The 57,671-nt window shown below is 39.8% G+C and carries 54 protein-coding genes, 2 tRNA genes and 2 pseudogenes (1 of these 58 running past the window's edge); 32 read left to right on the top strand and 26 right to left on the bottom strand.

The genetic code is table 11. From position 1 onward, the window contains the following. The 11 genes in view from LEP1GSC199_RS09325 to LEP1GSC199_RS09275 are tightly spaced (at most 26 nt apart) and all read left to right on the top strand, a layout consistent with a single transcriptional unit that may run on beyond the window. Window positions 1-362 carry the 3' portion of a LolA family protein gene (locus LEP1GSC199_RS09325; protein ID WP_002981564.1) on the top strand. 340 nt of this gene lie to the left of the window's left edge, so the window shows 362 of its 702 coding nt (coding positions 341-702); its start codon lies beyond the left edge, outside the window; it ends in the stop codon at window positions 360-362. A 17-nt stretch (window positions 363-379) separates the two neighbouring features. Further along, window positions 380-1,480: a helix-turn-helix domain-containing protein gene (locus LEP1GSC199_RS09320; RefSeq protein ID WP_002981421.1), complete on the top strand. Its 1,101-nt coding sequence runs from the start codon at window positions 380-382 to the stop codon at window positions 1,478-1,480. Next, the gene (locus LEP1GSC199_RS09315; protein ID WP_002981576.1) at window positions 1,480-2,826 is read left to right on the top strand and encodes a MiaB/RimO family radical SAM methylthiotransferase; all 1,347 of its coding nucleotides are present in this window, start codon (window positions 1,480-1,482) and stop codon (window positions 2,824-2,826) included. The genes LEP1GSC199_RS09320 and LEP1GSC199_RS09315 overlap by 1 nt, the downstream gene beginning before the upstream one ends. 1 nt (window position 2,827) lies before the next feature. Continuing rightward, window positions 2,828-3,574: a CDP-diacylglycerol--glycerol-3-phosphate 3-phosphatidyltransferase gene (gene pgsA, locus LEP1GSC199_RS09310; RefSeq protein ID WP_002981554.1), complete on the top strand. Its 747-nt coding sequence runs from the start codon at window positions 2,828-2,830 to the stop codon at window positions 3,572-3,574. Next, a complete protein-coding gene (gene trpD, locus LEP1GSC199_RS09305) occupies window positions 3,555-4,583 on the top strand; it encodes an anthranilate phosphoribosyltransferase (protein ID WP_002981597.1) in 1,029 nt (342 codons plus the stop codon). Before pgsA ends, trpD begins: the two co-directional genes overlap by 20 nt. Before the next feature lie 26 nt (window positions 4,584-4,609). After that, window positions 4,610-4,933, top strand: coding sequence for a preprotein translocase subunit YajC (gene yajC, locus LEP1GSC199_RS09300; protein WP_002981347.1), 324 nt, complete (start codon window positions 4,610-4,612; stop codon window positions 4,931-4,933). 1 nt (window position 4,934) lies between these two features. After that, window positions 4,935-5,570, top strand: a complete 636-nt coding sequence (locus tag LEP1GSC199_RS09295) for an SRP-less Sec system protein (protein ID WP_002981433.1) — start codon at window positions 4,935-4,937, stop codon at window positions 5,568-5,570. A gap of 21 nt (window positions 5,571-5,591) precedes the next feature. Then, the gene (secD, locus tag LEP1GSC199_RS09290; protein WP_002981584.1) at window positions 5,592-7,526 is read left to right on the top strand and encodes a protein translocase subunit SecD; all 1,935 of its coding nucleotides are present in this window, start codon (window positions 5,592-5,594) and stop codon (window positions 7,524-7,526) included. After that, window positions 7,519-8,457 (top strand): protein translocase subunit SecF, encoded by a 939-nt coding sequence (gene secF, locus LEP1GSC199_RS09285; RefSeq protein ID WP_002981362.1) that lies wholly within the window; start codon window positions 7,519-7,521, stop codon window positions 8,455-8,457. The genes secD and secF overlap by 8 nt, the downstream gene beginning before the upstream one ends. 10 nt (window positions 8,458-8,467) lie before the next feature. Further along, on the top strand, window positions 8,468-9,709 hold the full coding sequence (locus tag LEP1GSC199_RS09280) for a dihydrofolate reductase family protein (RefSeq protein ID WP_002981570.1): 1,242 nt from the start codon (window positions 8,468-8,470) through the stop codon (window positions 9,707-9,709). Between the two features lie 4 nt (window positions 9,710-9,713). After that, window positions 9,714-10,322 (top strand): riboflavin synthase, encoded by a 609-nt coding sequence (locus tag LEP1GSC199_RS09275; protein WP_002981466.1) that lies wholly within the window; start codon window positions 9,714-9,716, stop codon window positions 10,320-10,322. On the opposite strand, the gene LEP1GSC199_RS09270 is transcribed toward LEP1GSC199_RS09275, so the two are convergent. Next, the gene (locus LEP1GSC199_RS09270; protein WP_002981246.1) at window positions 10,319-10,696 is read right to left on the bottom strand and encodes an STAS domain-containing protein; all 378 of its coding nucleotides are present in this window, start codon (window positions 10,694-10,696) and stop codon (window positions 10,319-10,321) included. The two genes, LEP1GSC199_RS09275 and LEP1GSC199_RS09270, sit on opposite strands and share 4 nt — an antisense overlap. Before the next feature lie 118 nt (window positions 10,697-10,814). On the opposite strand from LEP1GSC199_RS09270, the gene LEP1GSC199_RS09265 reads away from it, so the two are divergent. Then, window positions 10,815-12,023, top strand: a complete 1,209-nt coding sequence (locus LEP1GSC199_RS09265) for a bifunctional 3,4-dihydroxy-2-butanone-4-phosphate synthase/GTP cyclohydrolase II (RefSeq protein ID WP_002981538.1) — start codon at window positions 10,815-10,817, stop codon at window positions 12,021-12,023. Window positions 12,024-12,125: 102 nt separating this feature from the next. On the opposite strand, the gene pdxH is transcribed toward LEP1GSC199_RS09265, so the two are convergent. Genes pdxH through LEP1GSC199_RS09250 form a run of 3 tightly spaced genes read right to left on the bottom strand, consistent with a single transcriptional unit; the run spans window position 12,126 to window position 14,744 of the window. Beyond that, entirely contained in the window at window positions 12,126-12,773 is a 648-nt protein-coding gene (pdxH, locus tag LEP1GSC199_RS09260; RefSeq protein WP_002981532.1) for a pyridoxamine 5'-phosphate oxidase, read from the bottom strand. Beyond that, window positions 12,757-13,605: a prepilin peptidase gene (locus tag LEP1GSC199_RS09255; protein ID WP_002981308.1), complete on the bottom strand. Its 849-nt coding sequence runs from the start codon at window positions 13,603-13,605 to the stop codon at window positions 12,757-12,759. Before LEP1GSC199_RS09255 ends, pdxH begins: the two co-directional genes overlap by 17 nt. A gap of 38 nt (window positions 13,606-13,643) precedes the next feature. Next, a complete protein-coding gene (locus LEP1GSC199_RS09250; RefSeq protein WP_198288775.1) occupies window positions 13,644-14,744 on the bottom strand; it encodes a pyridoxal phosphate-dependent aminotransferase in 1,101 nt (366 codons plus the stop codon). 81 nt (window positions 14,745-14,825) lie between these two features. Here LEP1GSC199_RS09250 and LEP1GSC199_RS09245 point away from each other — a divergent pair. The 5 genes and pseudogenes from LEP1GSC199_RS09245 (at window position 14,826) to LEP1GSC199_RS09225 (ending at window position 20,922) form a co-directional block, all read left to right on the top strand. After that, window positions 14,826-17,842 (top strand): annotated as a pseudogene (locus tag LEP1GSC199_RS09245) (AAA family ATPase). A 5-nt stretch (window positions 17,843-17,847) separates the two neighbouring features. After that, on the top strand, window positions 17,848-18,336 hold the full coding sequence (smpB, locus tag LEP1GSC199_RS09240) for an SsrA-binding protein SmpB (RefSeq protein WP_002981625.1): 489 nt from the start codon (window positions 17,848-17,850) through the stop codon (window positions 18,334-18,336). Then, window positions 18,333-19,685 carry a ribosome biogenesis GTPase Der gene (der, locus tag LEP1GSC199_RS09235; protein ID WP_002981196.1) on the top strand — a complete coding sequence of 451 codons (1,353 nt, stop codon included), beginning with the start codon at window positions 18,333-18,335 and terminating at the stop codon, window positions 19,683-19,685. Before smpB ends, der begins: the two co-directional genes overlap by 4 nt. Beyond that, a complete protein-coding gene (plsY, locus tag LEP1GSC199_RS09230; RefSeq protein ID WP_002981552.1) occupies window positions 19,682-20,290 on the top strand; it encodes a glycerol-3-phosphate 1-O-acyltransferase PlsY in 609 nt (202 codons plus the stop codon). The genes der and plsY overlap by 4 nt, the downstream gene beginning before the upstream one ends. A gap of 2 nt (window positions 20,291-20,292) precedes the next feature. Continuing rightward, on the top strand, window positions 20,293-20,922 hold the full coding sequence (locus tag LEP1GSC199_RS09225; RefSeq protein ID WP_002981306.1) for a hypothetical protein: 630 nt from the start codon (window positions 20,293-20,295) through the stop codon (window positions 20,920-20,922). Here the strand turns inward: LEP1GSC199_RS09225 and LEP1GSC199_RS09220 are convergent. Next, window positions 20,886-22,814 carry a motility associated factor glycosyltransferase family protein gene (locus tag LEP1GSC199_RS09220; RefSeq protein WP_002981588.1) on the bottom strand — a complete coding sequence of 643 codons (1,929 nt, stop codon included), beginning with the start codon at window positions 22,812-22,814 and terminating at the stop codon, window positions 20,886-20,888. The two genes, LEP1GSC199_RS09225 and LEP1GSC199_RS09220, sit on opposite strands and share 37 nt — an antisense overlap. 78 nt (window positions 22,815-22,892) lie before the next feature. On the opposite strand from LEP1GSC199_RS09220, the gene LEP1GSC199_RS09215 reads away from it, so the two are divergent. After that, window positions 22,893-25,676, top strand: coding sequence for a chromosome segregation SMC family protein (locus LEP1GSC199_RS09215; RefSeq protein ID WP_002981325.1), 2,784 nt, complete (start codon window positions 22,893-22,895; stop codon window positions 25,674-25,676). Between the two features lie 100 nt (window positions 25,677-25,776). Here LEP1GSC199_RS09215 and LEP1GSC199_RS09210 read toward each other — a convergent pair whose 3' ends face one another. From LEP1GSC199_RS09210 to glnA, 3 genes are all read right to left on the bottom strand, one after another. Next, window positions 25,777-26,067, bottom strand: a complete 291-nt coding sequence (locus tag LEP1GSC199_RS09210; protein ID WP_002981260.1) for a Cys-rich protein — start codon at window positions 26,065-26,067, stop codon at window positions 25,777-25,779. Window positions 26,068-26,086: 19 nt separating this feature from the next. Continuing rightward, a tRNA-Met gene (locus LEP1GSC199_RS09205) sits at window positions 26,087-26,163 on the bottom strand. A 113-nt stretch (window positions 26,164-26,276) separates the two neighbouring features. Continuing rightward, window positions 26,277-27,737: a type I glutamate--ammonia ligase gene (gene glnA, locus LEP1GSC199_RS09200; RefSeq protein WP_002981546.1), complete on the bottom strand. Its 1,461-nt coding sequence runs from the start codon at window positions 27,735-27,737 to the stop codon at window positions 26,277-26,279. Between the two features lie 361 nt (window positions 27,738-28,098). On the opposite strand from glnA, the gene LEP1GSC199_RS09195 reads away from it, so the two are divergent. Further along, a complete protein-coding gene (locus tag LEP1GSC199_RS09195) occupies window positions 28,099-29,838 on the top strand; it encodes a PP2C family protein-serine/threonine phosphatase (RefSeq protein ID WP_002981356.1) in 1,740 nt (579 codons plus the stop codon). Here LEP1GSC199_RS09195 and LEP1GSC199_RS09190 read toward each other — a convergent pair. From LEP1GSC199_RS09190 to LEP1GSC199_RS09180, 3 genes are read right to left on the bottom strand one after another with little or no spacing between them, the layout of a single operon-like run. Then, a complete protein-coding gene (locus LEP1GSC199_RS09190) occupies window positions 29,835-30,566 on the bottom strand; it encodes a hypothetical protein (RefSeq protein WP_002981481.1) in 732 nt (243 codons plus the stop codon). The genes LEP1GSC199_RS09195 and LEP1GSC199_RS09190 overlap by 4 nt on opposite strands. A 47-nt stretch (window positions 30,567-30,613) precedes the next feature. Continuing rightward, window positions 30,614-31,297, bottom strand: coding sequence for a response regulator transcription factor (locus LEP1GSC199_RS09185; protein WP_002981349.1), 684 nt, complete (start codon window positions 31,295-31,297; stop codon window positions 30,614-30,616). Then, the gene (locus tag LEP1GSC199_RS09180; RefSeq protein WP_002981489.1) at window positions 31,294-32,157 is read right to left on the bottom strand and encodes a sensor histidine kinase; all 864 of its coding nucleotides are present in this window, start codon (window positions 32,155-32,157) and stop codon (window positions 31,294-31,296) included. The genes LEP1GSC199_RS09185 and LEP1GSC199_RS09180 overlap by 4 nt, the downstream gene beginning before the upstream one ends. Before the next feature lie 128 nt (window positions 32,158-32,285). On the opposite strand from LEP1GSC199_RS09180, the gene LEP1GSC199_RS09175 reads away from it, so the two are divergent. The 3 genes from LEP1GSC199_RS09175 to LEP1GSC199_RS09165 all read left to right on the top strand — a co-directional run bounded on the left by LEP1GSC199_RS09175 (window position 32,286) and on the right by LEP1GSC199_RS09165 (window position 35,701). Beyond that, window positions 32,286-33,350 (top strand): class I fructose-bisphosphate aldolase, encoded by a 1,065-nt coding sequence (locus LEP1GSC199_RS09175; RefSeq protein ID WP_002981248.1) that lies wholly within the window; start codon window positions 32,286-32,288, stop codon window positions 33,348-33,350. Window positions 33,351-33,355: 5 nt separating this feature from the next. Then, a complete protein-coding gene (locus LEP1GSC199_RS09170; protein ID WP_002981590.1) occupies window positions 33,356-35,080 on the top strand; it encodes a 4-alpha-glucanotransferase in 1,725 nt (574 codons plus the stop codon). Window positions 35,081-35,161: 81 nt separating this feature from the next. Continuing rightward, window positions 35,162-35,701: an Mpo1 family 2-hydroxy fatty acid dioxygenase gene (locus LEP1GSC199_RS09165; RefSeq protein ID WP_002981337.1), complete on the top strand. Its 540-nt coding sequence runs from the start codon at window positions 35,162-35,164 to the stop codon at window positions 35,699-35,701. A gap of 138 nt (window positions 35,702-35,839) precedes the next feature. Here LEP1GSC199_RS09165 and LEP1GSC199_RS09160 read toward each other — a convergent pair whose 3' ends face one another. From LEP1GSC199_RS09160 to LEP1GSC199_RS09135, 6 genes are all read right to left on the bottom strand, one after another. Then, window positions 35,840-36,613: a helix-turn-helix transcriptional regulator gene (locus LEP1GSC199_RS09160; RefSeq protein ID WP_002981609.1), complete on the bottom strand. Its 774-nt coding sequence runs from the start codon at window positions 36,611-36,613 to the stop codon at window positions 35,840-35,842. 167 nt (window positions 36,614-36,780) lie between these two features. Next, entirely contained in the window at window positions 36,781-37,884 is a 1,104-nt protein-coding gene (locus LEP1GSC199_RS09155; RefSeq protein ID WP_002981498.1) for an alpha/beta hydrolase, read from the bottom strand. A 23-nt stretch (window positions 37,885-37,907) separates the two neighbouring features. Further along, complete coding sequence (locus LEP1GSC199_RS09150; RefSeq protein WP_039926471.1) at window positions 37,908-39,032, bottom strand: M23 family metallopeptidase; 1,125 nt, start codon at window positions 39,030-39,032, stop codon at window positions 37,908-37,910. Between the two features lie 17 nt (window positions 39,033-39,049). Beyond that, window positions 39,050-39,454: a bactofilin family protein gene (locus tag LEP1GSC199_RS09145; RefSeq protein ID WP_002981198.1), complete on the bottom strand. Its 405-nt coding sequence runs from the start codon at window positions 39,452-39,454 to the stop codon at window positions 39,050-39,052. 59 nt (window positions 39,455-39,513) lie between these two features. Beyond that, window positions 39,514-42,063: a penicillin-binding protein 1A gene (locus tag LEP1GSC199_RS09140; protein ID WP_002981501.1), complete on the bottom strand. Its 2,550-nt coding sequence runs from the start codon at window positions 42,061-42,063 to the stop codon at window positions 39,514-39,516. 26 nt (window positions 42,064-42,089) lie between these two features. Next, window positions 42,090-43,160, bottom strand: a complete 1,071-nt coding sequence (locus LEP1GSC199_RS09135; protein ID WP_002981662.1) for a zinc dependent phospholipase C family protein — start codon at window positions 43,158-43,160, stop codon at window positions 42,090-42,092. Window positions 43,161-43,217: 57 nt separating this feature from the next. On the opposite strand from LEP1GSC199_RS09135, the gene LEP1GSC199_RS09130 reads away from it, so the two are divergent. Next, the gene (locus LEP1GSC199_RS09130; protein WP_002981600.1) at window positions 43,218-44,486 is read left to right on the top strand and encodes a diaminopimelate decarboxylase; all 1,269 of its coding nucleotides are present in this window, start codon (window positions 43,218-43,220) and stop codon (window positions 44,484-44,486) included. 4 nt (window positions 44,487-44,490) lie between these two features. Beyond that, complete coding sequence (locus tag LEP1GSC199_RS09125) at window positions 44,491-45,195, top strand: IspD/TarI family cytidylyltransferase (RefSeq protein ID WP_002981508.1); 705 nt, start codon at window positions 44,491-44,493, stop codon at window positions 45,193-45,195. On the opposite strand, the gene LEP1GSC199_RS09120 is transcribed toward LEP1GSC199_RS09125, so the two are convergent. The 3 genes from LEP1GSC199_RS09120 to LEP1GSC199_RS09110 form a co-directional block, all read right to left on the bottom strand. Then, window positions 45,178-46,272 carry a PilZ domain-containing protein gene (locus tag LEP1GSC199_RS09120; protein ID WP_039926519.1) on the bottom strand — a complete coding sequence of 365 codons (1,095 nt, stop codon included), beginning with the start codon at window positions 46,270-46,272 and terminating at the stop codon, window positions 45,178-45,180. The genes LEP1GSC199_RS09125 and LEP1GSC199_RS09120 overlap by 18 nt on opposite strands. Window positions 46,273-46,350: 78 nt before the next feature. Beyond that, window positions 46,351-46,866 carry a Crp/Fnr family transcriptional regulator gene (locus LEP1GSC199_RS09115; RefSeq protein WP_002981437.1) on the bottom strand — a complete coding sequence of 172 codons (516 nt, stop codon included), beginning with the start codon at window positions 46,864-46,866 and terminating at the stop codon, window positions 46,351-46,353. Then, complete coding sequence (locus tag LEP1GSC199_RS09110) at window positions 46,863-47,285, bottom strand: cyclic nucleotide-binding domain-containing protein (RefSeq protein ID WP_002981310.1); 423 nt, start codon at window positions 47,283-47,285, stop codon at window positions 46,863-46,865. The genes LEP1GSC199_RS09115 and LEP1GSC199_RS09110 overlap by 4 nt, the downstream gene beginning before the upstream one ends. Window positions 47,286-47,403: 118 nt before the next feature. Here LEP1GSC199_RS09110 and LEP1GSC199_RS09105 point away from each other — a divergent pair. After that, window positions 47,404-47,485: transfer RNA gene (locus LEP1GSC199_RS09105), tRNA-Leu, on the top strand. On the opposite strand, the gene LEP1GSC199_RS20870 is transcribed toward LEP1GSC199_RS09105, so the two are convergent. Both LEP1GSC199_RS20870 and LEP1GSC199_RS09100 read right to left on the bottom strand, forming a co-directional pair. Continuing rightward, window positions 47,467-47,958, bottom strand: coding sequence for a transposase (locus LEP1GSC199_RS20870; RefSeq protein ID WP_083901939.1), 492 nt, complete (start codon window positions 47,956-47,958; stop codon window positions 47,467-47,469). The two genes, LEP1GSC199_RS09105 and LEP1GSC199_RS20870, sit on opposite strands and share 19 nt — an antisense overlap. A gap of 43 nt (window positions 47,959-48,001) precedes the next feature. Then, the gene (locus LEP1GSC199_RS09100) at window positions 48,002-48,586 is read right to left on the bottom strand and encodes a hypothetical protein (RefSeq protein WP_198288772.1); all 585 of its coding nucleotides are present in this window, start codon (window positions 48,584-48,586) and stop codon (window positions 48,002-48,004) included. Window positions 48,587-48,914: 328 nt separating this feature from the next. Between LEP1GSC199_RS09100 and LEP1GSC199_RS21300 the strand changes: the two genes are divergently transcribed. Then, a complete protein-coding gene (locus LEP1GSC199_RS21300) occupies window positions 48,915-49,118 on the top strand; it encodes a hypothetical protein (RefSeq protein ID WP_157356616.1) in 204 nt (67 codons plus the stop codon). Between the two features lie 372 nt (window positions 49,119-49,490). Beyond that, the gene (locus LEP1GSC199_RS09090; protein WP_002981235.1) at window positions 49,491-50,363 is read left to right on the top strand and encodes a hypothetical protein; all 873 of its coding nucleotides are present in this window, start codon (window positions 49,491-49,493) and stop codon (window positions 50,361-50,363) included. Between the two features lie 224 nt (window positions 50,364-50,587). On the opposite strand, the gene LEP1GSC199_RS21800 is transcribed toward LEP1GSC199_RS09090, so the two are convergent. The 4 genes from LEP1GSC199_RS21800 to LEP1GSC199_RS21790 all read right to left on the bottom strand — a co-directional run bounded on the left by LEP1GSC199_RS21800 (window position 50,588) and on the right by LEP1GSC199_RS21790 (window position 51,948). Beyond that, window positions 50,588-50,797, bottom strand: coding sequence for a hypothetical protein (locus LEP1GSC199_RS21800; protein ID WP_039926467.1), 210 nt, complete (start codon window positions 50,795-50,797; stop codon window positions 50,588-50,590). Between the two features lie 65 nt (window positions 50,798-50,862). Beyond that, entirely contained in the window at window positions 50,863-51,156 is a 294-nt protein-coding gene (locus LEP1GSC199_RS21795) for a hypothetical protein (protein ID WP_002981595.1), read from the bottom strand. A 2-nt stretch (window positions 51,157-51,158) separates the two neighbouring features. Then, window positions 51,159-51,677: a hypothetical protein gene (locus LEP1GSC199_RS09075; protein ID WP_002981578.1), complete on the bottom strand. Its 519-nt coding sequence runs from the start codon at window positions 51,675-51,677 to the stop codon at window positions 51,159-51,161. A gap of 10 nt (window positions 51,678-51,687) precedes the next feature. Further along, window positions 51,688-51,948 (bottom strand): hypothetical protein, encoded by a 261-nt coding sequence (locus LEP1GSC199_RS21790; RefSeq protein WP_002981561.1) that lies wholly within the window; start codon window positions 51,946-51,948, stop codon window positions 51,688-51,690. Between the two features lie 701 nt (window positions 51,949-52,649). On the opposite strand from LEP1GSC199_RS21790, the gene LEP1GSC199_RS09070 reads away from it, so the two are divergent. From LEP1GSC199_RS09070 to LEP1GSC199_RS09055, 5 genes and pseudogenes are all read left to right on the top strand, one after another. Then, window positions 52,650-55,352 carry an amino acid adenylation domain-containing protein gene (locus LEP1GSC199_RS09070; RefSeq protein ID WP_002981383.1) on the top strand — a complete coding sequence of 901 codons (2,703 nt, stop codon included), beginning with the start codon at window positions 52,650-52,652 and terminating at the stop codon, window positions 55,350-55,352. A 57-nt stretch (window positions 55,353-55,409) separates the two neighbouring features. Beyond that, window positions 55,410-55,688 (top strand): transposase, encoded by a 279-nt coding sequence (locus tag LEP1GSC199_RS09065; protein WP_083901898.1) that lies wholly within the window; start codon window positions 55,410-55,412, stop codon window positions 55,686-55,688. A gap of 17 nt (window positions 55,689-55,705) precedes the next feature. Continuing rightward, window positions 55,706-56,569, top strand: coding sequence for an IS3 family transposase (locus LEP1GSC199_RS09060; RefSeq protein WP_002981403.1), 864 nt, complete (start codon window positions 55,706-55,708; stop codon window positions 56,567-56,569). Between the two features lie 495 nt (window positions 56,570-57,064). Then, a pseudogene (locus LEP1GSC199_RS20860) lies at window positions 57,065-57,345 on the top strand (type II toxin-antitoxin system RelE/ParE family toxin). Between the two features lie 16 nt (window positions 57,346-57,361). Further along, entirely contained in the window at window positions 57,362-57,664 is a 303-nt protein-coding gene (locus LEP1GSC199_RS09055) for a HigA family addiction module antitoxin (protein ID WP_002976056.1), read from the top strand. Window positions 57,665-57,671: the final 7 nt, after the last annotated feature.

Here is a 57,671-nt window from a genome sequence, read left to right as displayed (position 1 = left end):
AAAACACTTCGGGTCCCATTTTTACCACAAACAGTCCCGATGGCCTGAACCGTCTTTTTCGTAAATACCATTATAAATTTGATACCATCGAACAACCTCGTTCTATGGGGGACGCGGCCAAATACTTTGTTTTGGATCTCGACCAAAGAGAAAAGATTGGTGGATTTGAAAAGATGAAACTCTTTGTAGATTCCGAATCTTACTTAATCAAAAAAGCAGTGGCTACCGATGGTCGTGGGAAAGTAACCACCATTTCATTTTCCAATATTAATTTTTCTGAAGAAATCCAAGATGGAGTTTTCAATTTCCACATGAGTGGGAACGCCAAAATTGTAAACAACCCACTTGTATCCGAGAACTAAGCAAAGAGGATATCATTTTGAATACAAAACGAGTCGGTCAAATCATAAGAGAAGCCAGGGAAGATAAAAAACTTTCCGTCAAAGATGTAGCCAAAGAAACAAATATCGCAGCTAAGTACATCATTGCTTTAGAAACAGAAGACTATTCTCAGTTCCCTGCAGAAACCTTTGCCCTTGGTTTTCTAAAAAATTATGCAAGTTACTTAAAACTAGACACAGCAATGCTTCTCAATCTTTACCGTGGGGAACAAATTGAGGAATCACAAGCTCCCCTCGAAGAGCTCACTCGTCCGACCACCACTGCTTTTAGTTTAGATCGCAATAAAATCATAAGTCTTGTTTCCATTTTTCTTTTTGTAATCTCAGCTTACATCATCTACATTAGTTTTGAAGACTCAGGATCTGGATCTATCGATGAGGAAACTACAGAAGTGGGATCTACTGTAGAAACCGTTGCCAGTTCCGACATTCCTTCTGGGATTAACTTTGTATCGCAAAGTGTTCCAGAAAACGCTAGTGTTCCTTTTATCTTAACCGAAGACCGCGGTGTGAGTTTTAGTGTAAACAACCAACAGTGTAAGATGTTCATCAAAGGTGTTTCTAATGGAAAGGCAAACCTTGGATTCAATATCTTCCCTGAGAAAAATGTATATTTTTTCCAAACAGCAGAAGGCGAAGAAACCATCCTTTCATATCGCATTGAGGAACTAACCTCTCTTCGTCGAGACATCCGAGTGGTGACGCAAGCCGTTACTGAAAAATCAGCCAAAGTCCTTGTGACATTAAAAGAAGAAAGAGAAGGGGCAGCCGTAAAATCTCCTGTAGGCGATGTTCCTATCCAAGTGACACTTTTTTTCTCCAAACCAAGTTATGTTGAATTTGTGTTAGATGGTCAGATGGGAGAACGAGGACCGGTATCTGCCGGCGAAGTCAAACACTTAGAAGCTCGGGATAGACTGGAGATCAAAGTGGGTGACGGTGGGGCCGTGGAGATGGTTCAAAACGGGAAAGAACGTTCGGTTCTTGGAAAACCAGGAAAACTTGTCAAAAAAATCTTTATCCGCAAACCAAATCCTTATGATTCTACTCAGTCCATCATTGGAGAGTTAGGCGAATAATGCCCAAGGTTAAGGAAAAAACCGAAGAGACACCGAAGTCGTTTTTTATCACGACTCTCGGTTGTCCTAAAAATACCGTTGATTCGATGGCCATGCATCAGTCGTTACTGAAGGAAGGCCTTCTTCCTGCGGCCGGTCCTGAAGCCAGCGATTTCCACTTAGTCAATACTTGTACTTTTATCCAAGATGCCACCAAAGAAACCATCCAAACCATTTTGGATTCCATCGATATCAAAAAACAGAACAAACAAAAGTTAGTGGTTGTGGGCTGTTTTGCGGAACGTGCCGGAAAGGAAATTTCCGACGACCTTCCGGAAGTGGACCTTCACTTTGGAACCGGTAAATATGATAAAGCTGGGGAGATTTTACGTAAAAACTTTCCTCTAGAATTCAAAGACCTAACTGAATTTAATGCCGATCTTTTGGAAAGGCTTGTCACAAGTAAGGGAATTGAGAACTATTCCAAACCATATTCTTATGTAAAAATTTCTGATGGTTGTAACAGAGGTTGTCACTTCTGTATCATTCCTAATTTACGAGGAAAGTATCGAGATACAGAAAGTTCTGATGTTTTAGAACAAACAAAACGTGCCGTGAGAGCTGGTTCCAAAGAAATTTGTCTTGTTTCGCAAGACACTGTGTTTTATGGAAAAGACACGGACAAACTTTTGGATTTGGTGCGTTCTGTTGCGGATGTAGAAGGATTAGAACTCTTGAGACTTCTCTATCTTTACCCAGACAAAAAAACAGAAAAGTTACTCGATCTTTATAAAGAAATTCCTAAAATTGCCCCGTATTTGGAAAGCCCTTTACAACATGTTTCCAAGTCTGTTTTAAAATCAATGAATCGTACTGGCGAATACGCTTACTTCAAATCGTTATTCCAAAAAGCAAGGGACCTTCGGCCTGAATTGGAAATTCGCACATCCTTCATCCTTGGTTTCCCTGGGGAAACAATGGAAGATGTGGAAGAGATCATTCGTTTTGTCGAAGATGTGAAACCGGAAAAGGTAAATCTTTTTCCTTATTCTCCTCAAGAGGGAACAAAAGGTGCGACCATGGACGGCCAAATCAAAGACAAAGAAATTGCACGCCGTGTAAACTTGGTTCGTGAGGCTTATCTCGAAACTTTGAAATCCATCCACCAAAATCGAATTGGAAAAATTTATCCTGCGGTTGTGGATGAGGTTTTAGAAAAAGGAGCGATCGTTCGTCGTTTCCAAGATGCTCCTGAGATTGATGAAATTGTCTATGTGGAAGATATGGGTTTGAAACTCGGCCAGTTCGGTCAGGTTCGTGTGGACTCTTTCTTTGAATTAGATATGGCAGGGACTTGGGTGGCTTAAGTTGGAAGATTGGAAAACCATTGCCAATATTCCGAACTTACTAACCGTACTTCGGGTTCTCGCACTTCCTTTATTTATCTTTGCCCTTTTCCAAAAGGAATGGGAATACCAAATTTTTGCCTTTGTTCTTTTTGCCCTTGCTTCCCTCACTGATCTTGTGGATGGATATTTGGCACGGAAGTGGAACCAACAAACAGAATTTGGGAAGTTCCTCGATCCTCTCGCTGATAAATTTTTAGTCATCGGATGTTTTGTTACCTTTTTATTCATCCACGAACCTATCGAAGTGTGGATGGTAGTTCTTATCATCGGACGTGATATGCTCATCACCTTCCTTCGTTATATAGCCGTTCGTTCTGGAAAAAGCCTTCGCACCACCATGATGGGAAAGGTCAAAACTGCCTTCCAGATGGGGGCCATCCTTATGATCCTTGTTGTGTTCATGTTGATCTCGGGCAAAAGGCGAGCCATGATCAATGAAACTTATGCTATGGGAAAACTCGCGGGTTACTCTACTTTTGAAGTGGCCTCCCAACATACGAATGAGTTTTATACGCTTGTCAAAACTACCGAAGTTTTAAGTTTTAAAGACTTTTTTGATTCTATCGCTTCCTTCGTTCCTTATTTCGGGATGTTATTCACAACTTTCATCACTGTGATTTCAGGACTTCGTTATATTGTGACCAATTATCAGTTGTTAACTTTTTCTAACCTAAAAAGGATTTTTTATGACCGTTCCCACAATTAAGGAAATCCTCGGACAAGTGGTTTCCGGCCACCATCTTGTTGATACTCACGCAGAACATTTTCTAAGTGAGGTGATGGATGGGAAGGTGACGGAACCTGTCCTTGCTTCTTTTCTCACAGCCATGAAAATGAAAGGGGAGACCACGGACGAATTGTACGGATTTGTTCGAGCGATGCGTAGTCATGCAATCAAACCCTCTAAAAAATTTGATTTTGATTTTTTAGACACTTGTGGGACAGGAGGGGACGGCAAAGGCACTTTGAATGTATCCACACTTTCGGCCCTCACTTTGGCAAGTCTCGGCTTTAAAGTTGCCAAACATGGAAACCGTTCTGTATCTTCACTTTCGGGAAGTTCCGATATTCTTTCTGGCCTTGGTTACAAACTCGATCAGGCCACAGCAGATTCGGAAGCGGAATTCCTGCGCACTGGCTTTGTGTTTTTATTTGCTCCCGCTTGGCATCCTGCAATGAAGTATGCTGGACCCGTTCGTACTGCCCTCGGATTTCGCACTTTTTTCAATTTGATTGGACCTCTTTCCAATCCCTTTTCCCCTTCCCACCAAATTGTGGGTGTCTATGATAAGTCTCTCTGTTTACCGATGGCGGAAATTCTCGGAAGGCTTGGTTCCAAACGTGCTATTGTCTGCCATTCACAGGACGGGCTCGATGAGTTTTCTATCTTTGAAGGAACCGATTATGCTTATTTTAATGGAAAGGAACCAGTTGAATTGTCCTTTGATCCTAAGGAATTGGGCCTAAATTCCCAGGAATTGGACAGAAATACCGTGTTCTCCTCTTCAAAAGAAGGGGCAGAATCCCTCTTTCGGGCGGTTCTCGACCCGAGGGAATCGACTGGCGGAACGGCAATGGTCGCCCTGAACGCGGGGGTGGCGATGTTTTTACTCGGAGCCGTGAGTGATATACGAACTGGGTACGAAACTGCCAAAGGGGCTCTCCTCGAGAAAAAAGTTCTCCGATTCGTTCGTGAAACATTGAATTTAACATAAGGCCTATAAACATTGGATAAATAGCTATGCTCAATTTTAATTTTTTAACACCAGATATCCTAATCCTTGCCCAAGAAGAGGGTTCCAAGTCGTCTCTACAGTCACTCATCATCATTCCGATCATGTTAGTTGCTATGTACTTTCTTGTGATCCTTCCGAACAAAAAAGAAGAGAAAAAACGTAAAGAGATGATCACCAATCTCCAAAAAGGGGACAACGTTGTGACAAACAGTGGTCTTCATGGAAAGATTGTAGAGTTCAAGGACAATAACGAAACTGTCGTTTTGAGTGTTGCTGCGAACACAAACATAACCTTTGAAACTAGCGCTATTCTGAAGAAGAAAGCCTAAGATGAAACGGCTCTTCTTAGTTTCCCTAGTATTCTGTTTTTCGGTATCCCTCTTTGCACAAGAGGGATTGGATTTTTTAGATAAGGTCAATGATAAACCAAAATCGACAACCACCAAACCGAAAGAAGAAACGAACGTAACCACAACTAAAAAACAAACCAGTGTTGTGACTACGACTGCGCCGACTACGGGAAAAAAGAAGAGATCCAAAAAGAAATCCAAACAAAGCCAACTGGCAACTACGGAGACCAATCCGCAAAACACCAATTTGGTTGTGAATCCGAACACAAATACAACGGTTATGGATAAATCCTTTCCTAGTTTAGAAAAACCGCCTGCGGTTTTAGAAGAAGAGGAAGTGGTAAACAATGGATTGTGGATGGATTCTAATGTTTCTGTAGAACCATCGGGACTTCCGGGATTTTCTGCTGATTTGAAAATTGGAAAGACAGAAGGTTCAAACTCGACACCTAATGTTTCCTCAAACAAAGAAACAGGAAAATCATTCTTTAATTTTTCTGATTTTTTTGCTAAATACAAAAAAGCGATGATGATCCTTGGGATTATCATACTCTTTGCTTTTTACAGACTTAGATCTGCTCGCCCGGGATCTAGCAGTCGTTCTTATAGAAGATAATAATTTTAGGAGCAAACTAACTTGCAATCGTATCGACTATTGATTCTTCCTTTTTTGATTCTGGCGGTTTCCTTTACAATCCTGTATCCGAACTTCGCCGATCGCACTTTAAAGATCGTTGTTAGAGAGGATGTGTATTCACTTCCTGAAGCCGATCAAAAAACAAGAGTAAACGCACTCTTTGAACGTTGGGCAAAAGATTATGGAAAAACTTCCGGTTGGACCATTGAACCGCAAGGAACTCTTCCTCCGAAAGAAAACCCATTTTATACTGTGAAAGGAAGGTTTATCACTTCCGCAAAAATCAATCAGATTTCGCAAGAAAACCAATCTCTAGTAAGTGAATCAAAAAACAAACTAGAACCGACTTGGATTGAAGAAACAATTCGGGGTGGAAAATCTTTATCCATTAAGTTGGGTCTTGACTTACAAGGTGGTATGCGAGTGGTTCTCAAAGGAGACTTTGATGATTACACATCCAAACTCAAAGATCTTTATGCAAAAGAATTGTCTGAACTCAATCTTACCTTAAACAATCCAGCTGCAAAACCTGAGGATAAGGAAAAGGCAAAATCGAGACTGACTGAAATTGAATCTAGTTTTGATCTTTCTCCCATGCGTAAAATTGTGGAGTTAGAAAAAGCAAAGATGATTATCGACAATCGTCTTACCACGCAAAATCTAACAGAACCACAAGTTCGTATCCAAAAGGAACAAGATGCGATTGAAGTATCCCTTCCTGGTGTTTCGAATTCGGCAGCCATTTTAGAAATTTTACAAAACACAGAAACAGTGGAGTATCGTTTAGAAGAGCCGACTCCGTTTCTTTTCAAAGGCCAAATTGCCGACAGTGAACGTCGGATGATGGATTTAGGCAAACGGGAAAACACTGACATCTATCTTTTTCAAGAATTAGTTAAAAACAAAGCTGGGAAAAAAGCCCAAGATGAGTTTTTAGAAGGTTTGGAAAAAAAATACAATATCCCTAAAGACTTTAAAGTGTATGCGATGTGGGCTCGGGGAAATTCTGCCAAGTCTGCATTGTTACCTCGGAGTTTCGTAGTTTTGGAACGTAAGATTGCCCTTTCTGGGAATGATATGACCAACGCTCAACCATCCTATAATTCCAATTCTTATGGATGGATGGTAAGTTTTACTCTCACTCCTAATGGGGCAGAGAAGTTTTTTGATCTCACTTCAGAAAATCGCGGTCGTAACCTAGCAATTGTTTGGGGAGATAAAGTGATCTCCAATCCGGTCATCAATGATCCGATTGCTGGTGGTCGTGCAGAAATTTCCGGAAGTTTTTCGGAACAAGAAGCGATTCGTTTGGCTAACGTAATTTCCGAAGGTGCACTTCCCATTCCTTTATCAGTTTTGGAAATGCGATTTATTGGACCTACACTGGGAATTGAATCAATCGAAGTGGGAGTCAAAGCCGTTGCGATTGGATTCTTTTTAGTGATGGTTTATATGATATTCTATTACAGGTTAGGTGGATTCATTGCCGATCTCTCTCTGCTAATAAACTTAATCATCTTGGCGGCCCTTCTCACACTTATGGATTTTACATTAACACTTCCAGGAATTGCAGGGATCATTTTGACTGCGGGTATGGCTGTGGATGCAAACGTCATTATCTATGAAAGGATTAGGGAAGAAATCGAAGAGGGTAGAGCTCTTTCAATAGCCGTCACTCGTGGTTTTGAAAACGCGTTCTGGACCATTATGGATGCAAACGTCACCACACTCATTGCGGGTATTTTAATGATTCGTCTTGGAAATGGACCGATCAAAGGTTTTGCGATTACACTTTGTTGGGGTATTGTTACCACTCTCTTTACTTCGCTTTTCCTCTCGCGGTTATTTATGGAACTGACAGTCAATCGATTGGGTGTCCATCACTTGAATTTAAGACCTTTCTTCTTTGGGAAAAAGGAGACTACAAATGCATAATATCAATTTCACAAAGTATAAATACTTTACTCTTAGTTTTTCATTGTTTGCGATTGTTTTCGGATTTGTTGTCACCTTCGCGAAGTATGGTGGGTTTGCTCACTCACTCGATTTTAACGGCGGACTTCGAACGGTTGTGGAACTTCCGGCAGACAAAACTCGTAACGATTTAGAAGGATACTTCCAATCCAAAAAAATTGAAGCAGTTGTGATCCTTTTGGAGAAAGAAAAGAATATTTACCAATTGGATATCGGACTAGGATCGTTAGAAACCATCGAATCTTTGTATAAAGAAATTCCAGAAGAAAGTAGAGAATCTTCTACTTCTGCGATTGATCGATTCGTGCAACTTGTAAGATACGAATACAAACTTCCGAAAGAAAAAGTTCTCTCTGCAGACCAAGTGGGTGCGGTTGTGGGTGGTGAGTTGACAGAAGTAGGGATCACACTTCTTTTAACGACGCTTGCCATCATCCTTTTGTATTTGAGTATTCGTTCTCAGTTTAAGTTTGCTTTGGCATCTTCCATTGCACTGGTTCATGATATCCTGATGACACTGGCTCTGATTGGATTTTTACAAATCAAACCAAGTGTTCCGATCATTGCGGCACTTCTTACTCTCCTTGGTTATTCCATTAACGATAAAATTGTGGTATTTGACCGGATTCGTGAGAATGCTCATGGAAAAGACAACTTAGCACTTTCCAATATCATCAATGTTTCCATCACACAAACTTTGGGTAGGACCATCAATACCTCCTTTACTACTATGATTTCCGTTGTGGCGATCATAGTAGGCGGGGCAGTGGAATTATATGATTTTGCTTTTATCCTTCTTTTTGGGGTGATTGTGGGAACTTATTCTTCGATCTACATTGCGGCTCCCATTTCTGAGATTTACGACCAACTCAGGAAAAAAAGATTCGCATAACAAAACATTTATGAATGCAGAGAAACGAAAGGAAACTTATTCTCTGCATTCCCTTCTCGGGTTTTTGGCAATGGGAAAAACCGGTGCCAATCCACCCGTCTCCGCAGTATTAACCAATCCTGATGGCTCCGTTTTGGCAAGTGCTCATACCCAAATCTACGGGGGAAACCATGCCGAAAGGGAACTTTATTCTCGTTATCCAAGTCCCAAGGCAGATGATATCCTTTCTGTCAGTTTAGAACCTTGTACCCATTTTGGAAAAACACCACCTTGCCGTGATTTGGTGATCGAAAGAAAACCAAAAGAGATCAAACTCGGCTGGAAAGATCCCAATCCTTTGATTCAATCAGGAGACTGGGAAAAGTATACAAAGGTCGGAATTTCAGTGACCCTCGACCCTATGCTTGCCAAAGTTTCTTTTCCTTACTTACAAGGATTTTTAACTCGGATACAAACTGAAAGACCCTGGGTTTGGATTAAGTCAGCAACATCGAAGGAAGGAAATTTTGCTTCTAAGGATAAAAAAAGAGAAAGAGTCAGTTCGGAGGAAATAGACCTCATCTTGCAGCTGTTACGTGCCAAGGTGGATGCGATTGCCGTAGGTCCAGGAACAGTGGTTTCTGATTCACCCTCCCTTCACTTTCGGATCACCGAAGAAATGATCCTTTCGCAAAAGCCGGGAAAACGAATCACGGAATTAGAACCTTTTTTTGAAGCAGGAGCTGGACTCATTTCTTCTTTGTTACAATATTCAAAGGAAACCGCGAATATCCATCAGTTAGAAGAAAATCTCTACCAACCCTATCGTGTTTTTGTTTTAGATCCGAATCACCTTCCTTCAGACGCATTCTTTGCAAAACAGGTCGAACTGACTGAGAAGATCGGCGACAAAAAATGTATTTTTTTTATCATAACTGAGGATGATACCAAACCTCTTTCCATAGAATTGGAAAATCAGATCCAATCACTTTCGCGCTTTGAGGGAGTGACTCTTCTTCCCAGTGATGGTGGCAAATTTTTAGAAATTTTGGGTGGGCTTGGGATCAACACTTTGTTATGCGAATCCGGTAGTTTTTTCCCTTCATTTTTAAATGAAGAACTCACCGAATCAGATCGAATCCTTGAGATTCGAAATGAAAACAAATCCCTACCTGACGGAATCCCTTTTGTTTATCAGAATGAGTTTTTGATTTCGGAATACCAAGTAGGTTCGAACCGTATTTTTATTAGAAAACCCCAAAGGAGCACATAAATCTATGTTTACTGGTCTTGTGGAAACTATAGGAAAAGTAGTCGAAATTAAACCCATTGATTCGGGGATCCAATTCACAATCGAAACAGAATGGGAAAATCCTGATCTAAAAATAGGGGACTCCATTGCCATCAATGGGGCTTGTATGACTGTTACAGAGTTTACGGACTTAGGAAATTTGTTTCAATTTTATGCTTCCTTTAAATCTTTAGAACTTACAAACTTATCTAGGTTAGGTGAAGGATTTACCGTTAATTTAGAAAGAGCAATGGCTCTTGGGCAACGTTTTGGTGGTCATATGGTCCAAGGTCATGTAGACGGAATGGCAAAGGTCATTAGCCGAAAACAAATTGAAGCGGAAGTGGAAGAGTTTTGGGTGGAAATTCCAGAAGAACTTCAGCGTTATTTTGTGAAAAAAGGATCTGTGACTTTAGATGGGATTAGTCTGACTGTGGTGGATGTAAAAGATGGAAATATCCAACTGATCTTAATTCCAGAAACGATGGAAAAAACCAATGCAGGTTCCTGGAAAAAAGACCAACGATTGAATGTGGAAGTGGATGTGCTTGCCAAATACATTGAAAATTATTTGAGCCAAAGGTCAGGTAATTAGTTTCTTTTTAGTAAATCGTCAATATCGGAATCCATATCATCCTTAGCATATTTTGTTTGGAAATCAATATCAGTCATAATTTCGAAAAACATATCTAGTTTTGCTAATTTGAATACATTCTGGATCATAGGTTTCATACCTACGAGAATGAGTTTCCCCTTTTTGTTTTTTAGAGAATTCAAACTTTTGATAAGGGAGCCAATACCAGAGGAATCGATATAGTCAAGGCGACTCATATCAATGGAAACAATACTTGGGTTTGGTTCGATGAGTTTGGCAAAGATCGATTCAAATTCCTCAGTGGATTCAATATCAAATTTACCCGCGATTTCAATGATTTTGATCTTTCCTGTTGTGTTCAGTTTCAGTTCCACATGGCCTCCGATCCGGATTATTAAGACAAAAGAAAGGGGAAAAATCAATGAATTTCTTTGGGAATCTTCTTTAATTCGGAACGCCTTTCAGAGTTTTAGTATATAGAGGCCTTCCCCTATGATACGTCCGATCGAAGAAGCAATCGAAGAAATCCGCCAAGGCAAAATGATCATTCTCGTCGACTCTGAAGACAGAGAAAACGAAGGTGATTTGGTCTGCGCCTCCCAATTTGCAGACAAAGATAAAATTAACTTTATGGCGACGCACGGCCGCGGACTTATCTGTGTTCCGATGGAAAGGGAAAGGCTCCAAACCTTGGGTCTAGGAAAGATGGTCGATGACCTGACCCTAGGAGACAAACACGGAACCGCTTTTACCGTATCAGTGGATGCCAAACACGGAACCTCCACGGGAATCTCTGCACATGACAGAGCAAAAACTGTTGAAGTACTACTTGATCCCAATACTAAATCAGAAGATTTGGTGCGTCCTGGGCATTTGTTTCCACTCCAAGCCGTGACTGGTGGGGTTTTAAGAAGAGCAGGGCATACAGAAGCAGCGGTCGACTTATCAAAGTTAGCGGGATTGTATGCCAGCGGTGTCATTTGCGAAATTATGAATGACGACGGTTCTATGGCTCGTATTCCTGATTTGGAAAAATTTGCAAAAACCCATGGACTGAATATTTATACTATTGAAGATTTAATTCGTTACCGTAGACACAAAGAAAAATTAATCCATTTAGAAGTGGAAGCGAATCTTCCTACTGAGTTTGGTGACTTCAAAATCAAAGCCTATTCCACTCAAATTGATGATAAAATTCACATGGCTTTGGTTAAAGGTGAGATTGATCCCACAAAGCCGGTGCTCGTCCGAGTGCATAGTGAATGTTTGACTGGTGATATTTTTTCTTCGCAGCGTTGTGATTGTGGCCCGCAACTCCACAATGCCCTACGAATGATAGAAAAAGAAGGGAATGGTGTATTACTCTATATGCGCCAAGAAGGACGTGGGATTGGTATCATCAATAAACTCAAAGCTTATTCATTGCAAGAGGGGGGACTTGATACAGTAGAAGCCAATGAAAAATTGGGTTTTGCTCCCGACCTCCGCGAATACGGAATCGGAGCTCAGATTCTGCGAGATATCGGGGTAAAACAAATGAAACTCATCACCAATAACCCCCGTAAGATTGTGGGACTCGAAGGATACAACTTACATGTAACAGAAAGAGTTCCCATAGAGATTGATCCTGTGGAGGAAAACTCTCGTTACTTACATACCAAAAAAACAAAGTTAGGACATTTGTTAAACTTACACGGTTAATTTATGAGTTTAATTCATTTCCTCTAGAGTATATTTGTTTTTAAACTGATACTCTGAGAGGAACCACCTAACACTGGATCAGAACAGAAGTGATTCCATTTCTTACGGGGATAACCTGGAACGGTTCCATCCCGATTCTTTTCTTTCAAATTGGATCCTGTCGTGGAGTCTACCCACCCTTCCTTGCCAAAACTCGATTTTGATAGGGAAAACTGAATACCCACCCCAGTTTTCTGGCATTGGGACAACTTTGCCTTCCCATTCTTTGGTAAGTGAAGCAAATTTTTCTTCCAAAAACTCTCTCGAAGGCACCACCGAACTTTGATTTGATGTGAGTGCTCCTATTTGGGATTCCCTTGGTCTTACTTGAAAGTAAGTTTCTGATTCTTCCCGAGCTATGCGACTCGCTAATCCTTCGATACGAATTTGTCTTTCGAGTTTCGGCCAAAAGAAATTCAAAGCTACCTTATTGTTATCTGCAATATCTTTTCCTTTATCGGAATTGTAATTGGTAAAGAATTGGAATTCTTCCCGGATTAGTCCTTTCAGTAGAACGATCCTTGCGGAAGGTTGTCCTGTTTTGTCAACCGTAGCCAAAGACATAGCATTGGGTTCTTGTTCTCCTTCTGCTTGTGCCTCCGAAAACCAAAGATTAAAAAGTTCTAATGGATTGGATCCGGCCGTTTCTTCCGAAAGAACGGAGCGAGTGTAAAGCCTTCGCATATTTTGTAGGTCATTCGATGTTTCCATAAATAGAGAATCCCTCCCAGTTGTAGTAATGGACAAGTAATTTGGAAAAGTAAGTTAAAAACAATCCAAGTGAAAAGTAAAGACCCATCGGAATTTTTTTTCCCTTTAAGGGTTCCCCTTTTTTTCGTAGGAGAAAACTAAATCCTACTGCGAGTAGATACGACGAGTTGAAATACAATATCCAAAAAGGATTCCCTGCGATCGCGGCAAACACTGGGGAAAAGAGGACATCTCCGAGTCCCGTCCCTCCGCGAAAGAGTAAGTAAATGAAAAGATAAAAAACTAAAAATCCTAAATAAACCCAAAGTGTTTCTAAATTGATACTCTCACCAAACAAAAGGTAATTGGACAAAAAACCAAATCCAATCAGGAAAGGTAGATTTTCATAGTCGAGAGAAAACTTTGCCACATCTGTCATCATAGAAATCAGTAGATGGCCAAATAAAAAAAGAAGGACTAACGTTCCAAGAATGTCTTCGGAAACAAAGTAAACAAATACTCCTACAAGACCAAAAAGAAATTCTGTCAGTGGGTAGAGTTTCGGAAGTTCAGTTTTACACTGAAAACACTTTCCCTTAGTTAAAAACCAACCAACGATGGGAGTGAGGTGGGTTTTTGTCACCAAATGCCCGCAAGTCGGGCAATGACTTGGTTTTGTAAAAATAACTTTCCAACGACTTAAACCCTGAAAATCCTTCCTCTTTTTGCCATAACAAAAAGTAAGGATTCGTTCGCCGAGTGTTGTATAAAAACTAGCAAGGCTTGCTCCAAAAAAAAATAGAATTACATACGTCGAGAGGCTCCAAAGGAATAACCAATTCGATTCATCCATAAAATCTTCTATTTCCTTATCTTAATTGGAATGAAACCCTATTCACTTTCTTTGGAAAGTTCCTGAAGTGCTTTCATTCCACGTTTTAGCGTATCCCATTCGGTAGCAAAAGATAGTCTTACAAAATTCTTTTTATCACAGAAAATAAATCCAGGAACAAGAATCAGGTCTTTTTTGACTGCCCTTTGGATGAACTCTTCATCGGTTCCGGGAACTGGAAAGAAGGAATAAAACGCCCCACCCGATTTTTGAATCGGGTAGTAGTCCTTTAAGGATTCATAAACAAAATCCCGTTTTTCTTTGTAATCTTGGATGTAAGCACTCATATCCGTTTTAAGGGCTTCGATTCCGGCCCATTGGGTGATGGATGGTGCACAAACCACGGTATACTGCTGTAAGGTGGTAAGGGCTTTGATAACCTTGTCTTCGGCAAGGATGGTTGCAAGCCTAAGGCCCGTCATATTGTAGGTTTTGGAAAAACCAGTGAGTGTGATGGTTTTTTCATACTCTGATCCAATCGAAAAAAACTGTTTATCATAATCAAAGAGTTCGTAAATTTCATCGCTAATCAGATACGCTCCTGTGCTTTCTGCTAAATTGGCAAGGGCACGCAGTTGTTCTTTGGATAAAACTTTTCCTGTGGGATTGGATGGATTGGAAAAAATAATGAGTTTGAATTTGCGGGATTTTAATGATTCTAAATCTGTGGGTTTGAAACTTTCATCCAAGGGAACTACTTTTCCACCATAGAATTTTAACATCGCTGGATACATCAAAAAGTAAGGAGAGATCACCAAACACTCGTCACCTTCATTGACAAGAGCATTGAAAAGAAGAAATAAAGCGGAAGAGATTCCCGAAGTAACAAGGATTCGATCTTCATGAGCATAAGAAATTTGGTTTTGAGTGCGGTATTTTTCTGCCATCGCAGATTTTAGTTCGGGAATCCCACCGGTTAAGGTGTAGGAAGTTTTCCCATCCCGAGCTGCTTGTGTCAAAACCTCGATGATGTTAGGTGGGCAGGGAAAGTGCGGTTGGCCAATACTCAAATTGATCGGGTTTTGGATACTCCGTGCGAGTTCAAAGGCCTTGCGGATAGGGGAGGAGTCAATCCCATACATTCTATTTGCGAAATCCATGGAATCATCATGGTTTTTTGCAGAGGTACCGGTCAATAGAATTTGGTTTACACCTAGGAAATGAGTAGAAACCTGAAGGATATGGATTTTGTAACCATTGCCGATGTGAAAGTGCCGGTCCTCCCGCACTCCAATAAGTTTCCTGTTTTTCCTTCCAGCCTTGTCGAAACCGACTCGGTGAAACAGACCTTACAAAAAATTTTATACCCCATGCTCGAAGGAATTCCTGTCCTGCTTGTTGGTGATGCCGGTGTAGGGAAAAACGCTCTTATTTATTATATTAACTCTCTTCGCAAACAACCGACCCTTCGGTTTAGTTTCAATGAAGACACACTTCCAGAAGACCTCATTGGATCCTACCGGATTCTTTTGGATGGAAAAGGATTTACTTGGTCGAATGGGCCACTCACCAATGCTCTTTCGGAAGGACTCAGTTTTGTTGCCGATGAGATGAACCTTTGTGCCCCCAATATCATCAAACGATTTTCCTCTGTCTATGAATCCACCTACTTAGACCTACTCGAAGGTAGTGGGGAACGAGTGAATGGAAAAACAGGGTTTTGGTTTATTGGGACACAAAACCCAAGCGAAGGTTTTGAAGGTAGAAAACCCCTTCCCTTTGATATTACCAAACACTTTGCTGTTGTTTATGTGGATCCTTATTCACCGGATGAGATGTTTTATATCTTAAAAAAACTTTATCCCATGCTTGCAGAAGATGTTTTAAAACAAATCATTCGCATCAGTTTAGAATCGGAAGCTCGGATCAAGTCTGGAGAGATTGGAAAGGGTGATTTAGAAAAATACCACTTCAATTTAAGAACTCTTCAAAAGTATTGTAATCGTTTGGTTTTATTTGGAGCCAAAGACAAAACCGTTGCTGCCAGAGAAGCTTTGTATTTATTCGAAGAACCATTCCGCAAAAAAGAGGACAAGGCCAAACAAAGAGAACTCATCGAATCCGAGTTTGGTGGAGGAATCAAAGTAGTTCCTACTAAAGGTTATGTGCAAGGTTCTACGATTTTTTGGAACGACAAAGAAATCAAAACTTGGGATGAGAAAAAAACCATCTCTCTACTTTCCACCTATCCCACACCAGAACCAATCTTACATTTCCTCGACCAAGTATTCACGGCCATCCAGGCAAAAGAAAATATTCTCGTTGAATACAGAGAAGACCAAGACCCACAAGAATTTTTACCACTTTTTACAGAACTCACGGGAATTGAACTGGAATCTGTAATGTTATCCAAGGGGATGCATACATCCGATGTGGTAGGGGCTCTAAAACCAACAGAAGAAGGAAATATCGAAAGTGTCACTTGGGTAGACGGCCCCCTAACACGCTCGATTCGAAAAGGACATATCATTCTTATCTCAGGACTCGAATCTGCTGGTGCGGAACTTGTGGAAAAAATGAATATGCTCACCGATGATGCAAGATCTCTCACTTTGCCACCAGAGTCAGGTGAGTATCTCCCTATCCAACTCACAGAGAAATCCATTGTTTTTGGAATGAAATCTTTTCGTGCTTCCAAATCGGTCACTAGTATCTCTCGTGCCTTTCGTAACCGTTTTACTCCTATTCTTTTTCCTGAACTCGAAGATGTGAAAGTCCTAGAAGAAATTTTAGAGTTTTATCTGCCCGAAGGAGTACTACCTCGCAGTTTGGCCCGGTTTCATTTGAAGGCAAAGGAACTCGCAGAAAAACGTACGATCGGATCGGCAAACCTGATGCCCTACCGATTTGGAATTGCTAATCTTCTCAAATGGAAAAACCATATTTACCGCTATAACCAAACGGATGTGAAAGACATTGCGATCCGCGGTGGAAAAATTTATTACACAAACCAAATTGCTGATCCCAAAGAAAGAAAGGAACTCGAAAGACTCCTCGAAGGGTTTCTTTCCGGTGTGGAAGTTGTCTCAACACTCTTCGAGGAAATCGAAGAGAAAAAAAAACGTTTACCGTTGAATCAGGACTAAATCGTAAAAATTGGTGGGATCCGGAACTTCATAAACGTGACCCCCTAACAGGTGTTGCAAAAAAGCTGAATTCGGGTGCAGAAACCAAACGAGGAATTGAGATCAATACCCCAGAAACCGGGGGTGGCACTAAAGAAGGACCGGATGCTTGGTATGGACAAGATACCCAAGGAAACCAAGGCCAAGGCGAACCACAAGGTGGGGGTGGTGCTTGGGGTTACAGAACAGAAGAGCTCTACAAACAATTCTTAAAAAAACGACGTCTTCTTTGGGACTATTCCATTATGGTGGGTCTCGAAGAATTTAAGTCTGTGTTTGGAAAAGAATTGGAAGAGGTGGAACTCAATTTAGAACAACTTTTTGATCCAGAAATTGACATCAACCGGATGTACAAAAACGAAGGATCGCGGGTGGATGCAAGGAAATACATTTCTTACAAAAGTGGAAGGGGAGATACAAAAATCTTCGATAAAACCACAATCGAAAAGAACGATGAAAAACTAAAAGGTGTAGAAGTGACATTCCTCGTGTCAAAATGTCGAAGGATCTTTAACTTCGAGTATTCGATTGCCATGCTTTCGGCACTTCTTGTCAGCTTACATATCTTAAACGAACATGATATCAAAACCAGTGTCCATACTTTCTGTGATATTAAAAACTCCAAAGATACAGTGGATATTTACAATCTAAAGTCAGCAGAAGAAGACTACACCGCAGAAAAAGAAGGAGAAGTATTTAGTGCTCTCTGTAAAAATTGGCATGGGGATAGCATTCCAGAATACCAAGTGCTTTCCAATTGTGAACGTTATTTTTCTCCTGATGCCCAAACCAAGATCATTGTTTTACTTTCGGACTTCCGAGGGCAAAGGGCAAAGACTTATATCGAAGATGAATTAGCATCTTTTGATACCCGTCGGATGAAAGAAGCTGTACTGAAAAACCAGGACAAAAATTATGTATTTTTAGGGGTGGGACTTGGGTCTCGTTACATTGCGGAACATGTGTTCCATGACTCCCTTCAGATTACGGCAGATAACTTTTACTCCATGCCAAATCTCATCGGAGCAGAAATTGCGAGATTGGTGCAAATCCACCATTCCCTCAGACAGTAAACACTATGGGCAAAACCAAAAAAGACGACAAACCACGCGGAACCGATCCTTTAATCAATAAAAAGGCAAAGTTCAATTTCGAGCTATTAGATTCGTTCGAGGCTGGTGTTGTACTCACAGGTTCTGAGGTGAAAGCCCTTAGAGAAAAAAAAGGAAACCTAACGGATTGTTTTGCCAAAGTGCGAAACGGAGAAGTTTTTTTAGAAAACTTTCAAATCCCTCCTTACAAAGATGGAGGTTATGCGAACCATCCAGAAATTCGTCCCAGGAAACTACTCCTTAAGGCAAAAGAAATTCAAAAAATAGATAGATCCATCAAAGAGAAGGGGCTTGTACTCATTGCCACTCGCTGTTTCTTTAAAAACAATCGTTTGGTGAAGATAGACGTCGCTCTCGCCAAACCAAAAAAACTTTACGACAAACGTGACGACATTCAAAAAAAGGAAGCCAAAATCGATATGGAAAGAGCCATGAAGGAACACCTACGCAAATGAAAGGACTTCCAGTGGTTACAATCGTTGGCCGTCAAAACGTGGGTAAGTCCACACTATTCAACGCCATCCTCCGAGCACAAAGCGCTATTACAGAAAATACTGCCGGTGTGACAAGAGACGTATTACAAAAGACAGTCGAAAGGGCAGAATTTAAAATTCCTTTCACATTGTCTGACACACCCGGTTTAGATATCGAAAATATCGATGAAATCTCAGGTGAGATCATAGAGATTGCCTTTGAACATTTACGAAATTCGGATTTAATCCTACATGTGATCGATCACAAAGACCTACGTAAGTATGATTACAAACTCATCGAACTTTTGAAAAAAGATGAAGTTCTGAAAGATAAAATGGTTCTGACTCTTATCAATAAAGTAGATACAGAACAAGATGAATATGACTTGGAGCCATTTTACAAACTTGGGTTAAATGAACTCTTGCCGATATCGGCATTGGGGCGTCGAAACTTCGATCTACTTTACCAAAAGATTAATTTTTTCCTTCCCGACAAAATCAAAATGCCGGAAGACCCCTATTGCAAAATTGCCATTATCGGAAAACCTAACTCTGGTAAGTCCTCACTTCTCAATACCTTCCTTGGTTACAAGAGGGCAGTGGTAAGTGATGTGCCAGGAACCACAAGGGATTCGGTATCTGATCAGTTCTATTTTCAAAACCATAAATTAGAAATTATAGACACAGCCGGGATTCGAAGAAAATCCAAAACCGGCGAAAGTTTAGAATTTTATTCTTATAAACGTACCCTCCATAGTTTGGGAGAAGCCGATGTTGTGGTATTACTTATCGATGCCATGAAGGGGCTCGGGGAATTTGATAAAAAGATCTTTGGGGAAATTCAAGAACTGGGAAAACCCATGATTGTAGCTGTCAACAAGTGGGACCTGGTTCCCGAAAAAGAATCCAATTCTTGGAAACATTTCAAAGACCGTATGGAGGCGAAACTTTCGATTTTGAAGGAACGACCACTTCTTTCCCTCTCGGCCAAAGAGAAACTCCGAACCCACAAACTCCTAGAATCGGTCGTGGCCCTCTATGAAAAGTCCCAGAAAAAGCTCACGACCCGTGCCTTAAATGACTGGTTAAGCAAGTGGGGGGGCAAAAATAAGGTGCAGAAGGCATCGAACCGACCTCCGAAGGTGTATTACGCCACGCAAGTCTCCCAGATTCCTTTTAAAATTTTATTCTTTGTTAATGATACGAAACTCTTTCCGTCAAATATATTGAGTTTTTACCGAAAGAGTATAGTGACCGAGTTTGGGTTAGATGGCCTCGCTGTTGAGATCGAACTTCGGAACAGAAACGAGGGTAAGGAGAGCAAGGAATGATACTTGCCATGGTCTTATTTAGCTACCTTTTGGGTGGCATTCCGGTCGGGTTTCTTCTGGCCAAACAAGTGCGAGGGATTGACATCCGTGAACACGGCAGCCGAAACATAGGTGCGACCAATGTCGGCCGGGTCATCGGTTGGAAGTATGGAATCATCGCTCTCTTTTTGGATGCACTGAAAGGTGCCATCCCAGTGATCCTTGCCTCTTATATTGAATCGCCTTATTCTCTCACCACGACAGAAATCCTACTTGGTTCTGTTGCCATCCTTGGACATACATTCACTCCTTTTCTCCATTTCAAAGGCGGAAAAGGTGTAGCCACGGCTCTCGGAGTTTACCTGACTCTTGTTCCCATAGTCACGGTTTGTGCCGTTGTGATCTTTTTTATCGTGTATAAAATTTCGGGATTTGTCTCTCTTGGGTCCATCCTTGCGACTTTGTCCATGCCCTTATGGTATTTTGGAACAACAAAGTTCATTCCCGACTCTGAATACCAACCAATCATCTTTTTTGTGTTAGTTGCTACTTTTTTTCTCATTTCCTATTCTCATAGAGAGAACATCAAACGTTTGGTGTTGGGTAAAGAACTACGAGCAACTTAGGAATGCAAACTGAAAGAGAATCCTCACTCACTCAAAAAGAAAAACTTTTTCTCCTTACCAAATTTGTAGAGGACCATCCGGAAGCGGAGATCCAGGACTTCTACAAATGGTTGTATTATGGTGAATTCGGAATGGAGGAGTCCTCTCTCATTATGACGGGAAGACAATCCATTCCAGAATTACATGTGGTTCTTAGCGAAATTAAAAAAGAAGAAACTGAAAATACTGAGTCGGAACTAATTTGGGAACCTATGGGACTTGCCGCACGTTTTGTGAAAGTTTATGTAACGAAATATTTCCATATGGATTGTCCGGTGAAACGCCTCGTCAATTTACTGGAAAGATCTCCCGCCTTTCGTGGGGCTAGGATGAGTTTCAAATTGGATTGGAATCTTCTGAAAGAAACCGCTTTGGAATTACGACCCGAACTCACTCGTCGCGATTTTATCAATTTTGAAGAAAGGATTAATTTCCACCAACTGCCAGCAATGCCGTATACTGATGGTTATGCGGAAAAAAATCCCTTTGCCTACCGAGTGGTATCTCAAAAGTTATTTTTTGATTATTTTCCTGAGTTTGAAGACAATTCCGTCTTTCATCCTTTTTCTGGAAACGAATCCATCATAGGATAAAGACTTCGTTTTAGGTAACGGATTTCTTTTTTAATCGATTGAATCAAAAGTTGGTTTTTTCTCTCCGACTCCAAATCTTTATGACGCAAAATATAAATTTCTGTTTTACGCACCATTCTTCGTAAATACGACTCTTCTCTCATCCAGATCCAAATATCGGAATTTTGAAACGACTCTTTTGGTGTTTCTCTTTCAAATCGCCCGAGTCCCTGTTCCATAAATTCGAGATCCTTTTGGATTCGCCTAAATAGTGATTCGGAACCTTGGTGATGTAAGTAGTGGGGTGGTTTGCCTTTTGGATTTTGTTTGGATTCGTTTTTGGAATTTTTTTCCGACAAGGAAAAAATGGGGGTAGAAGAATCTGCTTTGGCATTGTCTGGATTCCAGATGGGATGATTTCTCCACGGGTAGTTGTGGTGGGGTGTTTTCTCCAAAATCTTTTTTGCATTGTCTGGACTCAAAGATTCGATTCCCGCTATCAAAGCTCCATCCTCATTTACATTAAAGAGCTTCATCTCACTCACAGTGCTCGCTGATTCCTCAAACCAGTGACGATACAAATCCAAAACATAATCGGTCAGAACAGAGCCTTCTCCATCGGTCCTGGGAACAAACCTGGTTTCTCTTTTGCGAATGATCACTTCATTGATTCTTTCTAAACTGTTTTTTCGGTTTAGAAGGGTCAGCCATTTTTCATTGTGATGGGTTCCCGTCGAATGGATCTCCCGTCCAGAGTAGGCCAAATCTTGTCCGAGAAAAAAAACAGAGGAAAATCCCATAAACCGTAACATATCAAAGGCAGTAGTGGCAACAGATCCCCCCGATTGGATATCGCCCACTTCCGTAAACACCTGTTCGGCGAGTTCCCCACCGGCAGTGACTTCTCGGACAAGCGATCCTTCCGCATCGACTTGGTATTTCGCAGTGACCGAATGAACTACCGATCGAAACAGAGGTTCTCGTAAAAGTGTGGGGGAGCTTACCAAATCGGCAAATAGGGGAATTTGGTGGAGAGTCTCACCCATAAAATGAAAAAAAGAATTGGTTTGTGCGTCCAGTGTGACTACTCCATCCGCCAAAATTCCTGCTTTGATTAGGACTTTGAGTGAGGTATCGCAAGACAAAACAAATACTTTGTCCCGAACGGATTGTAACCAAGGAAGGTTTTTTCGTAAACTAGGACCAGCTGACACGAGTATGGCGGTAAGTCCTTGAAACTTGTCTTTTAAAGAAGAGATGGGATAACGAGTAGGAGACTCTTTTCCTACATGGACCAAATTCCAAATGGAGTTTTTGATCCACAACCTCTCAAATTCAAACTTAGTGAGTAGATCACTCATTTTGGCTGAAAAAACAGTTTGGGTTTTTTCTTCTAACTCACGGTAGACGGGATTGCGATTTGTGTCTGTGGGATTACGAATAATTTTTAATCCACTCACTCGTTCAATGGGCAAAGAATCTAAGTAGTTAAAAAACAAAGGGAAAAACAGTTCACCTGAGAACAGGTGGCGACCTGGGACCGTCATCACTTGTTTTAAGACTTTATCCCAGATAACGGGAATTAGTGTTTCATCGTCTCCGATAAGGATGAGAATTTGACCTGGGGCCAATGTTTCGCTAATCTTTTGGATGAGGTGAGGATTTCCAAGCCCAAACAAAATCACAATGTCCGTTGCCCTTAAGGAATAAGTATCTAAAAGACGAATGGCTTGTGTGAGTGGAGAGAAGGAAGAAGAGAGAGGTTCCCCATTTAATGAGACATAATATTCCCCCGTCTTCTTGGCAGAGCCCAGTTCCCAAAGATTTCCGGATGGGAAGTTTCTGAAATAATTTTGTAAGTACGGCTTCCTTTCAAAAATTTCACTGGAAATGGGATCGATAATTTGGGACATAATACTATCTAAGGTTTTTTCTTATGTCTCCCAAGTTGTGTCAACCGGGAAACAGGGAAATCGAACGGCGAAACATATATGCATTTAAAGAGCCTGAGTATTGTTGGATTCAAAACATTTGCGGATGAAACAGAGATCAATTTTGATCCTGGGTTTACTGCTGTCGTCGGACCGAATGGTTCGGGAAAATCAAATATCGTGGATTCCGTAAAATGGGTCTTTGGAGAAAAAAGTGCCAAGGGACTTCGCGGAGAGAAGATGGATGATGTCATCTTCCACGGAACAGAGAGTAGGCGAGCGGCAGGTTTCGCTGAAGTTTCGATCCTTTTTGATAATGATGACCGGTTTTTCAATATTGATTATCCATCCGTCAAAATCACTCGCCGTTTGTATCCAGACGGGGAAAACGAATACTATCTGAATGATATCAAAACCATAAGAAAGGATATAGAAAAAACACTTCTCGATACAGGAATTGGTAAGTCTAGTTATAGCATTTTAGAACAAGGTCGGGTCGACCAAATCCTCAATTCCAAACCAGAAGAAAGAAGGGCTATTTTTGAAGAAGCCGCTGGGGTTTCTCGCTTCAAACTCGATCGCAAAGAAGCCACAAAGAAGTTGGATGATACCAACCAGAACTTACTTCGCATCCAAGACATTATGAACTCCATGGTCAAAGACCTGGAAGTCAAAGAAAAACAATCTGAAAAAGCAGAACAATACTTCAAACTCAAATCAGATTTAGATGAGTCTGACAAAAACTTACGGTTTCTAAAACTACGTGATTTTAAACGTCGAATGAAAAAGTCAGACGAAGATCTGCTTGAGATCCGCGAAAAAAACAAATCGATCTTATCTCTGATCCAAAACGAAACCAATTTGATTTCAGAAAAAGAAACCACCAAAGAGGCAAAGGAAAGGGAAATCGCCGAAATCGATAAGAAGTTGTTCGATCATTTATCCAAAAGCCAAATCCAGAAAGAAAAAATTTCGAAAAACAAAACCTTCATTATGGAGTATGAACTTCGTATTGGAGAAATCCTTTCGGCTTTAGAATCAGAAAACCAAGCAACGATCAAACTGGAAGTGGAAAAACGTGCCATTGAGCTTGAAAACGAACGTCAAAGAGAAATCCAAACCACTCTCCAAGAAGAGATCCAAAATTTGGAATCAAGACGTGTTTCTTTGGAACTTTCTATTAAAGAAGAAGAAAAGTCCATTGAAGAAAAAGAAGGTCGGATCAAAGAAAATGAAAAACGCCATATCACCCTCAGAGACAAACAAAAGACAGTAATACTAGAGCTTATCCAAGAGTTAGAAAATAAAAAAAGAGAATCGAGCGAAGGAGAGGCGATTCGGAATGCCGATAAAGTCGCTCTTCTTTCCGATTTAGAAAGGTTTACCAACAAATTAAAATCTGCTATTACAAATTTAGAGTCCTCTAAGGTTCCGAATGGTATTGCAGATCTTCGCGAAATCCAACTCGATCGTTATAAGGAAAACCTCACAGCGTTTTTGAAACGGGAAGATGATTTTAGAAACTTACTTTTTGATAAAGATGGAATCCTTTCTAAAAAAGAATCTATAGACCAAGCGATTGAAGATTTGATTTTAGAAAACGAAAACCTAACCAGGGGTATTCGAGACAATCAAAGTAATATCATCTTACACCGAAGTCATTGGGAAGAAACAAGAACTCATATTGTGGAACTCGAGAAAAAACTTCTGGAATCCAATTCTCGATTAGAAAACCAACAAAAAGAAATTGCAGTCCTTGATGAAAGAATTGGAGAAATCCAAAAACGGATTTTAGGTGCAAAAGAACAAGAGTCTGTCATTCGAGAAAAAAAAGAAGGTTTAGAAAAGGAAGTCGAAGTTTTAGAAAAAGAAATTGCGGAATCCTATCAAGAATTTTTATCCATGAGCCGCATTTTGGAATCGGAAAAAGAAACCTTACAATCGCTTGTGGAAGAAATTTCTGGAATTAAGTCTAATATTTCCAAAAACCAAGAAGTGTTTCAAAACCTTCTTCCTCTTCTTTCTGAAAAAGAAAGAACAAGTTCCGCACTCAAAGTCCAAATTGATTCTCTTGTAGAAGAGTTATACAATGATTATTCTCTTACCGACTCAGAATTGGAAACAGAACGAGGGGGATTGGAACTGGACCAAAAGGCAGAGGAAAGAAGACTTCGGTCGGCAAAGTCCGAAATCCAACTTTTAGGTTCCATCAATCCACTTGCGATTGAAGAGTATCGTAATATCAAAGAAATCTATGAACACAATCTCAAACAAAAGTTAGATATCGAAAGTTCAAAAAAAGATATCGAAGAAGTATTAAAACGAATCAATGAACAGTCTGAAAAACTTTTCCAAGAAACGTTTGAAAAGATCAAACAGAACTTCCAAGAAACTTTTTCTACATTATTTAATGGGGGGAGGGCAACACTAGAGCTGACAGAAAAAGACGACTCACTCAATTCCGGTGTGGAAATTATGGCGGAACCTCCAGGCAAACATGTTCAGAATTTGCGCCTGTTATCTGGTGGGGAAAAGTCACTCACAGCAATTGCACTACTTTTTGCAATCTATATGGTCAAACCAAGCCCGTTCTGCTTTTTGGATGAAATTGATGCGGCACTAGATGAAGCTAACAAACTTAGGTTCTGCCAAATTTTGGATCGGTTCAAAGACAAAACACAGTTCATTGTAGTGTCCCATGCTCAGTCTACGATTTCCAGAGCGAATGCCATTTTTGGGGTCACCAATGAAGAACCAGGGATATCGAAAATCCTCTCGCTTCGATTGGACGAAGCCAAATCTCTCTCCAAACAAATCACACAAAAAACAGGAACCGACAACTAGTAACTAGTCGGTCGGTTCCTTTCGTTTTCTGTACAACCAAAGGGTAAGATCTGTATCACAGCCTTACCCTTTTTTAGTTATTAGAACTAAACTTGTTTTGTTATTTGTTGCCTTGCATTTCTTTCATAATGCAAGACGAGAATGCTTTGCAAGAATCGCCACTTGAGAGGCAACCTGCAATTTTATCGTAGTATTTGGGACGGTTACAATTGAATTCACAGCCACGTCGGAGAGTGTTTTTTTGCTCTTCGGAAGCATTTGGGTTCACTTGCACAGTACAGCTATAAAACTTATCGCAAGCCTCTTTACACTTAGGAAAATCGGCTGCTTGGATGGATCCAGTAAATAATACCAGAGCCATAATTGAAAACAAACGGTTTGTTTTTTTCATACCTTGTCCTCTCGATCTTTGGTAGCGAAGACGGGAGTCGAACCCGTGACCTCAGGGTTATGAATCCTGTGCTCTAACCATCTGAGCTACCTCGCCCTATAACCTTAGATCGTTTGGTAGAACTAAATCTTTAGTTCTTTTGTCATTTTTTGAAGAGTTTAAGAATGGTAAACAAAAAAAAGCCCCGACGGTTGCCGGGGCCTTTTCTCTTAACAAGAGTAAGTAGTGAGGAATTCGTATGGGTGAGGGCGACCTTCCCATGGCCAAATTTCTGTCTCAAACTTGTAGTGTTGGTATGTTTGTAGAAAGTTTTCTGTAAACACATCACCTTGTTTGAAAATTTCTCTTTGAGCGAGCATTTCTTCCATAGCTTCACGAAGTGTGTGAGGCATTTGACGAATTCCTTTTTCGCGGATTTCATCTAAAGAAAGTTCGAAAAGATCTTCTTCACGTGCAGGACCTGGATCAATTTTTTCTGTTACTCCAGCCATTCCTGCCATTAGTAAGGAAGCAAACGCCAAATATGGGTTAGCTGTTGAGTCAGGGAATCTGAACTCCACACGTTTTGCTTTTTCACCACTAACAAATGGTATACGGCAAGAAGCCGAACGGTTCTGAGCAGAGTATGCTAGGATAGAAGGAGCTTCGAATCCTGGAATGAGTCGTTTGTAAGAGTTAGTGGATGCATTTGTAAAGGCAGCACAAGCTCTTGCATATTTCAAAACTCCGCCAACATAGTTGAATGCGAAGTCAGAAAGACCTTGGTATTTGTCTCCAGCGAAAAGGTTTTTTCCACCTTTCCAAAGAGAGATATGAACGTGCATACCGTTACCGTTATCACCAAAAAGTGGTTTTGGCATAAATGTAGCAGTTTTTCCGTGTTTATGAGCTACCATCTTAACGATGTATTTTAGCTTTTGTACGTTGTCTGCAGCTTCAATCAAAGTTCCAAACTTAACACCGATTTCCCCTTGTGCTTGCGCTACCTCATGGTGCACAACGAATGTTTCCATTCCGATGGCTTCTAGAGTTTTTACAAATTCTGCCCGAAGGTCAACTTGGGAGTCAATCGGAGCTACTGGGAAGTATCCACCTTTAGTTCCTGGACGGTGTCCGGAGTTGAAGTTGATTTTTCCTGTATTGTTTGTTCCTGGAATTTCAGAGTGAGTGTTCCAGATACCTTCATTGGAATCTAATTCATAGTATTGACAGTTGATTTCATCACGAACACGTAGGCTGTCAAAAACAAAGAATTCATTTTCTGGACCAAAATAGGCAGTGTCTGCAATTCCCGATTTGTTCATGAACGCTAATGCTTTTTTCGCAATGGAACGTGGGCATTTTTCATAGTATTGTTTTTTGTAGATATCCCATACGTCGCAAAACATAACGAGTGTTTTGTCAGCAGTAAACGGATCTAAAAAAGCCGTAGAAATTTCTGGATGTAATTGCATGTCGGAAGCATTGATTGGCTGCCAACGAGCAATGGAAGATCCATCAAAAGGGATCCCTTTAAATGTTTCTTCATCAACGGAATTCACATAATAGGAAACGTGGTGCCACATTCCTTTGATATCCGTGAAGCGGAAGTCGTAGAAAATGACTCCATTTTTTTTGGCATACTCAACCACTTCCTTTCCGGAAGTAAATTTTGGGGTTGCGAACTGCATTTGATTCTCCTTCTTTCAGAGGTCGGTCTGATTGTTGTAATCTGGTTTCTAATAAGATGCAAGATTTATACCAAGGCATTTCGACCTAAATATAAGGGTTTCGTGGAGTTTCTAAGCAAAGTGAGTTTAAAATCACGCCTAAAAACTATGCGAATTGCATGTTATTAAATCCTTATGCTTAAATATGATGCAAAACTGCTCCATTTAAGCCTCCGCCATTTCGAAATACTATCTATATCAGGGGTAATTTGGTCAACGGAATCGACTATTTTTCGATGAGAATTCGGAAAATTTTCAATAGCGGAATTGATTATGTTTTTTTTGTGGCAGTGACCGAAGATTCTGAGAGGTTAGAATCTAGATGAGTTCTCGACAAGCCGATTATGGTCGTTACCAACATTTAGAGAGCTTTATCCACCTTTCCAAAGATGTTATTTGGTGTTACGAGTTGGACATTCCCATGCCGATCTCACTTTCTCTGGAGGAACAGATAGAATTTATCTGGTGCCATAGCATTGTTCGGGAAGGTAATTTAGCCATGGCCCGGTTCTACGGATACCAGACTGTCCAGGAAGTTATTGGTAAGTATCTGAAAGATCTCCTTACCCTAAAGAGTGTTTTTTTACTCCGAAAATTCATTGAAAACACCTACCAATTAGAAAATTACGAATACTTCGTAGAATTATCTGACGGGCACCAGCGAATCTATCTCATGAATTCCCACGGGCAAGTGGATGATGGGTTTCTCGTTCGTATTTGGGGACAACAAATCGAAATTTCCTCCATTCGGGAATCTGAATTCAAACTTTCTGGCCTATTGCAATTTTCCCAAATTGTCACTGAAGTTTCTAAAACCTTTGTCCATACCAAAGCAGAATTAGTTTCCGATGCCATCCAGTTTGCCTTGGAGGAACTGGGAAAATACTCAAGGGCTGACCGAGTTTTTGCAGCGGAAATTTCATCGGACAAACAATTTCTTTCTGTGACTCACGAATGGGTGTTAGATGGTGTGCCATTTTTATTCCAAGTAGGAACTAAACTTCCGATTGCAAAAATGAATCCGGAACGATTGGGAATGCTTGCTTCTGATGGAGTCATTCATATTGCAGATACTACCTTAATGGTAGATGAACCTTGGCATTTGGATCTTTTTAAACGAGCAGAAGTTCGTTCCATTTTAGTGGTGGGATTACGGGACGAGGGGAATGTGATTGGGATTCTTGGAATTACCACCTTTGAACGAATTGGCAATTGGTCGGAAGAAACCAAAAGGTTGTTAGGTTTGATAGCCGGTTTTATTTCGCAGGGGTTAGTGCGTGCGAAAAATGAAATCAAATTAATGAAAAAAGAAAAAATCTTACAAAGGTTTTATTCTGATGTCAAAGAAGATTTGGCACTCGCAAAACTCACCCAAGAAGCTTGGGTGGCCAAAGATTTTGGAGAAATTCCGAATGTAAAAATCCAATCGCGATTTTTGCCTTATGATGAAATAGGGGGAGATCTCATCCTCTATGAAAAACCAACGGAAAATTGTATTGATATATTCTTTGGCGATATTTCGGGGCATGGGATTTCGTCGGCTCTTGTTTCTGGAATTGCTGCTGTTTCCTTTAAAAAATATTCTAAATTGGAATCCTCCCCTGCAGATATTTTAGCAGCCATGCATACGGAACTAAAAACCATTATCTTCAAACACCATATCTCTGCCTGTGTGTTACGAATTTTTCCCATGGAGAGGCGAGTGGAGTTTAGTTTTGCAGGTCACCCTCCCGTTGTGTTTTGGAAGGGCGACGAAAGAGTGATGAAACTTGTGAAAGATGAAATGTATCCGATTCTGCTTCTTGATACATGGTTAGGTCGCACCATTTCCAAAACCTTTGAACCTGGTGACCGTTTGTTATTGTATTCTGATGGAATTTATGAATTAGAAGAAGAGGGTGGTGGATATATTGGCCTTGATATCTTTTTGCAGGAACTCACCGAGATGATTTCTGCTTCAGAAAATACAGATACTTTAATCCAAAAAATGATCGCAAACTGTCTCGTCGATAAAGATCGAATCATTCATGATGATATTGCGGTTCTGTTTATGGAGTTTTAATTTTCTCTATCGGCAAGATCTAGTACCTTAACATCGGCCTCTGGATACTTAGCTAAATACTCCGATACAATTTTCTTTTTCCCATCGAGTCTTTCTAAATGGTTTTCAATGATATGACCAAAGTCTAATTTGCCGGTAACAATTTCATACCGTTCCGTTTCAATGGTTCCTAAATCCAAATCCACAGGCACTTCATTCGCTTTGTCGGCATAATCTTTTGCCTTTTCCCAATAAGGAAGGGCTTCTTTGTAGAAGGCTTCTGCCACACCGAAACTTTCTTTTAGTTCGTGGGCAAAATCTAAATTATAAAAATAGACATGGCGTTTGTCAAATTTGGAAGCAAGTCTCATGTAAGAGCGCATGATTTGAATGTTGATATGCATAAACATCAAATTACGATATTTGTAGTATTCTTGTTCAGTTTTTGTCTCACATAATGAGTGTTTGGGGTGACGGAATCGTTTTCCCAGAGAGATTTTTAGCCAGTAGATATTTTTTCTGATTTCATTATCGTTGTAATGTTGTTTGAGGTTGTACAATTCGTAAAAGTCTTCTAAATATTTGGGTTCCCATTTGTGAAGTTTGTAAGGCACCCAATCAGAAAACTTGGTATAGGGTCCGTTTTTTTGATATTCGTAGTTGTAATCGATATCAGTTTCCCAGGCACCGAGGGAATTTGAGAACAAGGATAACGCAAATACGAGGGAGATTAAAAATCCTTGTTTCATTACTCAAAGTATCGGCGAAAGTTTCCGATTCCCCAACCCAAGGATCCTTATTTTAGTGGGAAGACCTCGGCTACCCATTGGTAGCCTACACCCCGGACATTGCGGATGGATTCTTCTCCGAGAGCATCCCGAAGTCGGACTATGGCATTGTCGATGGTCCTTTCTGTAGGGAAACTTTCTTCTCCCACAAGGTAGTCTAGGATTTCCGAACGGCTAAAGACTTTCCTTGTATCAGAAAGTAGGAGTGCAAGTAAGGCACAATCTCGTTTCGAAAGTAGAACCGAACTATCATCTTCTTTTTTCACAAGAAAGGAATCGAGATGGATTTCTTTTCCATCCATCTTCCATTTTTGTCCAAAATGGGGGCGAGTTTGTGCCACCACCCGTTCCAAACGGATGAGAAATTCTTTGAGGTGGAAAGGTTTTGGAATGAATTCGGCGGCTCCCAGTTCAAACCCACGAAGTCTTTCTTGGGCACCGGCTTGGGCGGTGAGAAATAGAAAGGGAATGTCCTTTTCTTTGGAAACAAAGAGTTCGGCTAGTTGGAATCCATTTCCATCGGGGAGTCGTAAGTCGAGGACCACCAAATCAAATTGGCCGGGAGAAAAAAGGGTTTCTGCCTCCGCTACTGTTTTGGCCCACTGGACTCGGTAGCGGTCCTGCTCCAGTCTTTCTTTTAAAGTTTCACCGAGACCCTCGTCATCTTCGACAAGTAAGATTCTTGGTTTCATAGAACCTCTTTTAAGTTCAGTTTTACATGAAATCCGTACGAACTGTCCGGGAATTCCAAGGAACCTTGCATTTTTTCGATTAATTTTTTGACAATATACAAACCAATTCCACTCCCGCTGGTTTTAGAATGCCGCAAGAAAGGTAGTGTAAGATTTTTTTTGTTCCCAACAAATCCAGTTCCGTCATCCTCCAAAAGAAAAGAAATCTGTTTATTTTCTTTGGTGATTGTGAGTTTTATAGTTTTTGCTTTTCCATGGCGTTTTGCATTTTCGCTTAAGTTTTTAAGCATAGCAAAAAAAGCCTTTTTATCAATATAAACCATTGTTTCTTTAGGAACAGATACTTTCCAAATCAAATCAGGTTCATGATGGGAATAGGATTCACATAAATCAGAAATGGGTAATTGTTCCATATACAAGGATTCTCCTTGCATGAGGCTTGCGAGATAAAATGCATTTCCCATTTGGGATTCAATGCGTTGGTTTTCTTTCCAAATCTTTTCTAACTTTCTTTTGAGCTCGGGCTCTTTTGTATCTTCGAGGAGAACTTCGATTTGCAGCTGTAAGCTGGCGATCGGAGTTTTCATTTCATGGGTAACTGTGGAAAAAAAGTCAGAGATGAGTTTGGAACGTTTGTGGTCTCTGTAAGATAAAACAGCAAGAGTCACTCCACCGAGGGTCAACATGGAAAGGAAAAAAGATCCTTCCAATTGAAGCATACGATTGACTCGGTCTAGTTCCACTTGGCGCGCAGCACTGATTGAAATTTCCGATATGGTTTTTGCCTGACGGAAACCCAAAATCCACCACCACACTCCCAAAGACAGTGTGAGGAAAAGCCAAGCCAGGGAAAAAAACATTCGAAATTGTGCGGATCCTCTCAAATTTGCCTCTCAATTCAAGTTAAGGCCCGACAGATAGACGACGAGCAAAAAAAGATGTTGTCACATTGGAAGAACCCGAGAATTTATTTTTTAGGAGAACAACTTTGAACTTCGACGAAATCTCGAAACATCTTGGAAACGATGCGGAATCCCTTCTTGGATTCAAATCGCCAAAAATCGCTAAAGAACTAATCCACGTACCTGGCTCTGACTGGGTAGATAGAATTTTTGCTCCCACAGACAGGTCTGTACCTGTTCTTCGTAGCATCCAAACCCTTCTCGGAAGTGGCCGCCTTGGTGGAACTGGTTATGTTTCCATTCTTCCGGTGGACCAAGGAATTGAACACTCCGCTGGTGCCTCATTTGCAAAAAACCCCATTTACTTTGATGGCGAAAACATCATTAAATTGGCAATCGAAGGTGGTTGTAACGGTGTTGCTACAACTCTCGGTGTTCTTGGATCGGTTGCAAGAAAGTATGCTCACAAAATTCCTTTCATTTTGAAAATCAACCACAATGAACTTCTCACCTACCCAAACAAAAGTGAACAAATTTTGTTTGCAACGGTAAAACAAGCCTATGACCAAGGTTGTGTTGCCGTGGGTGCGACCATTTATTTTGGTTCCGCTGATTCCGGTCGTGAGATTGTAGAGATTTCCAAAATCTTTCAAATGGCACATGAACTCGGAATGGCAACGATTCTTTGGTGTTATGTCAGAAACAATGCGTTCAAAAAAGACAAAGACTACCATGTTTCAGCTGACTTAACAGGACAAGCAAACCACTTAGGTGTCACCATTCAAGCGGACATCATCAAACAAAAGTTACCTGAGAACAACGGTGGATACAATGTGTTAAACCAAGAATCTTCTTATGGTAAAACAGATAAACGTATCTATTCCGACCTCACTTCTGACCACCCGATTGATCTCACTCGTTACCAAGTAGCCAATTGTTATATGGGAAGGGCGGGACTTATCAATTCCGGTGGAGCTTCTGGAGAAAATGATTTACAGGACGCTTTAAAAACAGCCGTGATCAACAAACGTGCTGGCGGAATGGGACTCATCTCTGGTAGAAAGGCTTTCCAAAAACCGATGAAGGAAGGTGTCGCTCTACTCAACGCCATTCAAGACGTATACCTATCGAAAGAAATCACAGTCGCATAAAAGACTTGGGATCTTTTCGAAAGGTAAAAAGGAGAAGGGCAGGGGTACTCGTATCTCTGCCCTCTATTGTTTCTGAACATTCTTTCGAATGTGGAGACATTTATAGTCTATATCCTCTTTGCGATTGGGCAAAGGATGTAGGTTTTAGCATCATTCAATTATTACCCTTAAATGATACAGGATTCGGGTACTCTCCTTATAGTGCCATCTCTGCCTTTGCCATCGATCCACTTTATATATCCTTACATAAATTAAATCTAAATCGTAAATCTCGCAAACGTGAGATAAAGTTTTTAGAAAACCATCCCCTTCGCATTCGGAATTTGAAATTAGAGATCCTCCGTAAATTTTATACGGAAAACCAAAAAGAAGCCACAAAGGCTGCTACATACTTTTTGGAAGAACACCCATGGTGTTATTCTTATGCTGCCTTTCGACTGCTGTATGAAGAGTTCGAGGGGAAGGGTTGGTGGGAATGGCCTAAAGAATACCAGGATCCAAACGGGGCTAAAGAATATATTTTTTCCAATCGAAGAGAAGAAGCTCTCTTTTGGGTATATTTGCAAAAGATCGCCTATGATCAGTTATCTGAAGTAAAAGTCCACTTTGAAGATATGGGTGTGTATTTGAAGGGAGATATGCCTATCCTTACTTCTAGAAATTCTTGTGATGTATGGGAACATCCTGAGTTTTTTATTATGGACCTGCAAGCAGGGGCACCACCCGATGATTTTTCTAAAACCGGTCAAACTTGGGGATTCCCTGTTTTGAATTGGGAAGTTTTGGAAAAAACAAACTATTCTTGGTGGAAGGATCGTTTGTCTTATTTAGAACACTTTTTTCATCTCTACCGCATTGATCATGTGATTGGAATGTATCGAATTTGGTCCATCCCTAAGGATGATACAACGGCTCTCCATGGTTGGTTTCATCCTCAATTTGGAATCGCAAAAGAGGAATTTATTAAAGAAGGGTTAGATCCCAAACAATTTGAATCTTTAGGTCTCATTCACGAATTTATCCCCGATCATTATATCTTCTATTGGGATTTTTGGAAAGAAAGTTCCTACCAGGATTTGGAGGAAGAGACAAAGGCAAAACTATTTCCTTTATCAGAGCTTCATATCCAAGAAGAAGAAAAACATTGGAAGGAAGCTGGGGAAAAAATTTTGGAGATCTTTGAATCCTTCTCCTCAATGATTCCTTGTGCGGAAGATTTGGGTTCTGTTCCTGGTTTTATCCGCGATTCTTTGTTTGAACGACAAATGATTGGAATCGATGTAGTTCGTTGGACTAGATCCTTTACTACGGGTGAGTTCATTCCAGAAGAATTGTATAGAGAAAACGCTATTTCTGTATTATCGACACATGACACGAGTTTGGTGATGGATTGGTGGAAAAACGAAGGAGATCTGGAATCCAAACTTCAATTTTTCTTTGACCGCTTAGGAAAACCAAGACCCGAATCCGAGGAAGAGACACTTGTTGGGCTTCTCGAATTTGTATTCCAAACGAGTAGCCTTTTTTCCATCCAACTTTTCCAAGATTTGGCCCTTGGTGTTCCTGATGTTTTGAAAAATCCCGAAAAACATCGAATCAACCTACCTGGAACAGCAGACCACTCCAATTGGACCTACCGGTTCCCCATTCTCATCGAAGATTTTATTTCTGATTTTCAGCGTAACTTTACCCTTCGAAAGCTCACCATCGAGTCCGAAAGAAATTCTTAATTTTTTAGCTCTATGACAGGTTCGTTCAAGTCAGACAACTCAGTTTCTGGTAGTATGGATCTTTACACCCGGAGGTCTCCTTTGAGATTTGCAAAAGAAATGGCGTTTTATTCTGCTTACCACCAGGAAAAACGTAATGTATTGATTCATGTGCTTGGTGTTCCGACAATCACCTTCACTTTGTTTGTTGTCCTTAGCCGTTTTAGTCTTTTTGAATACAATGGCTTTCATGTGTCTGCATCCCTTGTATTTACTTTAGCGGTGCTTGGTTACTATTATACTTTGGATGTTTTATTTGCCTTTGTAGCGACTCTCGTTTTTGGGGGACTATTTGTCACCTCAGAGTGGATTACCGCACAACTACCGGCAACCACAGCTTGGACCATTTTTGGCCTTGGCCAAGTGATCGGATGGGGAGCACAGTTCTATGGACATTTTATTTTCGAAAAAAGTAGACCGGCTCTCTTTGACAATTTATTCCAAGCTTTAGTATCCGCACCGTTATTTGTGGTAGCAGATGTTTTCTTTGAGTTGGGATATCGATTGGACTTAAAAGCGGCAGTGGATAACGAACTCAAAGCTAAAGGGGTTTGGAAAGACTTCTCCCATAAAGCTGCCTAATTAATTTTGTAAGGATTGTCAAATCGTATGGATTTAATTTCCTCAGATAACTAGTTTTACGATCCTTCTGACTATTTTTATATGATCAAACAGAGGCCACTTCCTATAGTTGGTTTGGCTTCTGTTTGAACCTAGATATCAATCCTCACAAAAACATACCTTACTGAGGGACTGACCTCCTAAAAATAGGGATGGTTTCACTCCAAACATCTTTTTAAAAGTTCGAGAGAGATGTGCCTGGTCGCTAAAACCGGCAGCATGAGAAGCAGTTGTGAGGTTTTCGCCACCTTGCAATAGTTTTGCGGCAATATGAAGGCGTTGCCATAACAAATATTGCCTGAGAGGAATTCCCATATTATCTTTAAACAAATGCATAAACCGATCCGTAGAGATCCCTGAAATTTCTGAAAGTTCAAGCAAAGTCACTGGGTTTGGAATTTTTTCTTTGATTCTTTGGACTGCCATCTCAATTCGGTTATCGTATTTTTTGGAAATAGTTTCTGAACCAAGGAGAGAAAGAATTTGGTTGTAGAGGGACCTTGCAGAATCACAGGTCATTGGTTCACCAAATAATGGATTGGCGATCTTTTGGATTTTCGATCTGGTTTCTTCATCTATTGTTTTAGGAGACTGGTCCATTTGAATTCGTTTGTATTCCTCAGATTTGGGATCCAGTTGGATGATGACCATTTCTGAATTGGCTCCATCCAATCTGTGGTAATAATTTGGGGGGATGATGATACCTTCTGATTCGATTACCGTATTGGATTTGGTGTATAAATGAAAGGAACCACGCAGAGACACTAAGATAGAAACTGCATAGTGAGAGTGCGGTTCGGTGACTATCCCATCCGTTCCTAGGAGAATTCGCTCTCCAAAATAAAAAAGACTTCCTTTTCTTTTAGAATCCATAAATTAGAAAAATTCTAAAAGCCATTTTGAAAAAGGCAAGGATTATCGGATGAAAAAATAGTTTGGGTTTTATTTTTGCAAATTTTCCTTTCCTCTCTATTGGCAGAAAAAGTCCCACAAAAAAAAACCGTACCCTCCTGAAAGGAGAAGATCTACTTGTGCCTTAGTTATTTTCTAAGGACAAAATTTTCTCCGTTTTTAGGTCCAGACTTTCGGATAAAAAGTCTTCTTTCTACAGACACACCAAGTAACACTTGATAGATGTCTGTGAGGATAGGCCGGGAGGAATAATATCCATGCCCAAGTCCACCCACACCAAAGACTGGATCATCCACTTCATTCACATTGATTACATCGACTCCGGAATACTTAAAACACATTCCAGCTCGTGCGGCTCCATTCACTTTTTGGGAGGCAACAAGGGCATTATCTCCAGGAGAACAGTAGAGAGTGATTCGTTCGGAGGAATTGGTTAGGTCGCTTAAGATCTGTTCAAATTCATTTTTATCAAAGTCGGGAGCATTGAGGATCAGTTCGGATAAGAATTTTTTTTTGCCTTGTTTGGCGAGCGTTGCCACCGATGGTAATACCACTTGGTGGCCCATACTGTGAACCACTAAATGGACTTTTTTTCCAAGTCCCGTGATGTCTGAGAGAAATTTTGCAAATGGTTCTCTGTTGATTTTTGCTTCCGTGAAGTTTAGGTCGTAAGTGGATTTCACCATCACTTGGGATAAGATTCCCGCATCAGCACCGGCCGGCCAAGAATATACCACCACTTCTCCTGGAAACTTTAGATCATATTTGATCTGTCCTGCACGAAGCACTGCTTCATCAAAATTAACATTGAATCCATGTACAAAAACTAAAACTTCATCCGAAGCAGAGGATTTGATTTTGGTTAAAAATTCTTTATCGTCAGTGTTGATGCGGCCTTTGAATTGAAAGAATTGGTTTTTGTCTTGGGCATTGTCCAGTGAGATATCACCAATGATATGTTTCGAAGGGATGTTCACCAAACAAATTCCGTAATGAGGATTGATGTCGGTGATGAATCCAAAACTTTGCGGATCACAATTGTCTTTCACGGTCATTTCTCGGCGCGAAGTGACAAAGTGAACATTTAGAATTTTTGTTTCATCGAATGGATCAACAATTCGTTTGTTGATTTGTTCTCCAATTTTTGGACTGCAGGCGAAAAATAAATGAGTAAATACTAATAAGTATATTAGTGAAATTGAATGTTTTATGGTTTGTTTGTTTTTGTTCATAGGATTATTTTAATAAATTCTGATTATTTGTAAGAAAAGCCTTTGATGATTTTGGTTGGGTTTACGTTTTTTCCATCTTTGATGACTTCGAAGTGGAGGTGGGGTCCAAAACAATAGCCAGTGCAACCAGAACGAGAGATGACTTTACCGGCACTCACATAATCCCCCTCTTTCACAAAAAGTTTGGAATTGTGGGCATACAAAGTTTGGTAACTGTCATCATGAGTGAGAATGATTGCATTTCCATACCCACCCATCCAGCCGGAATAGGTTACTTTTCCTTTCCTTGCGGCATAAACCGATTCGTAATTGGCACGTAAGTCAAGAGCCATATGGAATTTGTATTGAGGATACGAACGTGTCCCCCAACCAGAAGTGATGACTTTGGATACCACGGGGATTCGCCATACAGGCCCTGTGTCAGGTATCACAGCTCCAGGAAGGAATACCTTTTGCCCGGATTTAAATAAATCGTAATCTTCTAATTGGTTTTCAGAATAAATATCATCGATTTTGACTTTGTAGTAGTCGGCTACTTTGGCAAGGGTATCCCCTTTTTTTAACTTATAGACTAGCCCTTGTTTGTTGGGAATGTTTAAAATTTGTCCAGGGAGGATGGATACTTCTGGGTTAATTCCAGAACTTCCTGCGATGGATTCTGCAGAAACTTTAAACCGGCGTGCAATGTCAGATAGGGTTTCGTTCTTTTTGACTTTGTACTGAGTGACTTTTAATTTTTTGTTTTTGTTTTCCGCCAGGGCATCCAAATCGGCGGAACGCAGGATGGCCATTTTTTTATCTTCTGTTTCTTGGAGGTATTTGGCATCGGCAAGTTTTGCTTCCTTGTCCTTTACATCGTTTTCTTCCACCTCGGTAGACATACTGAGGAATTCTTTTTCCATCAAACTTTCTTCGTAGGTTTGTTTGTCTACGATGATTGAGATAAAAAATGCTAAGATAAAAGAAGAAGCGAGAAGGGGAAGGATCCGATACCGTTTGCGATTGAGATCGATCGTTCCGTGAAGGACACTAGATTGTGATTGGAGATTATAAAAATACTTACCAGGGGAAACTTGGATTACGTTTACGTTTCCCCAGCGTAACACATGCTTACCGATCGTAGACTTTTCTGGTGATCGAAGTAGCATGTGTTAATCGGGATTAGTTAATCCTTGGTATCTAAAGATTTAATACCACCGAAGGATTCTTCCACAATCTTACGAACGTCCTTTTTCTGGCCGCCTGTGATTGTGATACTTCCTTTTGCTACTACACCTTTTTGAAGTTCTAAGTAAGGAGCAGTAATATCACCTAACATACGTCCTGTACCTTCGAGTTTGACTTCGTTTTCGGCTTTGATGTTTCCGATGAGGGTACCTGATACAATGACTTCTCTTGCGCTGATGTTGGTTTTTACTTTACCGGTTTCACCGATAACGAGTGCATCCTCAGTTTTGATATCACCTTCGAATTTTCCATCGATTCTGAGTGAACCTGCGATATAAAACTTACCTTCAAATATCGACCCTGGTCCGATAACGCTATTGATGGAATCCTTACCTATTGCCATTCCTGCTCCTTTTCCCCTTCTGTGAGAATCAAAATTTTCGGTCTTCTTGACAAGCCTTTTTAGTAGTCGATTTCCTCATCTCCGCTAAAGACCGACTTTTTTCTCTTCGGTGGTTTTGTGGATGGGGTGAGTTTTTCTACTTTTTCTTGCTTTTTCTTTTCTGTATGAATTACGTTTGTGGAGGCTGCCTGTTTGGTTTCTGCCACGTTCCAGGACGAACCATGGTCGTTACAAATGTCTTTTGGTGCGGTTTGTGGGATAAAATACTCTTCGAAGAGGTCGTGGCACTGGCTGCTCGGAAGTTTGCCTGACATACGACAAACCGTCTTTTTGGTGACTTTGACCTCGGAAAGCCAAGGAAAATCGATATGAGGTTCGCGGTCGAGGGCGCGGGCCATAAATCTTCCCCAAACGGGAGCCGCCAATTTTCCTCCAGTCATCCCGCGTCCCAGAGAAATCGTTCCCACATCATACCCAAACCAAACCGAAGTCACAAGTTCTGGGGTGTAACCCACAAACCAAGCATCTCTAAAGTTGTTTGTGGTTCCTGTTTTTCCGTAGGCTTTGCGGTTCAGGCCATACGACAAAACCCCGCGTCCCGTTCCTTCTTCCACCACATCTTTCATCATTGATGTGATGAGAAATGCTGCTTCTCTTGAGATGATTTGTTTGCGGTCATCTTCATCGAATTCTTTACGAAAGTCTTTGATGACATTTCCCGCATTGTCTTCCACATACAATACGGAGATTGGATTTACTGTTTTACCACCGGAAGCCAAGGCCGCATAGGCCCTTGTCAATTCATAAGGAGTGAGTTCAAAGGAACCAAGGGATACACTAAAGTTATAAGGAATGTCTCGACCGGGAAGTTGTAAGAGTCCTCGTAAACTTTCCATTAGGTTAGAAAGTCCCACCTGTTCCAGAACGCGAACGGCCACGGAATTTTTGGATTGTTCCAAGGCTTTGCGCAGTAGGATAAAACCAGAATACTCACTGCTATAATTTTCGGGGGCCCATTCGTCTCCGTCTTCCATTAAGTATTGGAGAGGAGAGTCCGCAAAAAGAGTGGCGGGAGTAACATTTTTTTCGGGGTCTGGGTTTTTACCCGAATGGTCCATGGCCGCTGCATAGAGAATGGGTTTGAAAGCAGATCCCGGTTGGCGGAAGGCTTGGAAGGGACGGATTTGTTGGTTGTCGGAACGAAACCCCGATCCTCCCACCATGGCTGTGATGTATCCGGTTTCTGGACGGATCGCAATCAGAGAACCTTCTACTGGAAGGAGGTGGTCTTTTGTGGTTTGCGTCGTATAATTTTTATCAATTAGGTCTCCAAGAAAATCATCCCCAGTTAACAAATTCAATGCGAAGAATTCATCTCTAAGGTCTTCTTGGTAAGCGGATGAAAACGTACGTTCTGTCCGAGAAATATGGAATTTAAAATCAGGCAAATCATAGAGATCGGCAATGAGAGAATACCCACTTCCATACAAATCATCAAAGGCATCGATATTGCGAAAGGCCCTTTGGTTGGATTCTAAAGTTTGTCTTTGCAGGGCCGGAAGTAGGGCTTTTTCTGCTTCTTCTTGGTGACGGATCTGGATGGTAGAATAAATTTTAAGGCCACCATTGTACAAACGTCCCGAACCAATGGAACGAATTAAGTTCTTTCTGATGTATTCGGTAACATAAGGAAAGCGGTTTAGCCTGTCAGAAAAAGCGGAATCATTAGGAGAACGATTCAGATTGGTATAGTATTCTTCGAGGGCGGCGTATTCTTTTTCGGCATCGGCAACAGACATCCTCCCATTTTCGACTAACTTACGAAAGACGACCCGCACCTTATTCATACTGGAAACTGGATTGACGATTGGACTGAACTGGGTGGGCCTTGTGGTGAGACTGGCAAGGATGGCGGCTTCCCCCCAACTCACATCTTGCACTTCTTTACGAAAGTAAAACCTGGAAGCTGCTCCGACACCGATCGTTCCATGTCCTAGAGGAATTTCATTCAAATATACTTCTAAAATTTTATCCTTGGGATAAGCAAGTTCGAGTAAAAAGGCAAGCCATGCTTCCCGAGCTTTCCTTGCGATGGATCTCTCAATTGATAAAAATTTAAGTCGTGCTACTTGTTGGGTGATGGTGGAGGCACCTTCTTTTACGCGCCCCGCCATAAGGTTTACCACAAAGGCACGAGCAATTCCTTTTAAATCGATTCCATTGTGAGAATAAAAGGAGTTATCTTCAGTAGATAAAAAACACTGGATCACCTTGTGTCTGTTATCTGGCGAGAGAATGGTTTCTTCTGGTTTTAGCTGTTCTAGACGAACGGGGATACGGGAAAATTTATAATACTCGGCAATGGGTTCGTATTCCCCTTTGTCGGTGAGTCCATACAAGGTAGAAGGGATGTCATAAACTGCCGCTTCCTTTAATCGAAAGAAGTCTTTGATAGAGCCGGTGAGTAAAAAAACATTCAAAACGCCAAAGGCAAAAATGGCTATGGCAGTGTTTCTTAATTTTTTGTCTCCGGTCCAAATCCTTTCTGTAACAATCCGAAACCAAATGATAAAATACTTTTCAAAGAGCCCAACGGGTTCTTGTTTCATAAATTTCCCTTAACTTTAAATCCCCATCATACGAGAGGAGAAAATTCCTTCATGTGGTCGATTCCGTGGTAACGCAGACCAGTATCTAAATTATAACCACCGAGAGAATCCAGAATTTTCGATCTGCTTTCCGGAGAAAAACTATATTCGTAGGCTCTCGTTAAAATTTCTTTGCTAGCTTGGCTTGCTTGGTTCAAAAGTTCGATAAAGGAGTCATTGAACTTTCTTTTGGGGTCAGCAGGATAGAACCATTCCCGCTTTTCATCGTTCATAATCTTGGGATTGATGGCTTCCATTGCCGGAAGCATAAGCACACTGGCATTGTATTTATGAAAGGTCAGTGTATCCACTACACTCACAAGGCCACGCATGAGTGCACTTCTCGAATCCAGAGTGGACGTGAATCTATAAAACCCAAGGTAAGATTCATTTAAGATGTCTCCTGGGATGATTTTTTTTTCAGAACCCAAATAGGAGGAAGCAAACTCTGTGGGATAAGTTTCTTTGATGGATTGCAACCAAAAGTTCCAAAGGACTGGATCCATTTTGTTTTTGATCCCCACGGTTCTATGACGGATATCAATGTATTGGGGGAAGTCGTATTCTTTGGCACTCATTCCCCAGCGGTGGTTGATGAGAAGTGTGTCTAGTCCGAACTCCACTTTCATGTGGTTCACTTGTGCTTGGTATGAGATCTTCTTATCATTGTTATAGTAATCGCCTGAGATATAAAAGATATACGGATGGGTTTGGATGTCTACCACACAGTGGCAGATATACCCTAAAGTGAAGGCAAGGAAACGATCCCGATAAAGCCCCATCTCTGTATCATAAACTTGATCGAGAAAACTAAGGATGAGTTCGGCAACCCGGTCGTGGTGGGCCAGGTCACCAAAAAAAGCGGCCTTCTTTGTACGTTTGGGTTGCAACACATGATAGAAGTAAAAGATATCGGGAGCCACGGCACCGAGGTTGGCGTAAGGTGCAACATCAGGTCTTGAGAGTAATGCGGCAATCCGACGTTGGGTCGCATTTCCATGTTCCAAATGTTTTTTCACTTGGGAGAGAGCTTCAATATGTGTAATCTTTCCTGCCATTTTCTACTTTTTTGACTTTATGGAATGGAACCTATTGAAAGGTTTATCTTAAATCCTATGACATCAATCGAAAAACTAAAGTTTTTGAAAGAAGACCAAGTGCGAACTTTGGCAAATGAATTTGGTACCCCGCTCTTTGTCTATTCCGAGAAAGAAATTGAACAAAAATGTGACGAAGCCCTCGCGTTTCCGAACGCCTTTGGGTTACAAGTCCGTTACGCCATGAAGGCAAATCCCAATTCGAATATCCTTCAGATTATGAAAAAGAAAGGCATCCTCATCGATGCGTCTTCGGAACATGAAGTGGTGCGTGCCCTCCACTTCGGATTCAAACCAGAATCCATCATGCTCACTTCCCAAGAATTACCCAAAGCCTTCGCGGAACTCATTGGCAAAGGAGTGAAATTCAATGCATGTTCTCTTCGCCAACTCGAAGCCTTTGGAAAAACCTTCCCTGGAAAGTCTGTATCCATTCGGTTCAATCCGGGCCTTGGCTCAGGACATACTAAAAAAACGGATGTGGGAGGAGTCACTTCTTCCTTTGGAATCTGGCATGAAAAATTGCCGGAAGTGAAAGCTATTGTTGAAAAATACAAAATCTTCGTAGAAAAGGTACACACCCATATTGGTTCAGGAAGTGATCCGGAAGTTTGGAAAGCGGTGGCAAAATATACTTTAGAATATGCAGAGGCCTTCCCAACGGTCACGGTGGTGAGCCTCGGTGGTGGTTACAAAGTAGGTCGGATGGAAGATGAAAAATCGACCGACTTACAAAAGATTGGTGCTCCTGTAAAACCCCAATTTGAAGAATTTGCCACCAAACATGGCAGAAAACTCATTTTAGAGATAGAACCGGGAACTTACCTCATTGCACTTTGCGGGGCTCTACTTACCACTGTGGATGATTTGGTGGATACTGGCCCAAAAGGATTTCGATTTTTAAAACTTGACACAGGGATGGATTCAAACACCAGACCTTCGTTATACGGTGCAAGACACCCTCTCATCACTATAAAAAAAGAGGGTGGGGTTCCGAAATCAAATGCAGAGTATGTGGTTGTTGGCCACTGTTGTGAATCAGGCGATGTGTTTACCCAAAAAGAAGGGGGAGAACCCATCACTCGTCTTATGGGTGAAGCAGAAATCGGAGACTATGTGGTGATGGAAGCGGTTGGTGCTTATTGTGCTGGTATGTCGACCAAAAACTACAATAGTTTTCCGGAGACAGCGGAAGTATTACTTCTTAAAAACGGAGAAGGAAAACTCATCCGCAAAAAAGAGCCGGTTCTTGAGATCTTTCGTAATGAAATCCTCGTTGTAGAATGACCGAATGAACCAATTGTATGTTGTCCTACTTGCGGGTGGGACAGGTTCTAGGATGGGAACTGAGGTTCCCAAACAATTTTTGAAAGTGAGGGGAGAGTCCCTTCTCAGACATTCGGTCAAACGGTTTCGAAAGTTTGGACTTACCAAATCCATCACGGTTGTCTCCCACCCTGATTGGATTTTAGAAACAGAAAAAGAATTGGATGATCTCTTGGAAGGGAACGATCGGATTGTTCCTGGGGGGGAGAGTCGCCATCTGTCTACGTTATGCGGGTTGGAATCCATTCCCTATGATACAAAGGATATCATTTTTATCCATGACGTCGCACGCCCTAACTTCAAACAAAATGAACTTTATCAATTAGTGGAACAAACCAAAATTTTTGGTGGGGCAACCCTTGTCGGAAAGTCTACGGAGAGTTTGGTGCGAGTTCGTCTGCACCAAAACTATACCGAAGAACCATTAAAAAGAGAAGAAGTCTATTCTGTCAAAACCCCACAAGCTATTGCTGGGTTTATGATTCAGGAACTTTTGCTTGTGGAACTTCCAACGGATCTAAAAAAACATCCGACAGACCTTTGCACTTGGATGGGAAAAAGAAGGGTAGGGATTGTAGAAACCGACTACCATAACATCAAAGTCACAAGTCCCGGCGATGCTGAACTTGCCGACTCTTTGTTTTGGGAAGAACTACCTCCCGTGGAATAATTTAAAACGTTGTTTCCAAATCCAAATGCGAAATAGGTTTTTGTTTTCTATCGTATCAATTTGAATTCCAAACCCACTGGGTTTTCCATATTTGCCTTGTGGGTTGGACCAACGAACTACACCACCGACAGAAATATCTCCCGATCGGGTCTGGATTTTTACGTTACAAATTTGATCTTGGTCTAGGACCGAACTGGTTTCAATATACAATCCTTCCAGAGAAACATTCAGAAGTGTACCTTGGCAGATTTTGTTATCTTGGCTTGGGAAGTTAACTGGATTGGAAACAGGATACCTCGGTGCAAACACTCGGGCTAAAAAAGCTTCGTAGATTTGTTTTTCTTCTCTTTGGTTGATTGGGAAAAAGAGTTGGACACCGGCAATTTCAGAACCATCACTCTCTTTGTCGATTCGTACAATCTTTGCTTGGACAGAGATAGATACAGGTTCTCTATTTTCCTTTTCTAACTTTAAGAGGAGATTGATAGGGTCTCCGACCTTTAGAAAATGATGCGCTGGAATGGGAATGAGGATACCGTTACGAGAGATATTGATGGTTTGCCCATCTCCTTCGCGTTCTCCATCGGCATTGGTCCAATGGAAAGGAACCGGGTGTGTTTCTCTGTATTTGGTTCTCCAACCGCGACGAATTCCACTAAGGTAAGGTGCGGCAATCTCTCGGCGAAGGAAATAAAATACAGTCCCAAGAAGTAGTGTGGTCGTCACCATATTCCAAATGATGTCAGCCGTATGGATGCGGATACCGGCAAGAAAGATTTTCTTTCCGAGAGTGACAGACAAAACCATCCAAACATTATAAGTTAGGATAAGAAAAGTAAAACAAAGGAAGAGATAGTATCCAAATTTTTTTTTGGTAACAAGGCCATAGGCAATGATGGCACTGAGTCCAGAGAGTACATATTGTAACGGTTGGATTCTGGAAAGAATCATCGTAAAATGGTCTAAATCGAGATCATATAAGGAAGCCGTAATATAGACATTTAAGAAGGGAACCGCAAGAAAACCGAGCGTTACCAGTAGTACGGGGATGGGATAGTTGAAGAACCGCAAAGTCACCCGCAAATCAAACTCGATTTTAGGGATTTAGTCAACTTATTTTTAAAGGGAAAGGGATAGAGAAACGGAAGTTCCATCCTAGTCTTTCTCCTCTGGTGTGCGAGAATCTTGTGTTTTGTCCTCAACGGTGGTGACGGATTCTGTGGTAAGCGTATCGACTTGCAGAGAAGGCATTCCGTTGATGAGTGTATGTAATTCTTGTTGTCTTTCCGAAATTGTATCTTCGACAGACGTTAGGCGGTCTATGATGCTATGAAGAATCACCGATAAAAAACCGGGACTTTCTTTTCCCATGGCGAAGAAAATTTCTTTTGTAATGATTCCGACTTTCGTATCCTCCGCAGAGGCCACCACCGTGGCTGCTCTCGGAGATGGAAAGACGAGTGCCATCTCTCCAAAAAACTCACCTGGTTTGATATCGCGAACGTAGTGGTCTTCTCCGCTGGCTTTTCGTTTGAAAACTTGGAGTTGGCCTGAAAAAACAAAGAACATTTTCCCATTACAATCCTCACCTTCGGAAAACACTTTTTTACCTTCTGCGAAATGATCGATTCGCACTTCGGTGATGTACTTTCGTAAATGGTCGACGTTCATTTCTCTTCTTCCTTTTTGATTTCTTCTAACATTTTATCCAGTTCGGTGAGCCTGGCTTCCGCCCGGTGGAGTTTTTCAACTGTACTTTTGGTCAGTTGGAATAAAAAATGTGTATTGATACGAGCCAATTTTTCAAACTGATCCTCTCGGAGGATTCCGACCCGTGCATTGGCAGAAACCACGCTAATCGTCATGGCCCTGGGCCTTCTTGTGAGAAGCGAAAGTTCTCCAAAAAATTCTCCCGGTCCCAAACCCTTAATGACTTCTTGAGTTCCAGCTGGTGTCCGTTTGGTGACAGCAAACATCCCACTCATGATACAATACATACTTCCATCATGTGGATCTCCTTCTCGAAAAATCACATCCCCTCGCAAATACACTTGCGTAGAGATATTTTGCATAAATTCCAGTATGTTCATCGGAGTTGTCCTATTGGTATCTGACATGAGAACAAAAATTCAAAACAAAGGCAAGTGAATCACAAAAACTCACTAGACAGATTTCCCTAGTACAAAAACCTGCTTATACATGCTCAATGCGGGCGTGGCGAAATTGGCAGACGCACCAGATTTAGGTTCTGGCGCCGAGAGGCATGGGGGTTCAAGTCCCTCCGCCCGCAGAAGCTCTCACTTTACCCCACAAAGTCTTTTCTTCACCACCCAAGAGAATCGACTTTAGTTCGGGTGCAAATCTCAAATTCCCAAGAAGACTAATTTCCGTTAGATAGAGATCACTATAACGGGGAGAAATATAACCATAGCTTCGGAATGATTGTTTTAATATATTGTTCCTACCTTCTGCACCATTAGAACTCACGCCTTCTTTAGTAATCCACCTTTCTCTACTTAACGTATAACGAGGGTCATTCGACTTCTTATTGTGATTCACCATTTTATGATTGGGTCTATCAAATAAAAATTTGTATCCCTCATCAGTGTATAAAGTAGCGTTCTTTGGAATCTTTCCATCCAAGTCTTTCGCTAGATACTCTTGGTTGTTAAGTGGAATAGATTTGTAAAAAGTCATACCTCCATTAATGCCCACCGTGTGAACTAAGGTTCCGCATTGACCACCGCCAAGACTATTACTCAAATAGATTGAAGCGGTTCCTGTTTTGTATCTCCTACTTCTATGTTTATACGCTCGTATATGCGTGGCGTAAAACAACTGAGTCAGCTACAGCAATTGGTTTTTTGTCAGTATCTACAGGGTTTTCTAACTCTTTATAAAGGTTCTCTCTTAACGTCTCATTAAGCTGTGAGAAGATCACTTGGATTCTTTTCTTGAGATAGAATGAAGTCTTGTAGGAAAGATTTAGTTTCCTAGAAATCTCCTTTGAAGTCATGATCTTTGGATACTGGTTAATCATGTCCCAAATGATAAAACTAATGTAGGCTAGATTGGATCTGTAATTCTCAAATGGAGTTTTTGCAGTGATGGAAACCATCTTGTGGCAGTTGCTACAGCGAGCGATTGAGTCCCGATTTTTTACTTTGAGGAATAGTAGGTTAGGGTTATTACAATTACAAGACTTAGGATAAATAGATTTTAGAATCTTTAAGGTTTTGATTTTGAAGAATTTATTAAGCTCTTCATTTTCCAATAAGTACGGCCGTCCAGAAGTAAACTCAAGGGGGGTAAGTATACTATGGCTAGTAGTAGACTCCGAAGAATTATTAACCTTACGGCCTGTGATTTTCTCACTAGCGGGTATATCCACCCCCCTTGGTTTTTTAGAGGAAGTGTTCTTTTTTGGGTGGGGAAGAAAGGATCTTTGTGGGTTAGAGACATAATCTCCTTGTATTTTTTCGCCTAGATCCTTGTTATTCTGTAGTATCCTCTTTACCGACCTTTTTGACCCTTTTCCAACTCTTCCAACTTGCGACATAATTACATTTAATTAGAGAATCCTGATAATTCCGTCAAGATATTTGGTCTATTTTCGATGAAAAAGCTACACATATGTAAATAACTATACATATGAATTGTACATGTTGCGGTTGTTAAAGTAAAGGTCAAAATGACTTAAAGGAGAGCCACTAATTATCATGAAAAAAACAATACTTACACTCATCACATTACTATTATTGAACTGCCAATCTACAGTTAAGACAGAGAACTCATCTTATGGACTAGAGGAAATTCGAGTAAATCAAACCTATTATTTCGTATATAGGGAAGGGTATGACTTCGCACCACTTACAAAGGTTTTTGAAGTGAAAGCTACAAGGCTAGGGTGGAAACGTAACTGAGAGAATCCTTCTGTATTGATTGACTTAGGTCTTGAGACAGTGAAAGGAGAGTCCTTACTCGGAGGTTACAATCACAAGTTGAAAGTTCGGATCTTAGATAAGAATCAAACGGTTTATTATGGGGAAGTGGCCTTGGAGAATAAGCAAGAAATCTACATTGAATCAATTCCTTTCCTAGTGACTTCATTTTGGTCTAATTATCCTTCCAGAGTATTCAAACTGGAAAAGAGGGTTAGAAAGGCCGAGGCCGAGACATTAGAGAACCAACTAGGATTATATTACAATAATTAACTGCTAGACAGATTTAACCGAGAGTTAGCTGATAGGAGCGAGGATTAAACCCATCGTTTTTTTTATGTCTAAGGAGTTCTGATGTCACCAGAAGATCAAGCAACCAAGGGATTTACACAAATGATTTTGGATAGAATTGGACATCCATTCATTGGTTCTTTTATCTTCACCTTTGTTGTTACAAATTATGATATTTTGATAGATTTGTTTGTAAACATTAGAGATCCACTTTCTGTTTTAATTTTCAATTCCTTTTTATATGGTGAATGGAAAGTAAGAATTGTTTTACCAGTTACTATGATGTTTGCCTTTCCTCTGTTAATACAACATTTAGGAGATGTTATCTATAATTTCTCAAAAGAGTTTTTTAATCAGAAAATCGCAAATATAAAAGAAGGTCAAAAAAACAAAATTCATAAACTTAGAATTCCTGCCTTACTCGAAAGTATAGAAACTCATAGAAAGGTTAACGAGTTTATTTCAGAAAAATCCTCTGCCTTGTTAAGCTATTTGCTTAAAAACCATGGGATTCTTAAAGAAAGTTCAAGGTATATTTTAATAGAGAATAAGAATGGATTAAATGAAAATGAATTTGTTTCATACTATAAAGAATTTGATTTAGTAATCCCTTTTAACAACAAACATCCTATACTTGGGAGAGTGTTGAAGAAATTTCCTTTTGATTTTTATGTAGTAGAATTTCTAGGTCAAGTTCAAATTAATTCTATATTGTCTGATGTTGGATATTCAGAAAGTTCATTGCAAACTTATTATCAGCTTCAAAGAGATGGATCAATTACTAAAAGTGTTAATTCTAATTATGCTGAAAATGAATTAGGGTATAAATTACATTCTACAAAAGATACAATTATTAGCAGTGTTCATCCATTGGAAAGTTTTATTAATAATGAATTTGAAACTTATCTGAAGAATCGATTTATAGAAGCAAAATAATACTTGTAACCCATATCGGGAATGATTCTAGGCTCTTGTTTCTTATGATTGCATGATGGAGGACAAACCGTAAAATAATGTCTCTCTCCATCATCGGTAAAGTAGTAGAATTTGTAGTATTTGAGAAAGGATAGGTCGTTTATTTAAATCTCTGTTTATTTCTGTAGATGAACCTTAAAGAATACTAGTTCGTAATTGATTTTTAAGTAGTAAACTTTGTATCGTTATTTTCTTGTTAGCAGAATTAAATTGATTATAATTTGAATGATTAGTAGGGTGAATATAGACCCGCCAATCCCGTATATTATTTTTGTTTGATCTTCTAAATCGCCGATACGAAAACTATTTACGATAAAAAAGGCTTCTGCGTTGGTAGGCAAATATACAATTTCCTTTTCTTTTTCAATCGGCAGTTTAAATGTTTTCTGAGTCATCAATGGTTTCGAAAGCTCTTCATCGTGAAGTAACTTTCCCGAAAGTTCAGTATATCTTTCTTTTATTATTGGATTCGTCCTCCATCGAGCATATGCATCACTATAGTAGGGAAAAGCGGATCTATATTTTTTTTTGTATAAAGATCCTCACCCTTCGCTATCCATAATTCAGTTTCTAATAATTCAAGCTTTGTTTGATCAATTTTTAGATTTTGAAACTTAGAAAGCAAGTCTTGCGCTTCTGAAAACTTCCTTTCTTTCAACGAATGTCTGTAAAGAAAGATATCTTCTTCGGAAATGGTATCAGCAAATAGAGTAGAAGCAGTAAGAAGAAAGAAAATTATACTTATTTTTTTCATATTTACCTACTCAAAATAATCGCTTTGTGTCCAAAACGACTTCTCGGCATATTAATTGATTCGGGAACCCAGGGATTCCCTCCAGGATTTGCTAAATCAAGAGAGTAAACTTGATCGACTGGTAGGTTAAATTCGGACGCTCCACCGAAAAGATAAAGCTTCCTCTTTTCATAGGAAACTTCCATAGCTGGGTAATATAGAGCTATAGGAGTATTTGAGCCTGTAACAAAAGCATTAGAGGCGGTTCCCAAGTATGAGTATTCAAATCGATTTGAATTGGTTACAGCAGTAACTGGTTGCGAAATATTCGTTCCTGTAGAACCTCCTGCGATAAATAATGTGGGAGTGTCAGTTGGGAATGGATCTGTGGAAATAGGTTGATAACAAGCATATCCTGAGCCATGGCGAGCCAGAGAAATCGATGCTTCAATTTTACCCGATGTTGAGTTGAGTGAAGGAGCATAGGCATCTGTCGTTGCATAGGATAGACCATCTGAATAGAATCTTCCACCAGTAAACACTAAACTTCCATTAATAAGTAACCCCAGCCATATCAATGCGTGGAAAAATATTGGTGCTTGATAAAAGACTCACCCAAGTTCCATTGTTTCCGATGTTTGGATAAAACTTATATATAGTGTTAAAAATTGTACCAGTGGTCATATCGGTAGTAGTAGTTCCACCTAAGATTACAATTTCTTCATCAAAAGAGCCGATGACTCCACCAACTAATGGAGATTGTAATATAGAGCCAACATCCGTTTCTATGGATGTTCCTGTTGCGATCTCCATAGTAGGTTTTCTAGAAACATTCGTAGTCGCTTGGTCTAATAAATCTGCAGGTTTTGAGTATTTGGTTTCTTCTGAAATGACTCGTTAAGTAGTCTTTCCAAATTCTTTTGCTGTGTCCTGGCAGAATGCTGGTCTATCTGAATATAATGTATTTAGTTTTGAAATTAACCCATTCCGACCAACTTCTTTATTCCGAATCAATATTCAATCTGATGACGAAGACCTGTTAGCTTCGATATAGAATTCGTCGCTTCTGTATAAACATTATTGTTTTGTTTTAATAAATCATCTAATTGGAACCATAAGTTCCCAACCATTTGATTGGCTAAATTCTATCTAGTTATCTGATGATTGAATAAACGTCTTTAAATATTGTTTTTTTTGAGGTTTTGGATTTCTTGTTCATAAAGGAACGTTGTTCATAAAAAAGTAGCTCAAGCTGCTAATTGTTGTTATTTGTCATTGACATTACGACTGTTAATCTTAAGTCTACTTAGAAGGTTTCAGTTCCGACCTGATAATCTTATAAGTATATAAAGAAATTTTAAATTGAATTAGAAGTAAGTAATTCTTTTTAAAAGGGAATTTAGCATTCCATCTAACAATTTAAAAGTGGATTGATTGGTGCCTCTCGGAAGGTTAGCTAATCATCCGCCTGTTGGGAAATAGATGGATGATTGTTTTCTTTTTTAAGGAATTTAATGAGCTATTCAAGATTATCTACACAGCAACTTGATATTTATAAAGAGCAGTTGCTTTATCCTAGTTCTACAATATACAACTTAATCGGAGTCGTTTCGATAAACGGTAAAATAGATGTTGGCAATTTCATTGAAGTTGTTCGCTTTTTTGTCTCGAACAGTCCCATACTAAATTCAAAAATATCGATAATCGATAATGTTCCTGTATTGGAACGGATTAATGATCGAGATATTAAGTTGGAAGTGATCGAGTATGATCAAACACAGGATATAAGCGAATTTTATAATACGTTTATAGATAAAGTTTCATTAGTCCCGTTTGATATTAAATCGGATAATAGATTGTGTTCATTTAGTATATTACACTTATCAAACAAAAATTTGTATTTAGTGGCAAAATTTCATCATATATTAATTGACGCCTGGGGTGCAAATCTAGCTTTAAATCAGGTTATTAAATCATACAACAATATATGTTCTGGAAAAATGGACGGCCCTCCCGTTCAGTATGATTATTCTGTCTATTTGAATAATGAGTTAGAGTATTTAGCATCTGATAAGTATCAAAAGGATAAGAGATTTTGGAAATCAGAATTTCTTACCAAGCCAGAACAATTATTTAAAAAACAATATCAGAATATAGACCCTTTGAATTGTAAAATAGAAAAAGTTATTATTTCGCGTCGTGAATATGAACTTTTATCAAATTCAGTGTCTCATTTGAATTCAAACTTTTTTCATATAACATTGGGAATGCTGTTCGTTTTGTTCAATAAGTTGAATGGGACCAGTAACTTCTGTGTCGGAATTCCTGTTTTAAATAGAAAGAATAGTTATTTCTTGAATACTATTGGATTGTTTGTTAGTGTCTTCCCACTCCGCATTGACTTTGATGGAGAGTTTACATTGAGTGAGCTTGTTACAAACATAATAAGTAAGTTAAAAACAAATTATCGTTTTCAGCGATTTCCTGTCAGTGAAATTTCAAGAGAAGTAAATATAGATTCCGCTACAAAAATACCTTTATACGAGATTGCATTATCTAATATTAATTTTGATTCAAACGAAAAAATTGAGAGCGCGGAAGTTGAATATCTTCATGTTCCGAATAAGGCACAGGCTTTGCCTGTTAGTGTGTATATTGGTGACTTTGATGATAATAATGATATTTGTATAGATTTTATTTTTAATGAATCATGTTTTACTAATGTTCAAATAAGATCAATGCTGGACTCCTTCTCAAGGTTGATGTCTATGTTCCCTGAAGCTATAGATACTAAGATTAAAGAGATTGATCTAGTTTCATTTGCGGAAGCGGAGAAGTTTTCGGCTTGCATTTCTGAATCTACGGATCAGCCATTTGTTCCTATTCATAAACTATTTGAATCGATTGCTGTTGAATATTCTGATCGAATAGCAATTGTTTCAGATGCTAAGGCTCTGACTTATCGTGAGTTGAATGAAAAGGCAAATATGCTTTCTGATTTTTTGATGCATACTTGTTCTGTTCGTAAAGGTGAATGCATTGGTGTTCAGATAGATAATAGTGAGTATCTAGTGGTAGCACTTTTAGCTATTTTAAAAATTGGTGCTTCATATATTCCTATTGATATGAAGGTTCCGGAAGATCGATTGAGTTTCATGTTAGTAGATAGTCGTAGTAAACTGCTTTTATCAGAGAATGATTTTGAGAATATCGGTATCAATTATATTAATGTCATAAAAATATTTGAAACTTCTTTTGATTTGAATTCTTGTAACCCAAATTGCGTAATTGAGGAGTATGACTCTATTTATACCATTTATACTTCTGGCTCAACTGGCGATCCGAAAGGTGCTACAGTTTCCCATGGTTCGTTTTCAAATTTGATGAAGTGGTATATAGGTCTCTTTGATAAGCAAAGGGGAAATTCTACTTTATTGGTTGCCCCTATTTCTTTTGACCTTGCTCAGAAAAATATTTTTGCACCATTGTTGACGGGTTCCAAATTATACTTACATAAATTTATTTTTATGGACTATGATTATATTAAGAAAGTTTTGTTAGGTGAGCCAATTGAATATATAAACTGTGCGCCAAGTGCATTTTATCCATTAGTTAATTTTGGGGAACTTGGTGAAGGATATGAGCATTTAGAAAGGCTACAGATCCTGGTTTTAGGTGGGGAGCCGATAAACGGAAAAAACCTGGTTAACTGGATTCAGTCAGATAGATTTTCTACGCGGTTAATTAACACATATGGGCCGACTGAATGTACTGATATATCATCTTCTTATGAAATTACCAAGCAAGAAATATCGGAAGCGAAAAGTATTCCAATTGGAAAGCCTATCTTGAACTCAAGGACTTATATACTAGATAAATATAGTCGAATACTTCCTCCAGGTTTTGTTGGAGAGATCGCTATAGGTGGTAAGGGCGTTGGTAAAGGCTATATTAACAACTATCAGTTAACAAAAGAAAGATTTATTAAAGACGCATATTCCTCAGGGTTAATTTACTTAACCGGAGATATGGGCGTCTATAGAGAAAATGGTATAATTGAGTATTACGGAAGATTGGATAATCAAGTTAAAGTGAATGGTTATCGTGTAGAGTTGGAAGAAATTGAAAAGCAGCTTAATAAGTCTGAATTTATACAGTCATCTGTCGTAGTGTTAGATAACAAAGGTAAATTGTTATCTTATGTTATACCAAAATGAAGTTCCTAACGCATTATATACTCGACAATAGGCAACAAACGACTACAAGAGGTTGCCATGAAGCGGAGAAAACAATACACCACAGAGTTTAAGAGAGAATCGGTTCAATATTTAATATCAAGTGGGAAATCCCAGAATATGGTATGCCAAGAACTAGGGCTCCCCAATGGGATACTAGGCAGATGGAAAAAGGAACTAGATCAAAATCAAACCGAGACAGATTCTCTGCAAGATGTTCGAGACAAGAGGATCCAGGAGCTTGAACGTGAAGTTCAAAATTTAAAACAGCAGAGGGATATTTTAAAAAAGGCAATGGGCATCACTTTAAGTCCTTAGAAGATAAATATCTTTTTATGAAAGAACATAGGGAATCCTTTGGGTTTTCTATCAAAGTGATGTCCGAAGTATTAGATATAAAACACAAGGGATTTTATCCTTGGTTGAAAAAATCGAAGTCGATTCGAAATCAAAAAAGTATAGAAATCTTATATGAAATTAGAAAATTCCACAAAGGAGATCTGCTTTCTTACGGAAGTCCGAGAGTTCAGAAAGAACTAAGAGCAAGGGGTATCAAAGTCAGTTTACCCACTGTGGCTAAAATTATGCGGGAAAATGGGATTAAAGCTATTACAACTAGGAAATTTAAGCATCCTGTGACGACAAATTCCAATCATGAAGAAGCTATTAGTCCAAACTTGCTTGAACAAAACTTTCAGGTTTCAACACCGAACACAGTGTATGTGACTGACATTACCTACATTCCCTATTTGTTTGGATTTTTATATTTATGTAAATTCAAAGATATATGCACAAAGAAGATTGTTGGATGGGCTGTTGACACTCATATGAAGACATCTCTCGTAATGAGAGCACTTGAGAATGCTGTTGAGAACCAAAAACCAAATGAAGGCCTTATAATCCATTCTGATAGAGGAAGTCAGTATGCGAGTAAAGAGTTTTGTGAGAATCTAACGTCAAAAGGATTCATTCAAAGTATGAGTAGAAAAGGAAATTGTTGGGATAATGCTCCAGCTGAATCTTTTTTTGCTACATTAAAAAGAGAGTTTACAAACCATAAGAACTTCCATTCCTTAGAACAGGCTCAAAGTTCTCTATTCGAGTATATTGAAGTTTTTTATAACAGAAAGCGTTTGCATTCTAAAATTGGATACAAATCTCCTGTTACATTTGAAAATGAATTTTATGCCTATGAATGAGTATATTTTTACTTAGGAACTTCATATAGAAAAGAATTTTTTGATCATATTCTTTTAGGTACTGAAATTAATTATGGAATTCTTTCTGCAAGTAAGATCAATAATCATTATACTTTCATTCCGCAATATTATAATGGTTTACCAAGTGACTACATTTTTGACCAATTATATAGTGATAAAAGCGACTATGGAACTAGAAAATTTTTTAATATATCCATCTATGCTGGTATAGCTATTTAATACTTAAATTACTTCGCATAACAGCGACTTACCGCTACGCTTCGGCACAAGGCCTCGCTCGGCCTGCGGCAAATTCCCCTTCTGGCATTCGCCTTGCATTCGCAAGCTACATGCCAGTCCCTAACGTCCCGTTGGGACTCAGGGTCGGGGAACTTCGGTAAGTCTAGTTCGTTAGTTGCAATTGGGTTAAATTTTAGATTAACTATTACAAATTAAAAGATTGACTACTATATCTGCAGTAGAGATATAGTAGGAATGATTCTTTCTTTCGGAGACAAAGAAACAGAGAAAATATTTAACCAAATATTCTCAAAAAGGATTCCTCCGGAAATTCAAAAAAAGCTCTTACTAAACTTATCTTAATTGATAATGCAGAAAAAGAGGAAGATCTAAAATCACCTCCCTCTAATAGATTAGAAAGTTTAAAAGGTGATTTATCTGGATTTTATTCTATTAGAATCAATGATCAGTGGAGAATAGTTTTTAAATTTGATCAAGGAAATTGTAAGCAAGTCTCTGTTACTGACTACCATTAGAGGATAATACTAGAAGATGAAAAATAACAGAATCCCGACTCCTACTGTTGCAGAAATTTTAAAAGAAGAATTTCTTGAACCTATGCAAATCACTCCTTACAAATTATCAAAGGAACTTCATGTTTCAACTTCTACTATCTTAGACATTTTACATGGAAAAAGAAAAATAACCGTCGATATGTCTTTACGATTATCCAAGTTTTTTGGTATGTCTGAAAAATTTTGGATAAATTTGCAAACTGATCTTGATATTAGAGAAAAGAAAGAAAAATTAAAGACTAAATTAGATTCTATAAGAACTCTAAAATTATCTGCTTAGTCAAAAA

It is taken from the genome of Leptospira vanthielii serovar Holland str. Waz Holland = ATCC 700522 (assembly GCF_000332455.1).
Lineage (GTDB): Bacteria > Spirochaetota > Leptospiria > Leptospirales > Leptospiraceae > Leptospira_A > Leptospira_A vanthielii.
This window is presented reverse-complemented; position numbering and strand designations above follow the sequence as displayed.

Excerpts from the sequence above, each read along its gene's own strand:
- LEP1GSC199_RS09115 (WP_002981437.1), bottom strand. The coding sequence starts at position 46,866 with ATGAACGTCGACCATTTACGAAAGTACATCACCGAAGTGCGAATCGAT.
- trpD (WP_002981597.1), top strand. The coding sequence starts at position 3,555 with ATGACCGTTCCCACAATTAAGGAAATCCTCGGACAAGTGGTTTCCGGC.
- LEP1GSC199_RS09255 (WP_002981308.1), bottom strand. The coding sequence starts at position 13,605 with ATGGATGAATCGAATTGGTTATTCCTTTGGAGCCTCTCGACGTATGTA.
- LEP1GSC199_RS21800 (WP_039926467.1), bottom strand. The coding sequence starts at position 50,797 with ATGACTCAGAAAACATTTAAACTGCCGATTGAAAAAGAAAAGGAAATT.
- LEP1GSC199_RS09125 (WP_002981508.1), top strand. The coding sequence starts at position 44,491 with ATGAACCAATTGTATGTTGTCCTACTTGCGGGTGGGACAGGTTCTAGG.
- LEP1GSC199_RS09055 (WP_002976056.1), top strand. The coding sequence starts at position 57,362 with ATGAAAAATAACAGAATCCCGACTCCTACTGTTGCAGAAATTTTAAAA.
- LEP1GSC199_RS09225 (WP_002981306.1), top strand. The coding sequence starts at position 20,293 with ATGCAAACTGAAAGAGAATCCTCACTCACTCAAAAAGAAAAACTTTTT.
- LEP1GSC199_RS09315 (WP_002981576.1), top strand. The coding sequence starts at position 1,480 with ATGCCCAAGGTTAAGGAAAAAACCGAAGAGACACCGAAGTCGTTTTTT.
- LEP1GSC199_RS09280 (WP_002981570.1), top strand. The coding sequence starts at position 8,468 with ATGAATGCAGAGAAACGAAAGGAAACTTATTCTCTGCATTCCCTTCTC.
- pdxH (WP_002981532.1), bottom strand. The coding sequence starts at position 12,773 with ATGGAAACATCGAATGACCTACAAAATATGCGAAGGCTTTACACTCGC.
- LEP1GSC199_RS21300 (WP_157356616.1), top strand. The coding sequence starts at position 48,915 with ATGAAAAAAACAATACTTACACTCATCACATTACTATTATTGAACTGC.
- LEP1GSC199_RS09215 (WP_002981325.1), top strand. The coding sequence starts at position 22,893 with ATGCATTTAAAGAGCCTGAGTATTGTTGGATTCAAAACATTTGCGGAT.
- glnA (WP_002981546.1), bottom strand. The coding sequence starts at position 27,737 with ATGCAGTTCGCAACCCCAAAATTTACTTCCGGAAAGGAAGTGGTTGAG.
- LEP1GSC199_RS09065 (WP_083901898.1), top strand. The coding sequence starts at position 55,410 with ATGAAGCGGAGAAAACAATACACCACAGAGTTTAAGAGAGAATCGGTT.
- LEP1GSC199_RS09135 (WP_002981662.1), bottom strand. The coding sequence starts at position 43,160 with ATGGCAGGAAAGATTACACATATTGAAGCTCTCTCCCAAGTGAAAAAA.
- LEP1GSC199_RS09190 (WP_002981481.1), bottom strand. The coding sequence starts at position 30,566 with ATGAAACAAGGATTTTTAATCTCCCTCGTATTTGCGTTATCCTTGTTC.
- LEP1GSC199_RS09060 (WP_002981403.1), top strand. The coding sequence starts at position 55,706 with ATGAAAGAACATAGGGAATCCTTTGGGTTTTCTATCAAAGTGATGTCC.
- LEP1GSC199_RS09070 (WP_002981383.1), top strand. The coding sequence starts at position 52,650 with ATGAGCTATTCAAGATTATCTACACAGCAACTTGATATTTATAAAGAG.
- LEP1GSC199_RS09090 (WP_002981235.1), top strand. The coding sequence starts at position 49,491 with ATGTCACCAGAAGATCAAGCAACCAAGGGATTTACACAAATGATTTTG.
- LEP1GSC199_RS21790 (WP_002981561.1), bottom strand. The coding sequence starts at position 51,948 with ATGGAGATCGCAACAGGAACATCCATAGAAACGGATGTTGGCTCTATA.
- secF (WP_002981362.1), top strand. The coding sequence starts at position 7,519 with ATGCATAATATCAATTTCACAAAGTATAAATACTTTACTCTTAGTTTT.
- LEP1GSC199_RS09180 (WP_002981489.1), bottom strand. The coding sequence starts at position 32,157 with ATGTTTTTTTCCCTGGCTTGGCTTTTCCTCACACTGTCTTTGGGAGTG.
- LEP1GSC199_RS09145 (WP_002981198.1), bottom strand. The coding sequence starts at position 39,454 with ATGGCAATAGGTAAGGATTCCATCAATAGCGTTATCGGACCAGGGTCG.
- LEP1GSC199_RS09295 (WP_002981433.1), top strand. The coding sequence starts at position 4,935 with ATGAAACGGCTCTTCTTAGTTTCCCTAGTATTCTGTTTTTCGGTATCC.
- LEP1GSC199_RS09160 (WP_002981609.1), bottom strand. The coding sequence starts at position 36,613 with ATGGATTCTAAAAGAAAAGGAAGTCTTTTTTATTTTGGAGAGCGAATT.
- LEP1GSC199_RS09220 (WP_002981588.1), bottom strand. The coding sequence starts at position 22,814 with ATGTCCCAAATTATCGATCCCATTTCCAGTGAAATTTTTGAAAGGAAG.
- LEP1GSC199_RS09130 (WP_002981600.1), top strand. The coding sequence starts at position 43,218 with ATGACATCAATCGAAAAACTAAAGTTTTTGAAAGAAGACCAAGTGCGA.
- LEP1GSC199_RS21795 (WP_002981595.1), bottom strand. The coding sequence starts at position 51,156 with ATGAAAAAAATAAGTATAATTTTCTTTCTTCTTACTGCTTCTACTCTA.
- LEP1GSC199_RS09140 (WP_002981501.1), bottom strand. The coding sequence starts at position 42,063 with ATGAAACAAGAACCCGTTGGGCTCTTTGAAAAGTATTTTATCATTTGG.
- LEP1GSC199_RS09250 (WP_198288775.1), bottom strand. The coding sequence starts at position 14,744 with ATGGATTTCGCAAATAGAATGTATGGGATTGACTCCTCCCCTATCCGC.
- LEP1GSC199_RS09185 (WP_002981349.1), bottom strand. The coding sequence starts at position 31,297 with ATGAAACCAAGAATCTTACTTGTCGAAGATGACGAGGGTCTCGGTGAA.
- der (WP_002981196.1), top strand. The coding sequence starts at position 18,333 with ATGAAAGGACTTCCAGTGGTTACAATCGTTGGCCGTCAAAACGTGGGT.
- LEP1GSC199_RS09275 (WP_002981466.1), top strand. The coding sequence starts at position 9,714 with ATGTTTACTGGTCTTGTGGAAACTATAGGAAAAGTAGTCGAAATTAAA.
- plsY (WP_002981552.1), top strand. The coding sequence starts at position 19,682 with ATGATACTTGCCATGGTCTTATTTAGCTACCTTTTGGGTGGCATTCCG.
- LEP1GSC199_RS09210 (WP_002981260.1), bottom strand. The coding sequence starts at position 26,067 with ATGAAAAAAACAAACCGTTTGTTTTCAATTATGGCTCTGGTATTATTT.
- LEP1GSC199_RS09155 (WP_002981498.1), bottom strand. The coding sequence starts at position 37,884 with ATGAACAAAAACAAACAAACCATAAAACATTCAATTTCACTAATATAC.
- smpB (WP_002981625.1), top strand. The coding sequence starts at position 17,848 with ATGGGCAAAACCAAAAAAGACGACAAACCACGCGGAACCGATCCTTTA.
- LEP1GSC199_RS09110 (WP_002981310.1), bottom strand. The coding sequence starts at position 47,285 with ATGAACATACTGGAATTTATGCAAAATATCTCTACGCAAGTGTATTTG.
- LEP1GSC199_RS09150 (WP_039926471.1), bottom strand. The coding sequence starts at position 39,032 with ATGCTACTTCGATCACCAGAAAAGTCTACGATCGGTAAGCATGTGTTA.
- LEP1GSC199_RS09195 (WP_002981356.1), top strand. The coding sequence starts at position 28,099 with ATGAGTTCTCGACAAGCCGATTATGGTCGTTACCAACATTTAGAGAGC.
- LEP1GSC199_RS09265 (WP_002981538.1), top strand. The coding sequence starts at position 10,815 with ATGATACGTCCGATCGAAGAAGCAATCGAAGAAATCCGCCAAGGCAAA.
- yajC (WP_002981347.1), top strand. The coding sequence starts at position 4,610 with ATGCTCAATTTTAATTTTTTAACACCAGATATCCTAATCCTTGCCCAA.